The sequence below is a fragment of the Bradyrhizobium sp. SSBR45G genome (assembly GCF_030159255.1).
GTDB lineage: Bacteria > Pseudomonadota > Alphaproteobacteria > Rhizobiales > Xanthobacteraceae > Bradyrhizobium.
Window position 1 is genome coordinate 1 of the sequence record NZ_BSCT01000029.1, and the last position, 57232, is coordinate 57232.

Consider the following 57232-nt stretch of genomic DNA (forward strand, 5'->3'; position numbering starts at 1 on the left):
GAGAAGAAAACGTCGCTATCAAATGATGCTAAAACTATCTTAGCGCCTATGGGCTCAAGGCCGGGACGACAGTGGAGTTGATCGAGACAAATGCCGTAGGGTGGGCAAAGCGGCCGCCGAAGGCGGCGGCGTGCCCACCGTCTCGCTGCGCCACTCGGCCTCGATGGTGGGCACGGCGCGGGTAACATCTCGCTGAACTCATTGGCAGCGTGGCGCGCCTTTGCCCACCCTACGGACTACAAACTACACGATCGGCGCGCTCTCACTCCCCCAGCCCGTGCGCCACGACCTTGCGCATCACGTTGGGCAGCGCCTCGCCGTCCAGCGTCGCGATCGGGACCCAGCGCATGCCGTCGGGCGCACGTGTCCGCGCCGGGACCTTGGCGGTGTAGACCACGAGCTCGAGCGGGAAATGGGTGAAGACGTGGGTGACGGTTCCGAGCTTGCGGTGCCAGCGTTTCACGCTCGTGAGTTCCGGCGCCTGCGCGAGCGCGTCGGCATCGTCCTGGCCGGCGAGCCATTCCGAGACAGGGACCTCGGTCATGCCGCCGAGCAGGCCCTTGGCGGGGCGCGAGCGCACCAGCAGCTCGTCGCCCCTGATGACGATGAAGGCGGCGCCGCGGCGGAGCGTGCCGGTCTTCTTGGCGGCCTTGCGCGGGAACGTGTCCTGATCGCCGCGGTCACGCGCGGTGCAATCCTCGTTCAACGGACACAGCGAGCAGGCCGGCTTCTTCGGTGTGCAGATGGTGGCGCCGAGGTCCATCAGCGCCTGGGCGCTGTCGCCGGCGCGGGACGGTCCGAGCAGGGTCGCCGCGAGCGCCTGGATCTGCGGCTTGGCCTGCGGCAGCGCCTCTTCCACGGCGAAAAGTCGCGTCGTCACACGCTCGATGTTGCCGTCGACCGGCATCGTCCGCCGATCGAACGCGATCGCGGCGATGGCGGCTGCGGTGTATGGGCCGATGCCGGGCAGCTTGCGCAACCCCTCCTCGGTGTCCGGGAACACGCCGTCATGCTCGCGCAGCACGGTGACGGCGCAGGTATGCAGGTTGCGCGCCCGCGAATAATAGCCGAGGCCGGCCCACATCCGCAGCACGTCGTCGAGCTCGGCGCTGCCGAGTGCGGAGACATCCGGCCAGCGCGCCAAAAACTTCTCGAAATACGGCCCGACCGCCTTCACCGTGGTCTGCTGCAGCATGATCTCGGACAGCCAGACGCGATAGGGATCGGAGCGCTGCCCGGCCGGCGCGCGCCACGGCAGCCGCCGCCGGTGGCGGTCGTACCAGGCGAGCAGTTGCGCGGGGCGCTGCGCGGAGCCGCGATTCTCCGGCTGGCTCTTGCGCTTGGAAGGAAGGGCTGATGACACCATTGGCTTAATCTAGTACGTCAGGAGCCATCGTCGCCCGCTGGACTGCAGTCTCGTCTGCGGCATCCACGGCTTTCTTCGAGCCCCAACGGCTCGGACGGGCGGCAGATCACGAGAACCCTGTTCATCATGGCAAAGCCCGGCCGCCTCACCGCAAAGCCTCTCTCGCTGATGATGGGCGATGTGCTGTCGGCTGCCTATGCCAAGCAGGGGTTTGCGGCGCGGGAACTGGTGACGCGCTGGCCGGAGATTGCCGGGCGCGAGATCGCCGAGCATGCGCAGCCGCTGAAGATGCAATGGCCGCGGCCGGTCGAGGGCCAGCCGCAGGAGCCGGCGACCCTGATCCTGCGCGTCGAGGGGCCGATGGCGCTGGAGATCCAGCATTCGTCGGACGTGATCCTGGAGCGGGTCAACCGCTTCTTCGGCTGGCATGCGGTCGGCAAGCTGGCGCTGCGCCAGGGCCCGTTGACCCGGCCGCCGGTGAAGCGCCGGCCGGCCCCGCCCGATCCCAAGAGCGTGGCAAAGGTCGCCTCGACCCTGACCGCGATCGAGGACGACGCCCTGCGCGACGCGCTGGCCCGCCTCGGCGCCGCCATCAAGCGAAATTGACGCCGCCCGTTTGATCCCGCTTTGCGGCCCGGCATTGCCTCAAGGAGGGTTTCGAGCTAGCGAAAAGCCACGTTACGAGCGTTTCAGGCGCGAGATGCGCCCATTCCGGAGCAGAGCCTTGATCATCACCCGCCGCGCCTTCACCGCCGCCTTGTCGCTGACCGGCCTCGCCGCGCTGGCTGGCTTCTCCCCGCTGCGGCTGATCTCGGAAGCCCTGGCGCAGAACGCCGCCGATGTCGCCAAGCCGGTGTCGCTGCCGGACATGGCGATCGGACCGGCGGACGCCGCCGTGACCATCACCGAATACGCCTCGATGACTTGCCCGCATTGCGCGGCGTTCAACGCCACCGTGTTCCCGAAGCTGAAGGCCGAATACATCGATACCGGCAAGGTGCGCTACATCTTCCGCGAGTTCCCGCTCGACATCAAAGCCGCCGCCGGCTCGATGCTGACGCGCTGCATCGCCAACGGCGACGCGCAGAAGTATTTCGCCGTCACCGACATGCTGTTCCGCTCGCAGAACGATTGGGTGGTGAAGAACACCACGGAGACCCTGACGCGGATCGGCAAGCAGGCCGGCCTCAGCCAGCAGCAGGTCGAAGCCTGCCTGAAGGATCAGGCGCTGCTCGACAAGATCGCCGCCGACCAGAAATACGCCAGCGACGTTCTCAAGGTTGATTCGACGCCGACCTTCTTCATCAATGGCGAGAAGATCAAAGGCGAATCGTCGATCGAGGAGTTTCAGAAGAAGATCAACCCGCTTCTGAAGAGCTGATTCGAATCACTGAGTCTTATGAGACACAGCGCGGCCCCTTCATGGGGCCGCTTCTGTTTGAAGGGCTGATTGCCGCGAGAAAGCCTTGGAAAAGCAGGCCCGGCGGGTTGCCCTGAGGGACCGGTCTCGCCATTGTCCGGCCCCTAGAATGGGGCGCAACGGCGACTCAGTCCACATTGACATTGCCTTCCATGGTATTGTCGGGGCTGCGAGATTCGTCTCCAGCCAACAGAGAATCTGTGCATGAAACTCACGCGTCTTCGTCTTCACGGTTTCAAGACGTTCGTCGAACCGACTGACTTCGTGATCGAACCCGGCCTCACCGGCGTCGTCGGACCGAACGGTTGCGGCAAGTCGAATCTGGTCGAGGCGCTGCGCTGGGCGATGGGCGAGACCTCGCACAAATCGCTGCGCGCGGCCGACATGGACGCGGTGATCTTCTCCGGCTCGAACACGCGTCCGTCGCGCAACCACGCCGAAGTGGTGATGACGATCGACAACAGCGATCGCACCGCGCCAGCGGCCGTGAACGACCGCGACATTCTCGAAATTTCGCGCCGCATCGAGCGCGAGGCCGGCTCGGTCTATCGCATCAACGGCCGCGACGTGCGCGCGCGCGACGTGCAGATCCTGTTCGCCGACGCCGCCACCGGCGCGCGTTCGCCCGCGCTCGTCCACCAGGGCAAGATCGGCGAGATCATTCAAGCCAAGCCCGAGCAGCGCCGCCGCGTGCTGGAAGACGCCGCCGGCGTCGCCGGCCTGCATGCCCGCCGCCACGAGGCCGAGCTGCGGCTGAAGGCGGCGGAGACGAATCTGCTGCGCGTCGAAGACGTCATCGGCCAGCTCTCCGGCCAGATGGAAGGCCTGCGCAAGCAGGCGCGCCAGGCGATCCGCTACCGCGAGGTCGCGGCCAAGGTACGCAAGGCGGAAGCCACGCTCTATCATATGCGCTGGATGGGCGCGCATGCCGACCTCAACGACGCCGCCCATGTGCACGATGTCAGCGTGCGCGAGATGGCGGAGCGGACCCGTGAGCAGGCCGAATCGGCGCGCATCCAGGCGATCCGCGCCTCGCATCTGCCGGCGCTGCGCGAGGCCGAGGCCCGCGCCGCCGCGACGATGCAGCGGCTGAAGAATGCCCGCGACCTGCTCGATCGCGAGGAGCTGCGCGCCAAGGAGCGCACTGGCGAGCTCGACCGCCGCCTGATGCAGCTCACCGCCGACGTCGCCCGCGAGCAGCAGCAGAACCAGGATGCGCAGGTCGCGCTGCAACGTCTTGAAACTGAAGACGCGGAGCTGAAGGAAGAGATCAAGGCGCGCGTCGAGATGCGCAGCGGCGTCGATGAGCGCGTCGCCGAGGCCGAAGCCCTTCTCACCGAGACCGAGCGCCAGTTCACCGAGCTGACGACGCAGCTCGCCGATCTCACCGCCCGCCGCAACCAGCTCGAGGCCAACGTCCGCAGCCACCGCGATCGTCTCGCCCGGCTCGACCAGGACATCGCGAACGTCCGCGCCGACGAGGAGCGGCTGGCGCAGGAGACCGCCCATCTCGGCGATCTCGACACGCTCGCCGCCACGCTGGAAGCTGCTGAAGAGGCCGAGGCGCAGGCCGAAGCCGCGGTGCAGACCAGCGAATCGGCGCAGGCCGCCGCGCGGCAGAAGCTCGAAGCCTCGCGCGCGCCGCTGGCCGACGCCGAGAAGCGGGCGCAGCGGCTCGAGACCGAGGCGCGTACCATCTCCAAGATGGTCAACAGCGAGACCAAGAACCTGTGGCCGCCGATCATCGACGGCGTCACGGTCGCCAAGGGATATGAGAAGGCGCTCGGCGCCGTGCTCGGCGACGATCTCGATGCGCCGGTCGATGCCTCCGCGCCAATGCACTGGACTGTGGCCGGCGCCGAGGTCACCGACCCCGCGCTGCCCGACGGCGTCGAGCCGCTCGCGGCCTATGTCCAGGCGCCGCCGGAGCTGTCGCGCCGCCTCGCCCAGATCGGCGTGGTCACACGCGATCGCGGCGCCCAGCTGGTGTCGCAGCTCAAGACCGGCCAGCGGCTGGTGTCGCCGGAAGGCGACGTCTGGCGCTGGGACGGCTTCATCGCCGCCGCGCACGCGCCGACCGGTGCCGCCCGACGTCTCGCCGAGCGGGCCCGCCTGATCGACATCGAGGCCGAGCTGGAGCAGGCGCGCATCGACGCGACCAGCAAGCGCCAGGCGCTCGAGAGCGCCGAGGCCGAGGTCAGGGCCGCCACATCAGCCGAGAGTGCCGCACGCGAAGCCTGGCGTGCCGCGCAGCGCGAGGTCAATTCGGCGCGCGAGCGCCACGCCAATGCCGAGCGCGAGATCAACCGCCATTCGGCGCGCAAGTCCGCGCTGGTCGAGGCCTCGACCCGCCTCGCCCATGACCGCGCCGAGATCGCCGAGCTGCACCAGAATGCGCTCGAGGCGATCGAGGAGCTGCCGGCGACCACCGAGGCCGATGAACGGCTCGCGGCCGTGCGTGGCGAGATCGAGACCAAGCGCCGCGCCGCGGCGCAGGTCCGTGCCGAGGCGCAGGCGCTCGCCCGCGAGGCCGAGCTGGCCGATCGCCGCGTGCAGGCGATCATCAATGAGCGCAACGACTGGTTCAACCGCATTCGCGGCGCCGGCTCGCAGATCGCCACCATCGAGGCGCGCATTGCCGAGGTGAAGGACGAGCGCTCCGAGCTGGAGAACGCGCCGGAGATCTTCGCCGAGAAGCGCAGCGCGCTGATCGACGAGCTCGCCATCGCCGAAGGCGAGCGCCAGGTCGCCGCCGACGCGCTGGCCGAGGCCGAGGGCGCGATGGGCGACACCGACCGTGCCGCCAAGGCCTCGCTGGAAGCGCTGTCGAAATCACGCGAGGCCGCAGCCCGCGCCGAGGAGCGGCTCGAGAGCGCCAAGCGCCGCGTCGCCGACGTCGAGCGCGAGATCCACGACATGCTCGAATGCGAGCCGAATGCGGTCGCCGCGATGGCCGAGATCGGCCCGGACACGCAACTGCCGCCGCTGCACGAGATCGAAGAGAGCCTGGAGAAGCTGCGCCGCGATCGCGAGCGGCTCGGTGCGGTGAACCTCCGCGCCGAGGAGGAGCTCACCGAGGTCGAGGGCTCGCACACCGCGCTGACCACCGAGCGCGATGACCTCGTCGAGGCCATCAAGCGGCTGCGCCAGGGCATCCAGAGCCTCAACAAGGAGGCGCGCGAGCGCCTGCAGGCCTCGTTCGAGACCGTCAACGATCACTTCAAGCGGCTGTTCACCGAGCTGTTCGGCGGCGGCGAGGCCGCGCTGCATCTGATCGAGAGCGACGATCCGCTCGAGGCCGGCCTCGAGATCATCGCCAAGCCGCCGGGCAAGAAGCCGCAGACGCTGTCGCTGCTGTCGGGTGGCGAGCAGGCGCTGACGGCGATGGCGCTGATCTTCGCGGTGTTCCTCACCAACCCCTCGCCGATCTGCGTGCTGGACGAGGTCGACGCGCCGCTCGACGACCACAACGTCGAACGCTTCTGCAATTTGCTGCACGAGATGAAGGGCTCGACCGAGACCCGCTTCATCATCATCACCCACAACCCGATCACCATGGCGCGCATGAACCGGCTGTTCGGCGTCACCATGGCCGAGCGCGGCGTGTCGCAGCTCGTCTCGGTCGCGCTCGACGAGGCCGTGAAGATCCTCGACCAGCAGGTGGCGTAACGCATCTCATTGCGCATCGCGCAGGGCTTTCAGCCAGCGCGCGGTGCGCTCGGACCGGTCGGGGGCAAGCTCCCGGATCAGGTCGCGGGCGTAGAGTGCGAATGTTGCGTGCGTGTCGTCGAGGGGGATGACGAGAAGATCGATGGTCTCGGGGAGACCGCGCGGTGGTGCACGCAGGATGTAACGCCGGCGCAATTCATCGCCAGGAGCCAGATAGGCGGCACCTGCCCCGGGTTCGGCCATGATGACCGCGTCGAGACGCTCCATCAGCACCTCGGCCGATCCTTCGAAGGTCGGCGGCTCCACGTCGATTTTCTCGGCAGACTTGCAGACGTTTGCCCGGCATATCAGGAGCGACTTGCCGCGCGCGCGAAACGTGCCATTGTAAAACCCGCTCGGCTGAATGCTCCCAATGTCGAGCGGCTCGCGCAGCAGCACGGCCAGAAAATAATACGGGCGGTAGCCGAGAGGTCCAGAACGGACGAGCTCAACGATGACCAATACGACCACGCCGAGGAGCCCGATCCCGCCCCATCGCACGAGCTTCATTCCGACGACCGATTTGTGCATTGCTCGCTCCGCGCCCCAGACGCCAACCAATTTCTTCCAAGACGCACATCGATCATGCGCGAACGCTCCTGACGATGACAACCATCGATGATCTCTCCTGACCTCCCCGCTCACCTCAGGGCCGCCCTGGAGGGCAAGCTGCACGGGCAGTCGCGGCAGGATGCAGCCGCGCGCGCGACCCGCATCTCGGAGTCCTATCGCAGCGGTGGCAATTCCGGAACGATCACCAGCGATGCCGACGCGATCGCCTATGCCATCGTGCGGATGCCAGCGACCTATGCCGCTGTTGTGGCCAGCCTGAACGCCGTGATGCAGGCGAGCCCGGACTTTGCGCCAACATCGCTGCTCGATGTCGGCGCCGGGCCGGGCACTGCGAGCCTTGCAGCGGCGGAAGCTTTTTCGTCGCTGAAATCGTTCGATGCCATCGACGCCAATCCCGCCCTGCGCTCGCTGGCGCTTGCGCTCGCTGGCGAAACGATGCGCCTCCGCGACCTCGCCTATACGCTCGGCCCGGCACGGGCGCTGCTCGAGCGCGCGGAACGCGCCGATCTCGTCATCGCCAGCTACATGATCGGTGAGCTGACCGATGCCGAACGCTCCGCGGTCGTCGAGGCGCTGTGGGCCAGGACCCGCGATACGCTGCTGATCGTCGAGCCCGGCACGCCCGCCGGCTATCAGCGTGTCATCGCCGCGCGCGACCGCCTGATCGCGGCCAGCGCCCATGTCGCAGCCCCCTGCCCGCACGCGGCGGCGTGCCCCTTGATCGCACCGGACTGGTGCCATTTCGTCCAGCGGCTGGCGCGGTCGCGGGCGCATCGCGAGCTGAAGGGCGCGGACGTGCCGTTCGAGGATGAGAAGTTCAGCTTCATCGCGCTGACCCGCCAGCCCGTCGCGCGACGCCCGGCCGCCCGCGTGCTCGCTCCGCCTCTGGTCACCAAGATCGCGGCGACGGTCAAGCTGTGCCAGGCCGATGGGTCCGCAGCGATCGTCGGCATCCCCCGCCGCGACAAGCCAGCTTTCGCCGCGGCCCGGCGCTGGGACTGGGGCGACGGCGTGGAGCCGCCGCCACGTCCATAGATACCTCTCCCGACCGGCATGGTTAACGTCGGGTCGAACTTGTCTCTCATTTTCGCGATTTCGCGAAACCCGAGAGAAATTCGCGTTTGCTACGGTGAGCTGCACGGGCGCTGAAGGCGCTGCTCACAAGGGAACGCGTGTCGATGTTCAGGACGATGACGATCGCTGCAATGCTGCTGGTCTCGGCAGGAACCGCCTTCGCCGGCGGCCATGGCGGCGAGTCGGCGCCGCCGCCACCGAAGCAGGAGGGTCCGCCGGCAAAAGCGATTGTCGGCAAGAACGGCCCGGTCCTGACCGATCCGAAGGGCATGACGCTGTACTACACGGAGCGCGACAACACCGGTCGCCAATCGACCTGCGACGGCGCCTGCGCCGAGAAGCGTCCGCCGCTGATCGCGCCCGACAATGCCGTTGCCTCCGGCGATTTCACGGTCATCACCCGCAGCGACGGCAAGAAGATGTGGGCCTACCGCTACCGCCCGCTGTATACCTCGCAGCTCGACGGCGCCCCCGGCGAGATCAAGGGCGATGATCCCGCACAGCAGTGGCGGATCGCCCGGCCCTATTGAGCCTGCGCGGTAGCACCCCTCACGCCGGCCCGGCCATGCGGGCGCCCACCGAACAGACCCGTCAGCCCAAAGCGCCTTGAACGGGCTTCCCTTCTGATGCGACCAATGCACGCCGGTCCAGCTGCGGACCGGCGGCGCCGCCGCGTGTCGGCCGCCTTGTCCTTCCTGCCCTCTCCCTCGGAGCCTGTCATGTCCGGCTGGATCGTCCTCGGCATCATCGTCATTCTCGTGCTGTTCGCTCTCAGTGCCTACAACCGGCTGGTGGCCCTCGGCCAGCGCGTCGGCCAGGCCTTTGCCGACATCGACGTCCAGCTCAAGCAGCGCCACGACCTGATCCCGAACCTGGTCGAGACCGTGAAGGGCTATGCCTCCCATGAGCGCGGCACCCTGGACGAGGTCATCAAGGCCCGGAACGCGGCCATGTCGGCCCAGGGCCCGTCTCAGGTCTCCGCCGCCGAGGGCCAGCTGTCCGGCGCACTCGGCCGGCTGATCGCGCTGTCCGAGGCCTACCCGGACCTCAAGGCCAACGCCAACTTCCAGCAGCTCGCGAGCGAGCTGTCCGACATCGAGAACAAGATCGCGGCGAGCCGGCGCTTCTTCAACAATGCCGTGCAGGAATACAATACCGGCATCCAGCAGATGCCCGCAGCGTTGTTCGCCGGCACCTTCGGCTTCACCCGCAAGGAATTCTTCGATCTCGGCACCAGCCGGGCCGAGGTCGAGGCTGCGCCCAGCGTCAAGTTCTGACCTCGCGCCCTCCCCGCTGAAGGGCCCGACATCATGGCCGCCTACGGTCTCTACACCCACATCGCATCGAACAAGACCCGTTCGGTGCTGCTGCTCGGCGGCCTGTTCCTGCTGATCTACGTGCTGGTGTTCGCCGGCGCGCTGATCGCCGAGGTGATGATCAACGGCAATGGCAGCGTCGCCTATTACATGAACGCCGCCACGCGCGACTTGATCAAGGCGCTGCCCTGGGCGACGATCGGCGCGGCGGCCTGGATCGTGATCGCCTATTTCTTCCACCAGAAGATGATCGACGCCGTGACCGGCGGGACCGCCGTGACCCGCCAGGAGCAGCCGCGGCTGTACAATCTGCTCGAAAACCTCTGCATCTCGCGCGGCATCACGATGCCGCAGCTGAAGATCATGGACAGCCCGGCACTGAACGCCTTCGCCACTGGTCTCAACCCACGGCAATACGCCGTCACCGTCACGACCGGTCTGCTCGACGCGCTCGACGACCAGGAGATGGAGGCGGTGCTGGGCCATGAGCTGACCCACATCCGCAACGGCGACGTCCAGTTGATGGTGGTGGCCGTCATCATCGCCGGCGTGGTGGGCTTCTTCGGCGAGCTGTTTTTCCGGCTGTTCACCAATATGAGCTGGGGCGGCGGCTGGGGCCGGTCCTCGTCGTCCTCCTCGTCGTCGTCGGATTCCGACCGCAAGGGCTCCGGCGGCGGCGCCATCATCGTCGTGATCATCGCGGTCGTACTGATCGTGGTGGCCTGGCTCATGTCCCAGGTCGTCAAGCTGGCCCTGTCGCGCACCCGCGAATACCTCGCCGATGCCGGGGCGGTCGAGCTGACCAAGAACCCCGATGCGATGATCAGCGCGCTGCGCAAGATCGAGGGCCGCGGCGAGCTGCCGGGCGCCACCTCGGCGGTCATGGAATTGTGCGTCGACAATCCGCGCGAGGGCTTCGCCGATCTGTTCGCCACCCACCCGTCCGTCGATGCCCGCATCCAGGCGCTGATCAAGTTCGCCGGTGGCCACGATCCCGGCCCGTTGGCCTTACCCCCGGACGAGCCAGAGGCGGACGACACCGGGACCGAAGCTGCCGATGGCACCGCTCCGCCGCCGCTGCCGCTGCCGCCGGCAGGTCCGTGGAGCGATGCCGGCGGCCAATCCCCATCGCCTGCCCCATCGCCGGGCGCGGCTCCGCAGGATGGCCCCTGGACGACACCCGCCACCGGACCCTGGGGTCGGCACTAGGCGCCATCGCCACGTCCCAGATCGGGACGCAGCCTCGCGCCCCCCTGGCCATCGTCCTGCTAGTCGCTCTCAGCTGTCCTGGCACCAAAGCGGACGTTTCGGGCCGATTGCTCCTGATTGGTCCGACCTGTTGCAGCGAAGGCGCAAAATTCCCCGGTCCCGTGCTGCAATGAATTTGAATTCTCCAGCGTTTCTGCCATGTTCGCGCCCAAAGCAGAATGACATGCGCCGGCCCCCTGGCCGGCCTCAGGGCTGAAGGACTTTCCATGGCGAAACCGGCAGTGGTTGTGGTGGGCGCGGACAAGGGCGGGGTCGGCAAGACCACGGTGTCGCGGACGTTGCTCGATTATTTCAGCGCCAACAACGTGCCCACCCGGGCGTTCGACACCGAGCATCCGCGCGGCACCCTGAAGCGCTTCCACCCGGAAATCACCGAAATCGTCGACATGAACTCGACGCCGGACCAGATGAAGATCTTCGACACGCTGAGCGCCGTGGCGCCCTCGGTGACCGTGATCGACGTCCGCGCCGGCCTGATGTCGCCGACGCTCGCGGCACTCCGCGATATCGGCTTCCTCGACGCCGCCCGCTCCGGCCAGATCACCTTCGCGGTCTTCCACATCCTTGGCTCGTCGATCGCCTCGCTCGACGAGATCGCCGAGACGGCCAGCTACATGATCGGCGCGAAGTATTTCCTGGTGAAGAACTTCATCAACAACACCAGCTTCTTCGAGTGGGACCAGTCGACCTACAATTCCTACTTCCACCGCATCAAGGATGCGACCGAGCTGACCATCCCGAAGCTCAACGAGATGGCGTTCGAGCAGGTGGAGGTCGCCTCGGTGCCTTTCCTCAAATTCGTCGCCAACAAGGGCCCCCGCGACGAAGCCGCCAACTACTCCTTCGTGCTGCGCGGCTATGTCCGGCATTGGCTCGCCAATGTCTGGAGCGAGTACGACCGGATCAAGCTGACCGACATCGTCGGCTCGACCAAGGCGCCGACGCCGCGGCCGGCCGGGGAAAAATAGCATCTCCGTGCCTGATGGGACTTTATCGCAACCGCATTTGACCTGATATAGGTCTGATGCCCGCGACGCCTGTGTACATCGTCTGCTCGCCCCGGCCGCAGTCCGGGAAGACGCTGCTTGCGCGGGTCCTGAGCGAGTTCCTGCTGCTCAAGAACGGCCAGGTGCTCGCCTTCGACGTCACGCTGCGCGAGCCGTCGCTGCTCGACTTCCTGCCGCAGGTCACGGAGACCGCGACAATCGAGGACACCTACGGCAAGATCCAGCTGATGGACCGGGTGATCCTCAACGACGGCATCCCCAAGGTGATCGACCTCGGCTACTACTCGTTCGAGGAGTTCTTCAAAATGTCCGAACAGATCGGCTTTTTGAAGGAGGCCGCGCGGCGGAACGTGGTCCCGATCGTGCTGTACTGCGCCGAGGGCGACCGGGTCTCGATGCGCGCCTATGACGCCCTGCGGCGGCAGATCCCGAAGTCCCAGCTGATCGTGGTCGAGAACGACCACGTCCTGCGTGAGGAGCTGCCCCAGCTCTACAGCCGCAGCAAGCACCTCAAGATCGCGGCCCTGCCCGCCTTCCTGAAGACCTATATCGAGCGTTACTCGTTCTCCTTCACCGGCTATCTGCGCCAGGAACGGGATCCGTCGACCGAGCTCTATCAATGGATCCGGCGCAACTACTACGCGCTGCGCGAGATCGAGCAGGAGCTCATGATGCAGCGGTCCTGACGCCGCCGCCTCGGCTCAGTGGCCCTCGAACGCGATCAGCGTGCGCACCGGCACGTCGAGCGCGCGCAGCTTGGCGGCGCCGCCGAGATCCGGCAGGTCGATGATGAAGCAGGCCGCGACCACGGTGGCGCCGATCTGCCGCAAGAGCTTCACCGCGCCCTCGGCCGTGCCGCCGGTGGCGATGAGATCGTCGACCAGGATCACCCGCTCGCCAGGCTCGACCGCGTCGACATGCATCTCCATCTCGTCGGTGCCGTATTCCAGCGCGTAGGACATGCTGACCGTCTTGTGCGGCAGCTTGCCCTTCTTGCGGATCGGCACGAAGCCGGCAGAGAGCTGGTGCGCGACCGCGCCGCCCAGGATGAAGCCGCGCGCCTCGATGCCCGCGACCTTGTCGATCTTCGAGCCCGCCCAGGGATGCACCAGTTCGTCGACCGCGCGGCGGAACGCGCGCGCGTCCGCCAGCAGGGTCGTGATGTCCCGGAACAGGATGCCCGGCTTCGGATAGTCCGGAATGGTGCGGACCGTGTTCTTGATGTCCAGATCGAACGTCATCGTGCTCTCATTGCCTTGTTTGGCCGTGACCGCGAGGAATTCGTCATTGCGAGCGAAGCGAAGCAATCCAGGGCCGCGAAAACAACTCTGGATCGCTTCGTCGCTCACGCTCCTCGCGATGACGGCGACCACCGTTCACCCCGGCTGATTGAGCCGGAACGCATTCTCCACGATCCTCAATCCCACGGCATCGCCAAGCGACATCAGCGATTCCGGGTGGAACTGCACGCCGCCGACCGGCAGCGTTTTGTGCTCGATCGCCATCGCCACGCCATCCTCGGTCGCGGCCGTCACCGTCAGCACCTCCGGCATGCTGTCGCGCTCGACGTACAGCGAATGATAGCGGCCGATGACGATCTCGTTCGGCAGCCCCTTCATCAGCCGTCCGCCGCGCACCTGGACGCGCGAGGGCCGGCCGTGGGCGGGCTGGCCGAGCTGACCGAGCCGGCCGCCAAAATACTCGCCCATCGCCTGCACGCCGAGGCAGACGCCGAAGATCGGCAGCTTCCTCTCGAGCGCGGCGTCGATCGTGGTCGAGATCTTGAAGTCCTCCGGCCGACCGGGGCCCGGCGACAACACGATCAGATCCCAGCTGCGCTCGGCCAGCATCTTCAGCGCATGAACATAGCGCACCACGGTGACGTTGGCGCCGACCTGGCGGAAATAATCGGCCAGCATGTGCACGAAGCTGTCGTCATGATCGATCAGCAGCACATTCTTGCCCGAGCCGGTGGCATCCGGCGCGGTCGAGGACAGCGGCGGTGGCGGATCGCCGCGCAGCGCCTGAAACAGCGCCGCCGCCTTGACCTGGCACTCGCGATCCTCGGCCGCGGGATCGGAATCGAACAGGCAGGTGGCGCCGACGCGGACCTCGGCGAGACCGTCCTTCATGCGGATGGTGCGGATGGTCAGGCCGGTGTTGATCGAGCCGTCGAAATTCACGACGCCGATCGCGCCGGCATACCAGCGCCGCGGCGACCGCTCGTTGTCCTCGACGAACTGCATCGCCCAGAGTTTCGGGGCGCCGGTGACGGTGACCGCCCAGGCGTGGGTCAGGAATGCATCGAGCGCGTCGAAGCCGGGCCGCAGCATGCCTTCGACGTGATCGACGGTATGGAACAGCTTCGAATAGGTCTCGATCTGCCGGCGCGCCAGCACCTTAATGGTGCCGGGCACGCAGATGCGCGCCTTGTCGTTGCGATCGACGTCGGTGCACATGTTGAGCTCGAACTCGTCCTTCTCCGAGTTCAGGAGCTGGCGGATCTGCTCGGCATCGCCGATCGCGTCGCGGCCGCGCGCGATGGTGCCGGAGATCGGACAGGTCTCGACGCGGCGGCCGTCGGAGCGCACGAACATCTCCGGCGAGGCCGACACGAGAAACTCGCCGTCGCCGAGATTCATCAGCGCGCCATAGGGCGACGGGTTGATGCGGCAGAGCCGCTGGAACACTTCCGCCGGCGAGCGCTCGCAGGGCTCGGCAAACAGCTGGCCGGGGACCGCCTCGAACAGGTCGCCGCGGGCAAACGCACCGCGGGCCTTCTCGACCGTCGCCTGGTACTCGCCGGGCGCGTGATCGGCAAAGCCCTGGCGCGGCTCCTTCAGGTAGATGCTGGCGCCGGTGTCGCGCGGCAGGCCTGATGTCGACTGGCCGTTCCAGGCGAAATCATAGGACAGCACCACGCCGCGGCCGGTGGCGCGGTCATAGGCCAGCAGGCGATCGGGCACGTAGAGCACGATGTCGCGCTGGTCCTGCTCGCGTGAGCGCTTCTGCACGAGGTCCTCGATCTGGAACACGAGGTCGTAGGCGAAGGCGCCGAACAGGCCAAGCAGCGGATCGTCATTGGCGGAGAGCGCGGCGATCATGGCCCGTACCAGCGACATCACGCTGGCGCGCCTTGTGCGCTGGTCCTCTTCGACCGGGGCCGGGCCGCGAATGATATGGCCCGCGAGCCGCGCCGGCGATGCCTCGGTGATGACCACGCAGGGCTCGCGCAAGGTATCCTTGAGGAAGGCGATCAGCACCTCGCCGCGGCGGTTCAGCGCCTGCAAGGTGAAGTCGGTGCCCTTGGTCTCCAGCCCCAGCGGCGGATCGGCAAAGCCGAGGTCGAAGCTGTCATAGCGGCCGGGCACGGTGGTGCCGGAAGAGAGCACCACGCCGCGGCGGCGATCGAGCAGGTCGATCAGGTCGTCGAGCCGGCTGGCACCGCCGGAAAACTGCTCGACGGCGCGCGTGATCGCAAGCCCGCCACTTGTGCGGTAGTCGCTCTGCGCAGGAAGGGCAAAAACGGTCCTGTTCATGGGGTCCTCTCGGGCGTCCTCTTACGAAACTTGCCGAGGAAACGCCACACAGGACCAACCGGAAGCCGCCGCTGCGTGGCGGCCCCTCTGCGATTGGATGTCAAAAAAATCGCACCGGCCACCTTTTACAAGGTGCGCCACCAAAGACGGGCTGGGCGGACAAGGGTGCTCATGGGGCGGAACTGACCATGCGCGGCGGCCGGGGTCAAGGGCGGCGGGGACACAGATGGGGGTGGCTCTCACGACCGACCACTCACTTGCACCGCTCGGGCGCACGACGGCCGGGCATCCGTCGCAGTGTTGGCCTGGCTGCGACTCTCCCGTGGAGGGGGAGGGTCGGCTCACGGTGAGCGCAGCGAAGCGTGAGCCGGGGTGGGGTGATCTCTCCATGTGCACCGGTGTCTGCGGCCTCACCCCACCCCGCCGCACAGCGCTGACGCGCCGCGCGTCGACCCTCCCCCTCCAGGGGATGGTGGGCAGCGTGCACATATCGCCCCCCCCCCCGGTCCGCGGACCGACGTCGCAATCGAAAAACGGGATGACCGCTGAACATGCGTCTGCATTCTCGCGACACGATTGGCCCGAGTGATGATCTTCAAGACCGCCCTCCAAAGTCGAGGGCGCAGGGAAGGCCGGGCATCGGCTGATGCCCGTGGCCCGCCTGCAGCAAAAAAGCAGGCGGCAGTCACCACAGGTCAGCCGGACGACCGGCCTTCCCTGCGCGATGGTCTGACGGCTTATACGCACTCTCCCCGGGGACCGGGCTGTCTTGCCCCCGTGACCGGCGGATCATCATCACCACCGGCGTGACCTCAGCATCGGGAGGCCAGGACCATGCGACTTCACCGTGCGCCCAAGCCGTTCGTCCGCACGGCCAAAGGCCATGCTGCGACATCGAGCGCCCACCGCATCTCCACCCCGCGTCTCGTGACGATCGCGATACGCCCCTCGTGCCGGGGTGGGACGGCGGGATAAGAGCATGAATTCTGAAAAAATGAAACATAAATCTTTTTAGGCGAAGGACTGGACAGGCCAAATCAGCTTGAGATGGCTTGCGATTTTCGCCGCCGCGCGCATCGACCAAACTCACGCGCCCGGCACATCGTCTCCAGCCTGAGCAGGCAACCGCAACTCGCTGCGATGCATATCGAGCAGGTCGCCACGAGACTCGAGGCGACCTGCTGCGACGAGCGCACGGACACGCGCGAACAACTGCAGATCACCGGTCTGCATCCCCTCGGTCCAGCTCTCGCAGAGCGCCTCGCCGATGATCCTCGCCGTCTTCGTCCATTCGGCGGTGGCGCAGGACAGCAGCAGGGGATCGAAATGCGTGATCGGGGCTGAGACGAGCGCGCCATCGCGGAGAATCCGCAAAGGCGCGTTTTCCGCCTTGAGGCGCGCCCATTGTTCGCGGCAGGCGGTGCGCATGTCCGACGTCAGGTTCTGCCGAACATCCCAGAGATGATTGGCGCTGACGATCTCGGGCGCCAGCTCGGCCAGGCTGAACACCCGGTGCGGGTTGGGCGCGTCAGGGTTCCTTGCCCTTACCATCGCGTCAGTGAGATCGACGATCTCGATCGGCTCATCCCCGAGCCGCCACAGGAATTCGAGGAAGCCGGCATATTCCTGGGTCGACCGGCGCGTGAGCCAGGCGATCCTGCTGTTGGTGCGCGAGAGCGCCTCATCCCAGAATGATGTGGCCTGTCCGCCGACCTCCTCCCAGCCTGACACTTCCAATTCCTGGTCCACCCACGCGGTTCGCAACGCCGGATCGGGAGGATTGATCGGGCCGAAGCTCAGGCTGTCGCCAAGACCAACGACGCGGTCGTCGCGGCCAGCTCGCTGGAGCGCAGCCCGCAACGTGCCCGCGGCAGACATGTTGAAGACGACATGAAGGATCGAGCCGGGAATCGTGACCTCCTTTGCCAAGCCTGCGTCCACTACTCAGCCGTGGGCCGAGTCACGATGCCGCTTCCCTCACGACCCATCGCCGCGCGAGCTTGCTGAAGTACCCCGATGACTCGATCGAGCTCTTCAGCCGCCATGAAGACCTCGATGTCTCCGTCCGTTCTCAACGACAGCGCCAACCCGACGCTGTCGCCGACGACGCGAACCAGCACGCATGCATCGTCGCCGGAGGATGTGTCTACGAACGTGATCGAGTCGATGGTCATGCGGGATCCAAGGGGCGTCCGATTGGTAAGGTTAGCAGAGATCGAAGCGCCGTTGGATTCGACATGCCACCAAACCGGGGGTGCGCTCCCCTCCCCCTTGCGGCAGGGCGATTGCATGTGAATAAGATTGGGGCGCGCTCCGAGTGAGCCCGTCCATGAGTTACTCCGTCACGCCCGGGCTTGACCCGGGCATCCATGCCTTTCTTTCCCAGCCAAACAGGCGTGGATGGCCGGGACAAGCCCGGCCATGACGGCGTGGAAACAGACGGGCACAAAAGAAAGATCGCGATATGCGATGGCCCTGCCTCGCGAGGAGGGAAGCTCACCGATGTTGGGGTGAAAGGCGCATTCAAGCTTGTGGAGAGCCCTCACGTGGCGCGTGGCGTTGCAGCGGCCACTCTTACGTCCTCGGCTTCACCAGCTTCAGCTCCTTGAACTTCAGCTCCGTCGCCGCCACCGCATTCTCGTACACCTCGCCGCGCTCGACGAAATAGTTGAAATAGCCGGCCGGCGTCTCGGGCTGGATCTCGACGAGGTCGACGTGCCGGTATTTGGGATCGGTGATGACGCCGGCCGCGATCAGATCGTTGATGCGCTTCAACGCGTCGACCTCGGCCTTGTAGCCGACTGAGAACCACATCTCGGTGGTCCAGTCCTGCACCTCGAACCAGTTCTGCGGCGCCTTGCCCTGCCAGCCATTGGCGAGCGGACGGACGGCGAAGATGCGGTCGAAGCCGTGCAGCTCGGAGATGATGCTGGCGCGGTGATAGGCGCCGTCCATCTGGCCGTCCGGCAGCTTCGAGAAGCCGTAGAGCGACAGCCACAGCGCCGCCTTGATCGCCTCCGGCGTGATCGGATGAATGGTGCGCTCGGCCTGCACGTCGGAGGCGTAGCGCAGGTCGCGCTTGGCCGCCGATTGCCGCGCTTTCGTGCCATGGTCGTTGCGAACCGATTTCTCCGAGGGCAGCAGCGCACGCGCTGCGTCGTTGCCGTACATATAGCCCGTGCCCGCCTCCGGATCGTAGGTGTTGAACACGACGCCGATGGTGGTGCCGTTCAGCGTCTCGGCGGCCTGCATGAAATCGGCCTCGCTGCGCACCGGCACATATTGCTGCGCCGGCAGCAGCCGGTCGGCGAGGACGTTGAACGGGCCATCGCGCCAGTCCGGCCAGGCTGCGAAGCGCGCCAGCGACTCGGCATAAGCGGGGCGGAACACGCCGGGATAGCCGAGCAGCAGCGTGCGCAATTGCGACGCCGGATCGGTGACGCGGTCCGACGAGATCAGCTGGTCGCGCAGGTCACGGCCCTGCAGCCAGGCGGAGAGCACCAGGATCTGGCCCGAGGTCGCCGTGACCAGATCGGGTGTGACGCCCCAGGCGCGGGCGGTGTCGAGGAAGCCGGCGCCATGGGCGTTCAAGCCACCCAGCCCGGCCAGCGCAAAGGCCACACGCACGCCCGTCTCCGTCAGCAGAAGGATCGGAGAATGCTACCTCAGATTGTTTCGGCGGCGCAACAGAGAGAACATCACAGCGTTCGAACATCGAACGCGCTACGTCATGCGCGAACGTGATCGGCCCGCAGAAGCCCCGCAGATCAACGGTGATTCGCGGGCATATGACCGTGTCTGGCATGCAAAGAACTGCAGCCGAGGGGTGTGACCAATCTCTCAACCTCATGTTGCGCGCGTGTGTAGCGCCATAATTACATACCATTGGTTGCCATTCGCCCAAAAAGTTACATAACTTGGCTCGGCACGACAGCAACACTGTTGTCTCTCTGCCATAGTGTGGCAATGATTGGTTAACCATATTGAATTACCTTGGTTAACATGGCCCGCGGCAAACAACCTCCAGTGTCGCATGCGCTCCCGAAGCAGCAGACGCTGCTCGATTGCTTCCTCGAAGCGCAGGCAAAGCGGACGAAGCGTCGACGGCGCTCCGTCGACGGGCCGACCATCGCTGACCCCTTGGATCCGACAGACGACGGGCCGGCCGCCGACGCGGCCGAGCCGCCATCGACCGGGATCAAGACCGCCCGCGCGGTCTGATCAGCGCGGTACGATCGTTCGGCTTCGTGCGCCGGCCTCGGCTCATCCGAGATGCTTGTGGAAGAACGCCGTGGCGCGGCCCCAGGCGAGCTCGGCGGCGGCGCGATCGTGCACGGGCATGCGCTGCTCGTTTACGAAGGCATGCTCGGCATCGTAGCGATAGAGCTCGAGCGACTTGCCAGCGGCCTTCATCGCCGCCTCGAAACCGTCGACCAGCGCCGGCGTGCACCAATCGTCCGTGTTGGCGAAATGCGCCTGCAGCGGGATCTTCACGTCGGCCGGCTTGGCCGCCTGCTCCGGCGGGATGCCGTAGAACACGACGCCGGCGGCGAGCTCGTCGATCTTGGTGGCGCCGATGATCGTCACCGCGCCGCCGAGGCAGAAGCCGGTGAGGCCGACCTTGGCGCCGTTGCGCGCGAGAAATTGCGCGGCGCCACGCACCGTCTGCGTCGTCGCATCCATGAAGTCGAGCGAGTTCATCTCGCGCCCGGCCGCGTCCGTGTCGTGATACGGCACCACCGTGCCCTTGTAGAGATCGGGCGCCAGCGCGTTGAAACCGGCGAGCGCGAAGCGGTCGCACATCCCCTTGATCTGGTCCTGCAGGCCCCACCATTCCTGGATGACGACGACGCCCGGCGCATCGGCCTTCGCCGCCTTGGCGAGATAACCCTTGGCCTCCTGGCCGTCGGGGCGCTTGAAGCTGATGAGAGTGCCCATGATGGTCCTCCGTAGTTTCTGGTTGCGGATTGGGAATGCGGTTTACCGCAAATATGTTCGCCGCGCGACTGGGGCCGATCGGCTTCGCTTCAACGTGACCCCATCGACTATTGTTGTGTCCTGACAACGAGCGCTCTCTCGCCGTCATTCCGGGGCGCCCGAAGGGCGAGCCCGGAATCCATAACCATGACTGGTCATGAGGAAACTGGATCGGCGTGGCGCTCTTCTTCGCCCAATCCCGGCCTGTGGATATGGATTCCGGCTCGCGGCTCGCGCGCGCCCCGGAATGACGGAGAGATAAAGCTCGTGGCCCTCTGCGCGGCCCTACACCGGCATCGCGCGCGGGGCAAACAGGATCACGGCCATGCCGGCGAGGCAGATCAGGGCGCCGGCGATATCCCAGAGATCGGGGCGATGGCCTTCGACAAGCCAGCCCCACAGCAGCGCCGCGGTGATGTAGATGCCGCCATAGGCCGCATAGGCGCGGCCGGCGAGCGGGCTGTCGGCCAGGGTCAGCAGATAGGCAAAGCCGGCAAGCGCGGCCATCCCCGGCAGCAGCCACAGCGGCGACTGGCCGAGGCGCAACCAGGCCCAGAACGCGAAGCAGCCGCCGATCTCGAGCAGGGCAGCGCCCGCGAAGGCGAGGAGTGACGGCATGGGGTGAACTCCGTTTTCCGGTTGGGCTACGGGACAGGCATCTCGATGCGCCGTGCCTACTAGCTCTCGTTGCCACAGATCGAGCGGCTCGCGCGATCTAACCTCTCCCCGCCTGCGGGGAGAGGTCGGATTGCATCGCCAGATGCAATCCGGGTGAGGGGGTACAGGTCCCTCCGCGCACACCACTCGCGCGTCTACCCCGACTCACAGGTTTCACCACGCGCACCGCTTGTGCAGCCGCCCCTCACCCCACCCCTCTCCCCGTGAAGAACGGGGAGAGGGAGCGCATTGCCCGCTTGGCACTTACCCGAGTTCAATCGACAGCCAACAAAAAAGCCCCCGGAGGGGCTTTTTCAAGTTCGGCTGTGTTCGATCGCTGCGCTCAATGCGCGGCAGCCCAAACCCGCTTCTTGGTGAAGTACATCAGGCCGGCGAAGATGATCAGGAACACGAACACCTGGTAGCCGAGGCGCTTGCGCGCCTCCATGTGCGGCTCGGCGGTCCACATCAGGAAGGTCGCGACGTCGTGCGCATACTGCTTCACGGTGGCCGGCGAGCCGTCGTCGAAGGTCACCTGGCCGTCCGACAGCGGCGGGGGCATCTTGATGGCGTTGCCGGGGAAATATTTGTTGTAGTACGAGCCGTCCGGAATGGTGACGCCGTGCGGCGGGGTCTCTTCATAGCCCTGCAGCAGCGCATTGACGTAGTTCGGGCCCTGCTCCTGGAACTGGGTGAAGAAGTCGATCAGGAACCAGGGAAAGCCGCGCTTGTAGGAGCGGGCCTTGGCGATCAGCGACAGGTCCGGCGGCGCCGCGCCGCCATTGGCGGATCGCGCCGCCTGCTCGTTCGGGAACGGCGACGGGAAGTAGTCCGCCGGACGGCCGGGACGCTCGAACATCTCGCCGGAATCGTTCGGACCGTCCTTGACCTTGTACTCGGCCGCGAACGCCGCCGCCTGGGCCGTCGAGTAGCCGGGGCCGCCGGCCTCGGCGAGGTTGCGGAACGCCACATATTGCAGCGAATGGCAGTTGGAGCAGACTTCCTTGTAGATCTTCAGGCCGCGCTGCACGGCGCCGCGATCGAACTTGCCGAACGGACCCGCGAACGACCAGCTCGCGGACGGAGGGGTCAACGTCCCTTCATTGGCGCGGGCGTCGCCCGTGCTGCCGGCGAACAGCGACACCGCGGCAACCAGAGCGATCGCGGCCGTGGCGATCGCCTTGCGGCCGGACTTCGCCAGCACGTCCTCGGCGATCGAGTTCGGCAGCGGACGCGGCTTCTCGATGCGGGCCAGCAGCGGCAGCACGATCAGGAAGTAGGCGAAGTACAGCACCGTCAGGATGCGGCCGGCGATGACGTAGATGCCTTCCGGCGGCTGGGCGCCGAGATAGCCGAGCAGCACGCAGACGACGAAGAAGATCCAGAAGAACTGCTTGCCGAGCGGACGGTACTTGTTCGAGCGGGTCTTGGCGGCGTCGAGCCAGGGCAGGAACACCAGCACGATGATCGCCGAGAACATCGCGATGACGCCGGCGAGCTTGTTCGGCACCGAGCGCAGGATGGCGTAGAACGGCAGATAATACCATTCGGGAACGATGTGCGCGGGCGTCACGGCCGGATTGGCCGGAATGTAGTTGTCGGCGTCGCCGAGATAGTTCGGCATGTAGAAGATGAACCAGGAATAGAAGATCAGGAACAGGGTGACGCCGTAGAAGTCCTTGATCGTGGCATAGGGCGTGAACGGCACCATGTCCTTTTCGGTCTTGGGCTCGACGCCGGCCGGGTTGTTCTGACCGGCGACGTGCAGGGCCCAGACGTGCAGCACGACCACGCCGGCGATCAGGAACGGCAGCAGATAGTGGAGCGCGAAGAAGCGGTTCAGGGTCGGGTTGCCGACCGAATAGCCGCCCCACAGCAGGGTCACGATGCTCTCGCCGAAATACGGCACGGCCGAGAACAAATTGGTGATAACGGTGGCGCCCCAGAAGCTCATCTGGCCCCACGGCAGCACGTAGCCCATGAAGCCCGTTGCCATCATCAGCAGATAGATGATCACGCCCAGGATCCAGAGCACCTCGCGCGGCGCCTTATATGACCCGTAATACAGGCCGCGGAACATGTGGATGTAGACCGCGAGGAAGAACATCGACGCGCCGCAGGCGTGCATGTTGCGCAGCAGCCAGCCGTAGTTCACATCGCGGACGATCAGCTCGACCGACTTGAAGGCGAGATCGGCGTGCGGCGTGTAGTGCATCGCCAGGATGACGCCGGTGACGATCTGGACGCCCAGCATCATCGAGAGGATGGCGCCGAACGTCCACCAGTAGTTCAGGTTCCGCGGCGTCGGATAGGCAACGAAGGACGAGTGGACCAGGCCGATGATGGGGAGTCGCTGCTCGAGCCACTGCAAGGCGGGGTGGCTCGGCTGGTAGGTAGAAGGTCCACTCATGATGCGTTCCTGAAAGAATTATCTTGCACGATCGAGCTTGAGCTTGCGGACGTAACGTCCGCTCAGCCGATCTGGATCTTGGTGTCGGAAACGAACTGATAGGGCGGTACTGGAAGGTTGAGCGGCGCCGGTCCCTGACGGACGCGCCCGGAGGCGTCGTATTGCGAGCCGTGGCACGGGCAGAAGAAGCCGTCGTAATTGCCTTCGTGGGCGATCGGGATGCAGCCGAGATGGGTGCAGATGCCGATCACGACCAGCCACTGCTCATGACCGTCCTTGGTGCGGGACTGGTCGCTCGCCGGATCCGGCAGGCTCGCCACAGGAACCGAACGGACCTCCTCGACCTGCTTCTTGGTGCGGTGGGAGATGTAGATCGGCTTGCCGCGCCAGAACACCTTGATGTCCTGACCTTCGGCCACCGGCGTGAGATCGACCTCGATCGGCGCGCCGGCCGCGATGGTCGAGGCATCCGGATTCATCTGCGAGATGAAGGGCCACAAGGCAGCCGCGCCGCCGACCGCCGCAGTTGCGCCCGTGGCGACGAAAAGAAAATCCCGGCGTGTCGGATGATCCGCAGTAGACGCTGTCACGATTCCAACCCTTTCTTCGTTGCAGCCGGTGGAACCGCCCCGCTCGACGTCTTGGGATCTCGGCGTTGGAGATCACGTGACCGGGAGATGCCTGCCGGCGCCCGCGTCCCCCGCGGCGGCAGAAAACAGCGCATGCCACCGCCCCTGGGGGGAACACGCCGTCCAGAATCGTTCTATTGGCACCCTTGCGATACGAGCGCAAGCCCGCTATCGGCCCCGCAGCACGCCATGCACCAATTCCGGTTGGCGAAGCGGACTTTCCGTCTCATCCTTAAGACCAATTCGCATGCAGATCGCGCTCTATCAGCCCGACATCCCGCAGAACACCGGAACGATTCTGCGCCTGTGCGCCTGCCTCGGGCTCGACGCCCATATCATCGAGCCCGCGGGCTTTGCCGTCTCCGACCGGCACTTCCGCCGCGCCGGCATGGACTATCTCGACCAGCTGAGTTGGCGGCGGCACGATTCCTGGAGCGCATTCGAAGGCTGGCGGACGGCGCAGGGCCATCGCCTGCTGCTGCTGACGACCAAGGCGCAAGCGTCCTACCTGGATTTCAGCTATCGCGCGGACGACATCCTGCTGCTCGGACGCGAGAGCGCCGGCGTGCCCGAGACGGTGTCGGACGCCGCCGATGCGCAGCTGCGCATTCCGCTCAGGCCAGGGCTGCGCTCGCTGAATGTCGCGATGGCGGCCGCGTTGGCCGCGGGCGAGGCGCTGCGCCAGGTTGGACATTTCGTCCAATTGCAATCCGGCGAAGGAGCATGAGCGTGAGCTACGCGGTGAAGGAAATCTTCATGACCCTGCAGGGCGAGGGCGCCCAGGCGGGCCGCGCCGCCGTGTTCTGCCGCTTCGCCGGCTGCAACCTGTGGAGCGGCCGCGAGGCCGACCGCGCAACCGCCACGTGCCGGTTCTGCGACACCGATTTCGTCGGCACCGACGGCACGCTCGGCGGGCGCTATGACAGCGCTGCCGCGCTCGCCGCTGAAATCGCCGGACAATGGACAGGCGGCGCCGCCGACCGCTATACGATCCTGACCGGCGGCGAGCCGCTGCTGCAGGTCAACGATGACCTGATCAAGGCGCTCCACGCCCAGGGTTTTGCCGTCGGGATCGAGACCAACGGCACGCTGCTTCCGCCCGACGGCATCGACTGGATCTGCGTCAGCCCGAAGGCAGGCGCGGAGCTGAAGCTGACACAGGGCCACGAGCTCAAGCTGGTCTATCCGCAGGCGGGCGCCGCGCCGGAGCAATTCGAGGGCCTCGCCTTCGAGCGCTTCTCGCTGCAGCCGATGGACGGGCCGGAGGCGGCCGCCAACACGGCGCGCGCCATTGACTATTGCCAGCATCATCCGCAATGGCGGCTCAGCCTGCAGACGCACAAGATGATCGGCATCAGATAGGGATTGTTGACGAACCGATGTGGGAATTGACGAAGTCGTTCACCTTCGAGGCGGCGCATGCGCTGTCCAACACGACGCTCGGCGAGGTGAGCCAGGAGATCCACGGCCACTCCTTCCGCGCCGAGGTGACGATTCGCGGCACGCCGGACCCTGCGACCGGCATGGTGGTCGATTTCGGCCTGCTGACGCAGCGCCTGGGCGAGATCCAGGCCATGCTCGACCACAAGTTTCTCAACCGGATCGAGGCGATCGGGCTGCCGACATTGGAGAACCTGTCGCGCTTCATCTACGAGCGCGTCCGCCATGTCGGCCACGTCACCAAGGTCAGCGTCCACCGCGACAGCTGCCGCGAGACCTGCACCTATTTTGGTCCGCAGGTCTGATGTCTTGTGGTAGGACCTCACCTGCAGCGACAAAGGCGCTGTCACCCGGAGCTGTCACGCACGCTTGACGGCGGGGTGGAGGACAAATTGCCCGGGGGACGCCCATGACCATTGCCGCCATCGAGGATCGCAAGGCCCGCGCCCGCGCCTGGTTCGAAAGCCTGCGCGACCAGATCTGCGCGGCGTTCGAGCGGCTCGAAGACGAGGCGCCGGCTGAGCTGTATCCGCGCGCGCCCAGCCGCTTCGTCCGCACCCCCTGGGAGCGCACCGACCACGGCGGCGGCCATGGCGGCGGCGGCGTGATGAGCATGATGCACGGCCGGCTGTTCGAGAAGGTCGGCGTGCACTGCTCGACCGTGCATGGCGAGTTCGCCCCGGAATTCCGCAACCAGATCCCCGGCGCCGCCGAGGATCCGCGGTTCTGGGCGTCCGGCATCTCGCTGATCGCGCATCTGTGGTCGCCGCACGTGCCCGCCGTGCACATGAACACCCGCTTCGTCGTCACCACCAAAGCCTGGTTCGGCGGCGGCGCCGATCTCACCCCGGTGCTGGACCGCCGCCGCACCCAGGAGGACCCGGATACTCTCGCCTTCCACGCCGCGATGAAGAGCGCCTGCGATGCGCATGCGGGCGTGGCGTCCTACGACAAATACAAGAAATGGTGCGACGAATACTTCTACCTGCCCCACCGCAAGGAAGCGCGCGGCATCGGCGGCATCTTCTACGACCATCACGATTCCGGCGACTGGGACGCCGATCTCGCCTTCACCCAGGATGTCGGCCGCGCTTTCCTGAAAATTTATCCGGAGCTGGTCCGGCGCAATTTCGCCGCAACCTGGACCGACGCCGACCGCGAGGAGCAGCTGATCCGCCGCGGCCGCTATGTCGAATTCAACCTGCTTTATGACCGCGGCACCACATTTGGGCTCAAAACGGGTGGCAATGTGGAGTCCATATTGTCGTCGATGCCGCCCGAAGTGAAATGGCCCTGAAACCCTCGTTTGATTGACCCGTAGATCGACCATGACCGCTCCCCTGCCCCGCGCCATGCTGATCGACATGGACGACACCATCCTGTCGGCCTATGGCCGACCCGAGATCGCCTGGAACATCGTCGCCACCGAATTCGCCGACGAGCTCGCGCCGCATACCTCGCAGGAGGTGGCCGCCGCGATCCTGGCCTCGGCGCGCAGCTTCTGGTCGGTCGCCGGCGCGGAATGGCGGATGAAGCTGATCCAGGCGCGGCAGGAGGTGGTGAAGGGCGGCTTCGCGGCGTTGACCGGTCACGGTCCGGCGCTGCCGAGCGAGCTCGCGATCCGCATCGCCGACCGTTTCACCCGCTATCGCGACGAGCAGATGTTCGTCTTCCCCGGCGCGCACGAGGCGATCGACGAATTCAAGGCCCGCGGCATCAGGCTGGCGCTGGTCACCAATGGCGAGGCCGGGCAGCAGCGCGCCAAGATCGAGCGCTTCGCCCTGGCGCACCGCTTCGACCACATCCAGATCGAGGGCGAGCACGGCTTCGGCAAGCCCGAGGAGCGCGCCTATTGGCACGCGATGGAGCGGCTCGGCGTCGGCCCGGAAGATACCTGGATGATCGGCGACAATCTGGAATGGGAGATCGAGGCGCCGCAGCGGCTCGGCATCTATTCGATCTGGATCGACGTCCATGGCGACGGCCTGCCTGCCGACACGACCGTCAGGCCCGACCGCATCATCCGCTCGCTGACCGAGCTGGTGCCCGCGCAATAGAACGCCGGCGGACGCGTCCTGAGGGAACGATTGCGCGTCGTTCTCGTGATCGTGCTGCGCGCGGTCTGCGACGCACCGAATGATGTTGCTAGCTGGCTGGCGGCCTGAGAGCGGTTGCGAACCATGCGGCCGCCAGCTCATTGCGTGCCGCGGCGTGGTTGTAGATGGTGTGCTCACCATCCGGCCAGCTCTCGACGCGCGACAGCGGATGGCGATTGCCGACGAGGAAGCTCCGCTGCTCGCCGAGAGCGACCACCGGATCGGCGCCGCCTTCCAGCACCAGCGTGGCACAGGCGAGCGGCGCACGCTCGCCGTCGAAGACGAGCGACGGCAATACGCCTGCGATGTCTGCCGCCTCACCTGCGCCGAACAGCGCTGCGAGCTGCTCCTGCACGGTGCGGTAGGGCGGGATTTCGGGGCGTGCGGGCGAGCCGTTGATGCAGCAGGCGGCGATCCTGAGGTCGCGCACCGCGGTCAGCGCGGCGAACAGCCCGCCAAAACTGTTGCCCCAGATCCCGACCGGCCGTCCGGGCGTGACCTCAGCCACGTAGTCGACGAACCGGCTGAACCCGGCCGTGACGTCGGCGTCGGCGAACACGCCGCCCTCGATGCGGCTGTTGCCCTGACCGGGACCGTCCACCAGCAGGCAATCGAGGCCGCGCCTGCACAGCGCTTCCGCCATCGTGCGGTAGGCGGTCGACCAGCCGCTCATGCCGCCGAACACGATCACGGCGCCCAAGGCGTCGCTGCAGGCATGAAAGTGCCAGCCGAACAGTGTGCCGCCGCGGTGAGGCACTTCGATGCCGGAGACCCGGAATTCGGACAGTGCGGCGAAGCGGCCGAAGCAGCGCGTCATCTCTCGGTAGAGCGCGCGCTTGCGCCCGCCGTCGGCGTTGAAGGCCATCTGGGCGAAGACCAGACACGCCGCGGCGGCGTGCCAGGCGTCGCGCGCGCGGACCGGGTCGTCCTCTGCCCGGGCGCGGGCCTCCTGGTCGCGGCCCAACTCCTCCAGCACCGCGTCCCAGGGGGCGCCCGCGCGGACCTGCCGGTGGGCACGCTCGGCAAGCTCGCGGGGCACGCCGTAGTCCACCATGCGTGAGAGGGGCATGGCGCGGCAGAGGGCCTCGATCTGCTTGAACCGGTCTTCACTCGGCTGCATGCGCGCGATCTCTCATTGTTGCTCGGCCGGTCATCGTGGCCTTGCGCCAGCCGAGCTTCTGGCGGAGCTCGTCGACGAGGCGTGGCAGGTCGGCTGTATCCGCGGCAAAGCCGAACAGGTTGGTGTCCGGGCGCGTCAGCATCGCGGCGACATGCTTTTCGGCCAGATACGCCGCATAGACGCCCTCGACGTCGATGATCCGCTCCACGCCGGGGCCCGCATCGTCGGCCAGCGTGAACAGCCGGCAGCCGAGATCCTTCAGGAAGGCAATCCTGGACGCATCGAGCACCACGGCAGGATTTCTCTCAGCGATCAGCGCGAAGCGATAGCCGACATGGTCGTCGAGCCTCGCCGTCGTTCCGCCGACGCGCACTTGCCCCTGCGGCGGCACCGAGCCGACGACCTTGCCGGCCACGCCGCCACGGTCGTTCTGGATGAGACCGGCGCTGAAGGACGGAAACGGTGGCGGCGGCGGAAGCAGGTTGAAGCGGAATGCAAGGTCGCGGATGAACGCCAGAGCGCGGTTGTGGGTGTTCGATACCTTGCCGAGCATCACCGCGGTCTTCATGATGCTGGCGACATGCGGACGCCGCTCCGCTTCATAGCTGTTGAGAATGTCCGGCGTCGCGACGCCGCGCAGCACGAGGTCGAGCTTCCAGGCGATGTTGGCGGCATCGCGGATGCCGGAACACGCCCCCTGCCCCAGGGAGGGCGGCATGGTATGAGCCGCGTCGCCGCCGAGGAAGGTTTGTCCCTTGCGCCAGCTGTGGGCCATGCGACTTTCGAAGGTGTAGACAACCTGGCGGATGACGCTGATGTCGTCCGGCCCGACGTCGTGATAGTGCTTGAGCATCTTCCAGGCGGTCTCCGGCTTCTCCATCGTCGCCGTGTCCTCGTGCTTCAGCACCGCGAATTCGAACCGCTGGCGGTTCTTGCCGATCGGCAGGAACATGTGGCCCCGCGCCGGATCGCAGTACATCTTGGTCTCATCGAAGCTTGACGCCAGCGGCCGCTTGCGTTCGCCGTCGATGTTGAGCCAGCGCTCGTGGAAACCGCTGTCGTCGCGCGCGATGCCGAGCGCGGAGCGGACGAAGCTGCGGGCACCATCGGCACCGAAAACGTAGCGCGCGCACAGCGTCTCGGTGCGCCCGCCGGCTTTCACCGCGAGCTCGACCGATCCGCCCGCGCTCGTCAGTCCGGTGAGCTCGGTGCCCTGGTGGACGCTGACGTTCGGCAGCGTCCGCACCCGGCGGTCGATGGCCGCCTCGATGTCGGGCTGGTGGATCGAGATGTGTGCCGGGAAGCCCATCGGAATGGTCGGAATCGCACCGGCGTCGATGAGGCGCTGGCCCTTCGCATTGTAGAAGATGAAGGATTTGATCGGCGACGATTCGCGCAGCGCCTCGCCGATGTCGCAGGCGAAGCTGAGGAGCCGTGCCGTCTCCCCGTCGATGTGGGTCAGCCGCGGCAGGCCGTACAGCGTCGGCCAGCGCTCGATGACCACGACGCGGTGGCCGAGCTGGCCCAGAAGCGAGGCGGCGGTCAGGCCGGTCGGTCCATAGCCGACGACGGCAACGTCGAAATCTGTCTGCACCACGAAAGGTCCTCCCCTGATTTTGGGGACGACCTTGTGGGATCGGCTGGCATTAGTAAAATCGATTGTTTCTATGGGAAGTATCCACGTTTCGGATGGATGGACCGCATGCGCTTCAACGGCCTCGACCTGAACCTGCTCGTCGCGCTCGACGCGCTGCTGACCGAGCGCAATCTCACGGCGGCGGCTCGCAACATCAATCTCAGTCAGCCGGCGATGAGCGCTGCGGTGGGACGGTTGCGAACCTATTTCAAGGACGACCTGTTCGTCATGCGTGGGCGGGAGCTGGTGCCGACGCCGCTTGCGGAATTGCTCGCCGCGCCGACGCGCGAGGCGCTGCTGCACATCCAGCTGACGATCGCGAGCCGGGAGGCGTTCGACCCCGCGAAGTCCGACCGGCGCTTCCGCGTCGTCGTATCCGACTTCATGACCATCGTGTTCTTCCGCAGGATCATCGAGCGGGCCGCGCGGGAAGCGCCTGGCGTCAGCTTCGACCTGCTGCCGTTCGACGATCAGCCGGACGAGCCGCTGCAACGGGGTGAGATCGATTTCCTGATCTTCCCCGAAGTGTTCATGCCGCCGGGCCACCCGAAGACGAAATTGTTCGACGAGACCATGGTCTGCGTCGGCTGCCGCTCGAACCGGCAGCTGAGGGGCAAGCTGACGTTCGAGACATACATGTCGATGGGACATGTGATGGCCCAGTTCGGCAAGACACGAAAGCCATCGATCGACGAATGGCTGCTGCTGGAGCACGGCATCAAGCGGCGAGTTGAAGTGTCGGTCCAGAGCTTCGCCATGATCCCGCAGCTCCTGCTGGAGACCGAGCGTATCGCGACGATGCACCGGCGTCTGGCGCTGTACTTCGCAAAGACGATGCCGCTGCAGATCGTCAAGCTGCCGGTGCAGCTTCCTGCCTTCACTGAGGCGATCCAGTGGCCGGCCCTACACAACAGCGATCCGGCCAGCGCCTGGCTGCGGGGTATGGTGTTAGCCGAGGCCAAGCGCATGCGAGCTTCGCACGTCACCTAGAGGACTCTCGTGGACGCCGGCGCGCTTTGCCAAAGTTCAGGAGCCTTGTGCTGATGGACCTCCGCCGGCGAAAAGCCGGCGACTATCACCGGGAGCTGCGGCACAGCCGCTGGCAGCGAAGCCGCAGCGCGCTCACGGATCTTGCAACACCGACATCACCGCGTTCGCTCAGGACCTCGCGCGGCCGCACGCTTGTGCGCGTCCATGAGCATGGTTACGAAGGCCGTCACCTTCGGCGCGCGAAAGCGCGCCGACGGAAAGACGGCGTGGATGCCGCCGGATGGCAGCGTCCAGGACGGCAGGACGGGAACGAGACGGCCGGCCGCGAGATCGTCCCTGATCAGGAAATCGGGCAGCACGGCAAGGCCGCCGCCGGCCAGGGTCGCAGCGAGCACCGCAGGCGTCGTGTTGATGGTCAGCGTCCGGCTCATCTCGACGCTTTCCCGCTCGGTCTCGCTTTTCGCGAACTGCCATGCCAGCGGCTCCTTGAGCGCCGCGTTGGCAATGAACGGCAGCGAAGCGAGGTCGCGCGGATGCGTGACGCGCTTGACCACGTTCGGCGCGGCGACCAGCAGCTGACGAAAGCTGCCGATGCGCCGGGTCTGCAGGGTGGAGTCGTCGAGCCACCCGACCCGGATCGAGACATCGATCTGGCTCGCGACGAGGTCGACCTTGCTGTCGGCGAGGATCAGCTCGACCCGGCACGCCGGATAGGTCCGCGAGAACGCCGTGACGATCGGGGCGAGCGTGCAGGTGCCGTAGTCGTTCGGCGCGGCGATCCGCAGCAGGCCCATCGGCGCGGCGTTGCTCTGCGCCAGCTCCGCCATCGCGCTCTCGGCCTCGCGCAGGATCGCGGCGCATCGGGCATGGAGGAGACGGCCGGCCTCCGTCGGCTCGACCCGGCGCGTGGTCCGCACCAGCAGGTCGGTCTTCAGCTCGCGCTCGAGCTGAGCGACCTGCTGGCTGACCACCGCCTTGGTGATCCCGAGCCGATCGGCCGCGCGGGTGAAGGAGGCGGCGTCGACCACGGCCGAGAAGTAGACGAGGCGATTGAGATTGATCGGCTCCACGCCGTGGTCCTCCCGGTCTATTGTCTGTCTATAGCATACAGTCTGTCCCATTATGCTCCCTTTTTGAACAAAAGAGAACGCGCTATGTCAGCGTCATGCCGATCCAAGATGTGCTTCAAGACAGGGTTCTGGAGATGCGACTGACCTATCTGTTCGATCCGCTGTGCGGATGGTGCTACGGCGCGGGCCCGGCGATCGAGACGCTCGCCGCCCGCGACGGCATCGCGCTCGAGCTCTTGCCCACCGGCCTGTTTGCTGGTCGCGGCGCCGGCAGGATGGATGCGCAATTTGCCGAATATGCCTGGAGCAACGATCAGCGCATCGCCAAGCTGACCGGTCAGCGTTTCACCGACGACTACCGCAAACGCATTCTCGGAGCGGGCGGCGCGTTCGACTCGACGGCGGCGTCGCTCGGCCTGACGGCGGTCCACCTCACCGATCCCGGCCGGGAGCTCACGGCGCTGAAGGAGCTTCAGCTTGCGCGCTACGTGCACGGGCAGGACATCGTGAGCACCGCCGGCGTCAGCGAGATCCTTCGATCGCTGGGCCTTGCGGACGCCGCCGAGCGCATGCTGGCGCGCGATCAAGCGCTCGTCGAAGCCGATGGCCGCCGCATCCAGACGGCGCAGACCTCGATGCGGCGCCACGGCTTGTCCGGCGTCCCGGCCTTGCTGGCCGGTGACGGCACCGCTCAGAGGCCCCTGCCCGGCAACGTCCTGTACGAACCGCTCGACGGTCTGCTCGCGCAGCTCGGAGCAGCCTAGCCAACCAGCCTGGCCACGCCTGGCACACCTCACCCGGCCGTCGCGCATGGCCGGAGCGCGGCCGGCTGCCCAGCCCCATCGTTTCATCACGCCCAGGAGATTGACATGCCGACACGGAGACAAATCATGACGACAGCAATTACAGGAACCGCCGCAGCCATTCTCGGCTCGTCCGTGACCGGCCGTGCCGCCGAGAGCAAGCTGAGCTGGACGCATTTTCCAGCCGGCCCCAACGGCTTCTTCCGCGCCCCCGTGCTGCTGTCGGGCCCGACCGAAGCGCTGCTGATCGATGGCGGCTTCACCTATCCGGATGGCCGCGCGGTGGCGGCGGCGATCAAGGCGAGCGGCAAGACGCTGACGGCGATCTATATCAGCCAGTCGGACCCTGACTACTACTTCAGCCTCAAGCCGATCCGCGAGGCGTTCCCCGGCGTGAAGGTGATTGCCGCATCGGCAACCGTCGAGGCGATCAAGGGCAATGTCGAGAAGAAGCTCGCCGTCTGGGGACCGCAGCTGAAGGAGAACGGCCCGCAGACGATGGCCGATATCGTGCTGCCCGAGGCTTTCGACGGTGCGACCTTGTCCGTCGACGGCGAGACGGTCGAGATCGTCAATGCGGAAGGGCTCGCCAACCGCCGCTATCTCTTTGTGCCCTCGCTCAAGGCCGTGTTCGGCGGCGTCATGATCTTCTCGGGCGTGCATGTCTGGACCGCCGACACCCAGAGCAAGGAGCAGCGCGTCGCCTGGGTCGAGACGCTCGATAAGATCGCCGCACGCGCTCCGGCCGTGGTGGTTGCCGGCCATGCCGTCGCGGACGCCGCCACCGACCTGTCCGGCGTTCGGCACACCAAGGCCTATCTCGTCGCGTTCGAGGAGGAGCTCGCCAAGGCCAAGGACGCCGCGGCGCTCAAGGCCGCGATGGAGGCGAAATTCCCCGGCCTCGGCATGGGCGTGGCGCTCGACATCGGCGCCAAGGTGGCCAAGGGCGAGATGAAGTGGGGCTGATGCAGCCTGCGGCCGCATCACGCTGATCCGTGCAGAAGCGCCGGCCGGTGAGGACCGGCGCTTCGGCGTGTGATCGATCGCGACCGCGAAGATCGTCAAGGACGGCGCTCACGGCCGTGCCCCAGATCGACCCGACACGTTCAACGCGGATCTGTTCGCCTGCATTCGCGGCTGAGTTCGACAGTCCGGACCAGCTGCCGGGCGATGCGAAGCGAAGCTCTCATGGATCACACCCCGAGATTGTGATATCCGTCAGCCACGCTCAGGCGAGCGAAGGCTCCCGGATCATGTCACACCAGAGCGCCGCCGGCGCGCCAGCCGCCGCAACGACTGACCCGCCGGCTGCCGGTCAAGAGACGAATGCTCAAAGTGCGACGTCGACCCAGGGGTTTTGGGACCGCTTCCTGGACTGGAATCAGAAGCTGTCGGTCGTCAAGAACCTGACCTTCATCACCATCGCCACCGGCTTTCTCGGCGGCTACTTCCAATACCTCAGCGCCTATGACGCCAAGGTCAGCGCGCTTGCCGAAGCCGACATGAAGGCTGCGACCGAGACCTTCGTCGCGATCTCCAACGCCTATGCCGAGGCGCAGATGCTGCAGGAGCTGATCTTCTACAATTTCGCCGCAGCCATCGAGACCAATGTCGATCCCGGCGACAAGGCGCTGACGACCAAGGCAGGCGCCGAGAATTTCACGCCCTACACCAAGGCGCGGATGGCGCTGCGCCAGAACAGCAGCATCTACGCGCACAAGGCGGAGATCTACATCGACTGGGCGAGCGACCTCGGCCGCGATCCGGACGCAGCGCGGGTGCTGGACCAGGACCCGCTCAACGAGGCGCTGCTCGGCGCCTATGATTTCGACTGCGATGCGGAGGCCAACATGCCACGGCTCGGCATCACCGGCACGGCGTCCGCAGACGAGGCGGACCCCTGCAGGGCCGATGCACCACCGCCGCGACCGGCCCAGCGCGTCAATCTCTGCGCCAGGCGCGGCACGGGACAACGGCCGGTCACGATCGACTGGCAGAGCGCCAAGCATCACCTTCTCACGCTGCATTTCTGCTTCGAGCAATCGCACCGGCAGATCGCGGCGGCGCGCGTCTGGGCGTCCAGCAATGTGGTCGGTGAAGAGCGAGTGAAGGCGTTTCGCGACAATGAGGCGCGCTATCGCGTGGCGCTCGACAAGCAGGTGATCAGATTGAACGCTTTCATGAGCCTCACCATGGCGCGCCTGGAACGCATTCGGGGCAAGTATCGCCCGTCAGGCTTCGTCTGCCACCTGCCACTGGTGCGCGATGCCGTCGCTCTGGTGAGCCAGGAGTGCACGCCGGTCCGATGATGCGGTCCCGAACGCGCGATCGGATCAACCGGCCGGCAGCAGATGCCGCAGCGCCGACGCGATCATCACGCCGCCGCCGGTGATGACGGCGGCATCGAGGATGGCGGCGTGGATGTGCACCGGCATGCGCGCTACGAACGCCTTGGCGAGGAAGGCGCCGGGCACGGCGACGGCGCCGATCAGCAGCGCGAAGGCCAGCACCTGCGCCGTGACCACGCCGGCCAGACCGAACACCGAGATCTTGATGACGCCGGTCACCACCGAGATCATCGCATCGGTGGCGATGACGGCGGCGCCTTCCAGGCCGGCCGCCATCAGCAGCGACAGCAGGATCACGCCGGAGCCGGAGGTGCCGCCGACGAGAACACCGTAGCCGACGGCACCGGCGGCAAGCCCGCCATTGCCGATCCTGACGTTGCGCTTGCGCAGGATCCGCCGCAGCGGAACGCTCATGATCAGCATGGTGCCGATCACGAACGCCGCGCCGGAATTGGTCAGCCGTGTGTAGCCATAGGCACCGAGCGCGGTCGTCAGCGCCGCCGCGGCGACGACGATGCCGGCCCGCATGCGGTCGGCCTCGCTGAAATAGGCGACGACGCGGCTGAGATTGGTGAGGATCGCGGAGATCGCGATGATCGGCACCACCGGCTCGGCGCCGACCATCGGCACCAGCACCAGCGGCATCAGCGCGCCGGTGCCGTAGCCGGCGAGACCACCGATGATCGAAGCAAATAAAGCGACGGAAGCGACGAGCAGGAGTTGCAGAAGGGAGATGTCGGCAAAGCCTGCCAGAAAATTCATGAACGTCCGTCGCGGTTGACACGCGCCGCCGCCTGATCGGCGATCGCGTTCAGCGATGCCTCGTCGAGCGGGAAATCCGCCGCGAGCCAGGCATCCTCTGCGAGGGTGAGCACATGACCGAGAAGCGGTCCTTCCGCAACCCCGCGCGCGATGAAATCGGCGGCCTTCAACGGCAATTTCGGCGGCGTGAAGCGCTGCGGCAACAGCGCCAGCTCACGCCAGCGCTGCGAGTCCCGGTTACAGCCGCTGCGCGCCCAGCCGAGCATCAGGCGGTCGCGATAGACGGCCTCGCCGAGGCGGTACAACAGCCGGCGGCCCCGCGCCTCGTCGGCGGAGGCGAAGCGCCACCAGCGATGGCCCATGCCGTCGAGCGCCTTGGTCTCGGCATTGGAGAGCTTCAGCCGCGCACCGAGACGGCGCGCATCCTCGGTCACGGCGACCGCGAGCGCGGCGAGGCGGCGCACCGGGCTCGGCGGCAGCGCCAGCTCGCGCTCGATGTCGATCATCGCCGCGAACGGACCGAGATAGGCGACGCCGCCGAGGATCGCCGTCAGCAAGCCGCCGTCGGTCATCGCCGCGACGGCGCCGACGGCGCCCTCGGTGACGAGCAGCTTCAGCATCTCCATGCGCACGCGCTCGGCCGACAGCGTCGCAAGCCCGGCGCGGCCGGCGATGCAGGCGATATAGCTGTCGCGATCCGGCTCGCCGTGGCCGAACGCCGAATGGATGCGGAAGAAGCGCAGGATGCGCAAGTAATCCTCGGCGATGCGCTGGGCGGGATCGCCGATGAAGCGCACGCGCCGCGCGGCGATGTCGGCGAGGCCGCCGACATGATCGTGCACGGCGCCGTCCGGCCCCACCGACAGCGCGTTGATGGTGAAGTCGCGCCGGTGGGCATCGCTGACCCAGTCGCGGCCGAACGCGACCTTGGCCTTGCGGCCGAATGTCTCGGTGTCCTCGCGCAAGGTCGTCACTTCGAACGGGTGACCCTCGAGCACCAGGGTCACGGTGCCGTGCTCGATGCCGGTCGGCACGCTCCTGATCGAGGCGGCCTTGGCGCGGCGGATGACCTCGGCCGGCAGCGCCGTGGTGGCGATGTCGATATCCCCGATCGCAATCCCGAGCAGCGCGTTGCGCACGGCGCCGCCGACCACGCGCGCCTCCTCGCCGTCGCAATTGAGCAATGCGAGCACCCGCGCAGCCGGACCGGACAAGAGCCAGGGCGCGCTCAGCACCCGCGCGTCGGTCATTTCTCTGCTCCGGGAACGAGCCTGCCGTTCTCGATGTGGGCAGGCACGTAGGTCGAACGCGGCGGCGCGCCGGAAAATTCGGCGAGCAGGACCAGACTTGCAATCACCAGCACCAGCGCCGCCACCGTCAATTTTGCAACCAGATGCAGGGGCCAGCTATCCGGCACCAGCAGCCCCGCCCGGGTCGCGATCAAGAACAGCACATAGACCGCGAAAGGAATGAGGAAAATTCCGATTTCCGTCAATACGGGTCGGATCATGACAGATAGATCCGCTCATACAACACCCGAAGGATTCCCGCGGTGGCGCCCCAGATGTAGCGCTCGGCGAACGGCATCGCGTAATACGAGCGCTCCATGCCGCGAAACTCCTTGGAATGCAGCTGGTGATTGGCGGGATCCATCAGGAACGACAGCGGCACCTCGAAGGCATCGTCGACCTCGCCCGCGTTGATCTTCAGCGAAAATCCCGGCTGCACCCGCGCCACCGTCGGCAGGATGCGGAAGCCGAAGGCGGTGCCGTAGACGTCGAGATAGCCGATCGGGTCGACGAAGCTGCGGTCGAGCCCGACCTCTTCCTCCGCCTCGCGCAAGGCGGCATCGAGCGGCGAGGCATCGGTGACGTCGATCTTGCCGCCTGGAAACGCGATCTGCCCGGCATGGCTGGACAGGTTCGGCGAACGCTGGGTCAAAAGCACCGTCGGCTCGGGATGATCGACCACCGGGATCAGCACGGCTGCCGGCCGGATCGGCTGCTCGCGGGCGATGATCTCGAGCATGCGATCGGTGCCGGAATCTCCACTGGTCGGAATGACATCCGGATCGAGCAGCGCCGGCGGCACGTCAAAGCGCAGCCGCTCCCGGCCACGCGCAAAGAATTCGGCCGAACTCACCCCGACCGTCGCACTCCTCGCCACCATGGGCTCGTTCAAAGCGCCGCCCTCACCTCTTCTGCGTTGGCCATGGGGAAGAACGCTCCGCCCGACTCCACCCCGAACATGACATCACCATCGATCACCCGCTCCTCACCCATGTCAACCAGCTCATAGTAGAGCGCCCGCGTCACCTTGGCCCAAAGATCGGCGCGGACGTGCAGATAGGGCGTGAGCCCGCCGCTGTCGCCCGGCTCGAAGCGCAGCCGGTGCTCGGCATCGCAGGCGACCCAGTCGTCGACATTGGTGCGAAAGTGGAGCCGCACACCGTGCTCATCGGCCTCCTTCCGCATTTCTACGGCCATGAACGGTGCATCGTCGACGCGGATACCGACCTTCTCCACCGGCGTGACGAGGAAATAGCGCTCTCCCTCGCGTTTCAGGATCGTGGAGAACAGCCTCACCAGCGCCGGGCGGCCGATTGGCGTGCCCAAGTAGTACCAGCTACCATCAGCGGCGATTCGCATGTCGAGATCGCCGCAGAATGGCGGATTCCACAAATGCACCGGCGGCAGGCTTTTTCCTGCGCTGCCGGCCTGCGATGCGGCCGAAGTGAGCCGATCGAGTCCGTTGTCGGTGCTCTGCCCTTGCTTCGCCATGGTTTGCCCCGAGTTTGCGTCAGCCTTGGCACGATTGGTGCAGGAATTCATCGCGTCGTCTGTGCAAAAGTTCCTGGCGGCCGTGCACGTGATGTAAGGTCGCCATATCGTGATGCCGTCAATACCCCGGAATGCCGATAATATGGGGATAGTTTAACTCAACGAATACAGCGCCTTCGCATAGATTGGCATCCGTGTCCTGATAAGCAGGAGCGGAACGACCGTCGGCAGGTTGCAGATGCGGGGCAGAAGGAGCGACGGGAATGGCTGAGAGTGCCGAGAAGCTCGAGGATGCGATCGTCCGATCGGCCGAACAGGTGTCGGGCCAGATCCACGCGGCAAAGGAGGCGATCTCCGGCGTCATCTTCGGCCAGGACCGCGTGGTGGAAAACACCCTCGTCACCATCCTCTCCGGCGGTCATGCGCTGCTGATCGGCGTGCCCGGCCTCGCCAAGACCAAGCTGGTCGAGACCCTGGGCATAACGCTCGGCCTCGACGCCAAGCGCGTCCAGTTCACGCCGGACCTGATGCCGTCGGACATCCTCGGTGCCGAGGTGCTGGATGAAAGCACCGTGGGCAAGCGTTCGTTCCGCTTCATCGCCGGTCCGGTGTTCGCGCAGCTGCTGATGGCCGACGAGATCAACCGTGCCAGCCCGCGCACGCAGTCGGCGCTGCTGCAAGCCATGCAGGAGCAGCACATCACCGTTGCAGGCGCGCGGCACGATCTGCCCAAGCCGTTCCACGTGCTGGCCACCCAGAACCCGCTCGAGCAGGAGGGAACCTATCCGTTGCCCGAGGCCCAGCTCGATCGCTTCCTGATGGAGATCGACGTCGACTATCCCGACCGCGACGCCGAGCGCCGCATTCTGTTCGAGACCACGGGCGCCGAGGAGAGCGCCGCCAGAGGCGCGATGACCGCGGATGCGCTGATCGCCGCCCAGCGGCTGGTGCGGCGGCTGCCGGTCGGCGATTCCGTCGTCGAGGCGATCCTGTCGCTGGTGCGCTCGGCGCGTCCCGGCCCCGAGGCCGGCGACGCCGGCAAGCTGATCGCCTGGGGCCCCGGCCCGCGCGCCAGCCAGTCGCTGATGCTCGCCGTGCGCGCCCGCGCGCTGCTGGACGGCCGCCTTGCGCCGTCGATCGACGACGTCCTCGATCTCGCCGAGCCCGTGCTGAAGCACCGCATGGCGCTGACCTTCCCGGCCCGCGCCGAAGGACGCACCATTCCGGACGTGATCCGGCAGTTGAAGAGCCGGATTGGTTGATGGCCACAGCATCAGGGCACGCCGACACGGAGATTCTCGCAATCCGGCATGCCGATGGCGAAAGCCGGACGCTCGCATCCTCGCTGCCGCGTCTCGTGCTGGAAGCCCGGCAGATCGCCGCCAACGTCATCCACGGCCTGCACGGCCGGCGACGCGCCGGTTCCGGCGAAAGCTTCTGGCAATATCGCCGCTTCGTCTCCGGTGAACCGTCGCAGCGCGTCGACTGGCGCCGTTCCGCCCGCGACGATCATCTCTATGTCCGCGAGCAGGAATGGGAGGCTGCGCACACCGTCTGGATCTGGCCGGACCGCTCGCCCTCGATGGCGTTCGCGTCCAAGGGTGCGCGGGACAGCAAGCTCGAACGCGCGCTGATCGTGACATTCGCTCTGGCCGAGCTGCTGGTCGCCGGCGGCGAGCGGGTCGGCATTCCCGGCCTGATCAATCCGACCGGAAGCCGCAATGTCATCGATCGCATCGCGCAGGCAATGCTGCATGACGAAGCTGTCAGGCCGAGCCTGCCGCCCTCCTTCGTGCCGTCGGCGCTCGCCGAAATCGTCGTGTTGTCGGATTTCTGGTCGCCGATATCAGAGATCAGCACCATGCTGACCGGACTCTCCGCATCGGGCGCGCACGGCACGATGGTGCAGGTCGTTGATCCCGCAGAAGAGACCTTCCCCTATTCCGGCCGCGTCGAGTTCGTTGAGCCCGAAGGTGGCGAGGTGATCACCGCCGGCCGCGCCGAGAGCTGGACGCAGGATTACGTCGCCCGCGTAGCCCTGCACCGCGACCAGATCCGTGCCGAGACCGGCAAGCTGGACTGGCTGTTCACGACGCACACCACCAGCCGCTCGGCCGCCGAGCTGTTGCTGTTCCTGCATGCCGGCATGACAACGAGCAAAGGCGGCGCACGCGGCGGCGTCAAAGTGGGCGCTGGCCCGAGAGGGATCGGCGCATGATGGGTCTGCCGCTGTCGTTCGCCGAACCGTTGCTGCTGGCCGGGCTGGTCAGCCTGCCGGTGCTGTGGTGGCTGTTGCGGGTGATGCCGCCGCGGCCGCGGCGCATCGAGTTCCCACCGACGCGGCTGTTGTTCGACATCACGCCGAAGGAAGAGACGCCGTCCCGCTCGCCCTGGTGGCTGACATTGCTGCGCCTGATCGCAGCCGCGCTGGTGATCTTCGCGGCGGCCGGCCCGATCTGGAATCCGCGCACCGAGGCCGCCGCCAGCAAGGCGCCGCTGGTGCTGCTGCTCGACGACAGCTGGAGCGCGGCCGCGAGCTGGGAGGCGCGCATCAAGGCAGCGGACGAGATCATCGCCGACGCGGACACCGATCGGCGCGGCGTCGCCCTTCTGCCGCTGTCGGAGCCGGCGCGCGATCTCACCTTGATGCCGGCCGGTGCGGCCCGCGTCGCGCTGCGCCAGATCGCGCCCAAGGCCTACACCACCGAGCGCGCCGATGCGCTGCCGCAGCTCGATCGCTTTCTCAAGGCCACCGGCGATGCCGAGATCATGTGGTTCTCGGACGGCGTCGATCCCGGCCGCGGCAGTGAGTTCGTCACCGGCCTCGCCAAGACGATCGGCGATCGCAGCCTGACATTGTTCGAAGGCGGCACGCCGTCGCCGCTGGCGCTGGCCGGCGCCGAGAATGCAGCCGCCAAGATGACCGTGAAGGTGCTGCGCGCCGATCTGTCGGTGCCCGGCGGCATCGTGCGCGCGCTCGATGCGAAGGGCTCGCCACTCGGCGAGGCGCCGTTCAGCTTTGCCGGCGGCGCGCGCGACACCGAGGCGAGCTTCGACCTGCCGGTCGAGCTGCGCAACGACATCACCCGGCTCGAGATCGCAGGCGAACGCTCCGCGGGCGCCGTGCAATTGCTCGACAAGCGCTGGCGCCGCCGCGCCGTCGGCATCGTCTCGGGCGGGACCAGCGACACCGCGCAGCCGCTGCTCGCGCCGACTTTCTATCTGACCCGTGCGCTGTCGCCATTCGCCGATCTCAGGCTCGGCGATCGCGGCGCCCCGCAGCAGATCATCACCCAGTTCCTCGATCAGAAAGTGCCGATGATCGTGCTGGCCGACGTTGGCACGCTGTCGCCGGAATTGCGCGACCGCCTCAACGGCTGGATCGAGAATGGCGGCGTGCTGGTGCGCTTCGCAGGCCCCCGCCTCGCACAGGGCGACGACGACCTGGTGCCGGTGAAGCTGCGCCGCGGCGGCCGCACCCTCGGCGGCAGCCTGACCTGGGAAAAGCCGCAGCGTCTCGCCGCCTTCGCCGCCGACGGCCCGTTCGCCGGCATCACCGTCCCGAAGGACGTCACCGTCAGCCGTCAGGTCCTCGCCGAGCCCGACGCCGTGCTGGCGACCAAGAGCTGGGCCTCGCTGGAGGACGGCACGCCGCTCGTTACCGGCGAGCACCGCGGCAAGGGCATCATCGCGCTGTTCCATGTCAGCGCCGACATGCGCTGGTCGGACCTGCCGATGTCCGGCGCGATGGTCGAGATGCTCCGCCGCGTCGTCGACATGTCCGGCTACACCACGACGCCGGGCGCAGGTCCGGCCGGCGACACCGCCAAGGCGACCCTGGCACCGCTGCATATTCTCGACGGGTTCGGCGCCTTCGGACCGCCGTCTTCGGCGACCAAGCCGCTGCCAGCCGACTTCACCGACAGGGCTTCCCTGGATCATCCACCCGGCTTCTACGGCCCTGCCGAGGGACCCACTGCAGTGAACACGCTCAACCCTGCCGATCGCATTCTGCAGCTCGACACGACTGGTCTGCGCGCCAAGCGCGCCAGCTACACCACGGCCGAGCCGCGCGATCTCCGGGGCATCTTGTTGTCGACCGCGCTGCTGCTGTTCCTGATCGATGCGGTCATCGTCGCCTTGCTCGGCGGCGTGCTGGCCTCGCTGATCCGTCGGCGCCGCGCGGCGCCCGCGGCGATCGCCATCGCCATGCTCGCGACCGGTGTCCTGCTCGCGATCGCGATGCCCTCCACCGCGCGCGCCGACGCGGCCAGCGACGATTTCGCCATGCGCGCGGTGTCGCAGACGCGGCTCGCTTATGTCGTCACCGGCAATGCCGACGTCGATTCCATCGTCAAGGCCGGCCTGACCGGGCTCACTCTGTTCCTGGCGCAGCGCACCGCGCTGGAGGCCGGCGATCCCGTCGGCATCGATCCGGCGCGCGACGAACTCGCTTTCTTTCCCCTGATCTACTGGCCGATCGTGCCGGGCGCAGCCAAGCCGCCGCAGGATGCCATCAACAAGATCGACGCCTACATGAAGCAGGGCGGCACGGTCATCTTCGACACCCGCGACGCGGTCGAGGCCGTGCCGGGCGTGAATGGTGGCCAGCAGACGCCGGGCATGCAGTCGCTGCGCGACATTCTCTCCTCGCTCGACGTGCCCGAGCTCGAGCCGGTGCCGCGCGAGCACGTGCTGACCAAGACGTTCTATTTGCTGCGCGACTTTCCCGGCCGCTTCACCTCGGGACAGACCTGGGTCGAAGCCCTGCCGAAGGAGGACGATGAGGACAGCGCCGCACGCCCGGCGCGCGGCGGCGACGGCGTCTCGCCGATCATCATCACCTCGAACGATCTGGCCGGGGCCTGGGCGCTTCGCCCCGACAGCCAATACATGCTGCCGGTCGAGCAGCGGCAGCGCGAATTCGCGTTCCGCGCCGGCGTCAACATCGTGATGTACACGCTCACCGGCAACTACAAGGCCGACCAGGTTCATGCGCCGGCGCTGATCGAACGGCTTGGGCAGTGAAATTAGTTGCGCGCGCACGCCGCGCCAAAACCACAGCCATCATGCCCGGGCTTGTCCCGGGCATCCACGTGCATCGTTTGACGCGGCTCGACGTGGATGGCCGGGACAAGCCCGGCCATGACGAAACCCGAGGACTTGCCTCATGAACTACGGCATCGCGTTCACGCCTCTGGTCCCGACGATCGTGCTGTGGCTCGCGATCGGCGCGATCGTGGTCATCGCCGCCCTGCTCCTGATCGGCCGCTCGCGCTCGGCCTGGATCCGGGTCACGGCGCTGGCCCTGATCGCGCTCGCGCTCGCCAATCCGCAGTTCACCCGCGAGGACCGCGAGCCTCTGACGTCGGTGGCCGCCGTCGTCGTCGACAAGAGCCCGAGCCAGAACTTCGGCGACCGGACCAGGCAGACGCAGGCGGCCCAGGATGCGCTGGTCGACGGCTTGAAGAAGATCAAGGGCCTCGAGGTCCGCGTCGTCGAGGCCGGCCAGGCCGATGGCGAGACCGACGGCACCCATCTGTTCGGCGCGCTGGCGTCGGCGCTGTCGGACGTGCCCGTCGACCGCGTCGCCGGCGCGTTCCTGATCACCGATGGCCGGGTGCACGACATTCCCGGCAATGCGGCAGCGCTCGGTTTCCAGGCCCCGCTGCAGGCCTTGATCACCGGGCAGAAGGCCGAGCGCGACCGCCGCGTCGCGATCACCGCCGCGCCGCGCTTCGGCATCGTCGGCCAGCCGCAGACGATCAGCTTCCGGCTCGATGACCAGGGCGTCAGCGGGCTCAGCGCCAAGGTCGTGATCCGCCGCGACGGCGAGGTCATCAGCGAGCGCACCATGACCAGCGGCCAGGCCGCCAATGTCGACGTCGACGTCAAGCACGAAGGCCAGAACATCGTCGAGATCGATGCCTCGCCGCTCGACAACGAGCTGACCCTCGTCAACAACCGCGCCGTGGTCTCGATCGATGGCGTCCGCGACAAGCTGCGCGTGCTCTTGGTGTCGGGCGAGCCGCATTCCGGCGAGCGCACCTGGCGCAACCTGCTGAAGTCGGACGCCAGCATCGATCTCGTCCACTTCACCATCCTGCGGCCGCCGGAGAAGCAGGACGGCACACCGATCAACGAATTGTCGCTGATCGCGTTTCCGACCCGCGAGCTGTTCCAGCAGAAGATCAACGAATTCCAGCTGATCATCTTCGACCGCTACGCCCGCCAGGGCGTGCTGCCGATCGCCTATTTCGACAACATCGCGCGCTACGTCCGGAATGGCGGCGCGGTGCTGGTCTCGGCCGGGCCGGACTACGCTTCGAACACCAGCATCTGGCGCACGCCGCTCGACTCGGTGCTGCCGGCCGAGCCGGTCGGCGTCAGCGAGAAGCCGTTCTATGCGCATCTGTCGGACGCCGGCAAACGCCATCCGGTCACGCGCGGGCTGGAAGGCTCGGGCACCGAGCCGCCGCGCTGGAGCCGCTTCTTCCGCACCGTCGAGACGCGCAATGCGGTCAGCCCGCCGGTGATGACCGGCGCCGACGGCAAGCCGCTGCTGCTGCTGTCGCGCTTCGGCGCCGGCCGGGTCGCGCTGCTGCTGTCCGACCACATCTGGCTGTGGGCGCGCGGCTATGAAGGCGGCGGTCCGCATCTCGACCTGCTCCGCCGTATGTCGCACTGGCTGATGCAGCAGCCCGACCTCGACGAAGAGGCGCTGCGGCTGCAGATGCAGGGCAAGGATCTCGCGGTCATCCGCCAGACCATGGGCGACACCGTCCCGCCGGTGACCGTGACGTCGCCGTCAGGCCAGACGCGCGAGCTCACGCTCGCCCAAGGCGATCCCGGCGAATGGCGCGCGACCTTGCCCGCCAACGAGCTCGGCCTGTGGCAGGCGACCGACGGCACCTTGAAGGCGCTGATCAATGTGGGCCCGACCAACCCGAAGGAGTTCTCGGAGGTCACCTCGACCACCGAGACACTGAAGCCGCTGGCCCAGGCGACCGGCGGCGACGCCCGCCGCATCGCCGACGGCTCGAGCCTCGACATGCCGCGCATCGTCCCGGTGAAGTCGTCAACGCTGTTCAGCGGCGACGGCTGGATGGGCGTGCGGATGCGCGACGCCAGCGTGGTGAAGGGCGTCGGCGTGCTGCCGATGTTCGCCGGCGTCATCGGCCTGCTGCTGCTGCTCGGTGCGCTCGCGGCGACCTGGGTGCGCGAGGGACGCTGACACAAGATGCCACGCCGGCGCCGATGCGCGCAGGGCGTGGCACGAAGGGCACAACGGCTCTGATTCCGTGCAGCATCGCAGCGTGCTGATTGACAGCTCCGCACCACCCCGGCGATGTTACATTGTAACAAAGGCTGAGCCTCTCAGCCGAATGGGGTGGCCGATCGACATGAGCCAGAGCTGGCCATGAGCTGGTTTCGCGCGAACATCAAGGATGGCTCGCGGCTGGCGCTGTTCGCGCTGCTGCTGCAGTTCGCGCTCGCCTTCGGTCACGTTCATTGGCTGGCCGGACAAGCTGCTGATGGCGGTCTTTTCACGACTGCACAGGCCCACACTGGCTCCCTTCCTGCAAGCCAGGATTCCGACCAGCAGCCCGCCGCGGATGGCTGCGCCATCTGTGCCGTCATGGCGATGGCGCAATCGATCCTGCTGTCGCCCGCGCCGGTTCTCACCGTTCCCGACGCGGTTGCATTTCGTCTACCCGATGCGATCGCCGCCACCGCCGCGGCTGTTGCTGTCAGCACGGCGTTCCAGCCGCGCGCCCCTCCCCTCGCCTGATCCGAGCCGCTCGAGATGCTGCGACCGCTGCGCCGACGCGCGCAGCGGCAGCGTTCAGGAATGGATCCGTCGCACGACGACGGCAGGCGCATCCCACCAGCGCCAAGGGACGTGGGACGCCTGATCAGGATCAGGACTTCAATCATGTTGCCGAGAGCTTTGATGTCGGGCTGCAGCGCCGCAGCCTTGTTGTGCGTTTTGGGCGCGCCCGCGCGCGCCGATGATCCGAAACCGGCGGCCGAGCTGCCCGAGGTCAATGTGACAGCGCCGAGCCCGATCCGGGCGCGCAAGCCGGTCGTACCGCGGCCCAATCCCGCCGCCCGCGTGGCACGAAGCGGTGCACGCGCGCCAGCGCCGGCTCCCGCGCGTGAGGCCCAAACGGCCCCGCCTCCGCCGCAGCAAGGCGTGCTGCCCGTCGTCACCGATCAGTTCGCCACCGTCACCGTGGTGCCGAACGAGGAGCTTCGCCGCTCCGGCGCCGCGACGCTCGGCGACCTGCTCAATTCGAAGCCCGGCATCACCGGATCGAGCTTCGCGCCGGGCGCGTCGAGCCGGCCGATCATCCGCGGCCTCGACGTCAATCGCGTCGGCATCGTCGAGAACGGACTCGGCGGCGGCGGCGCCTCCGATCTCGGCGAGGATCATTTCGTGCCGATCGATCCGCTCACCAGCGACCAGATCGAGGTCGTCCGCGGCCCGGCGGCGCTGCGCTACGGCTCGACCTCGATCGGCGGCGTCGTCAGCGCCACCAACAACCGCATCCCGCAGGCGCTTCCGACCTGCTCGACCGCGCCGTTCCAGACCTATGGCCTGCCGGCGAGCACGCCTTCCGCCGGCGGCGCGCCTTGCGTCACCGCGGAGACGCGCACCTCGTTCAGCTCCGTCGATCGCGGCGTCGAAGGCGGCGTGCTGCTCGATGCCGGCGGCGGCAATTTTGCTGTCCACGCCGATGCCTACGGCCGCAAGACCGGCGACTACTCCATTCCCGGCTATCCCTATCTGTTCGATCAGAGCCGCCCGGTGAACGGCCGGCAGCCGAACTCGGCCGTGCAGAATGACGGCGTCTCGCTCGGCGGCAGCTACTTCTTCTCGGGCGGCTTCATCGGCGCGGCGATCACGCAGACGGACGCGCTCTACCACATTCCGGGCATTGACGGCGCCGACAGCCGGACCCGGATCGATGCACACCAGACCAAGATCACCGCCAAGGGCGAGTACCGCCCGGACTCTGCGGCGATCGACGCGATCAGGTTCTGGGCCGGCGCGACCGACTATCGGCACAACGAGATCGGCCTCGCCGACGTCACCGACCCGACCACGGACGGCGTGCGCCAGACCTTCACCAACCGCGAGCAGGAAGCGCGCGTCGAAATGCAGATGATGCCCGTCAATCTGCGCTTCGCCACGCTGACGACCGCCTATGGCGTGCAGGCCGGCCACCAGGAGCTCAATGCGCCGAGTCCCGACAATCCCGGCTCGGTGTTCAACGGCCTGTTCGGCCCCAACACCAACAACCGCGTTGCCGGCTACGTCTTCAACGAGCTCGCCTTCTCGCCCTCGACCAAGGCGCAGATCGCCGGCCGCATCGAGCATGTCGCGCTGAACGGCTCGACGCCGAACTTCCCGGTCGACTATCTGCCGGACGGCACGCCGCAGACCAACATCGCCCGCAATCCGTCGTACACGCCGAAGAGCGCCAGCGTCGGCCTGTTGCAGAACCTGCCCGGCGATCTCGTGGCGAGCGTGACCGCGCAATATGTCGAGCGCGCGCCCAAGGCAGCCGAGCTGTTCTCGCGCGGCGGCCATGATGCGACCGCGACCTTCGACATCGGCAATCCGAACCTCGGACTCGAGACCGCCAAGACCGTCGAGGCCGGCCTGCGCAAGGCCACCGGCCCGTTCCGCTTCGAGGCCACCGCCTACTACACGCAGTTCAGCAACTTCATCTATCGGAGGCTGACCGGCGTGATGTGCGACGACGATTTCGCGTCCTGCGGCACCACGGGCACCGCGCTGAACCAGGCGGTCTACTCGCAGCGCAACGCGCTGTTCCGCGGCTTCGAGTTCCAGAGCCAGTACGATGTCGCCCAGCTCGGCAGCGGCATCTGGGGCATCGAGAATCAGTTCGACGTGGTCCGCGCCACCTTCCCGGACGGCACCAACGTGCCGCGCATTCCGCCGATGCGCGTCGGCGGCGGCCTTTTCTGGCGTGACGCCAACTGGCTGACCCGAATCAACCTGCTGCACGCCTTCGCGCAGAACGACGTGGCGCAGATCGCGGAGACGCCGACGCCAGGCTACAATCTGCTGAAGGCGGAGGTCAGCTACCGCACCAAGCTCAACCCGAACATGTTCGGCGCCCGCGAGATGCTGGTCGGCCTCGTCGGCAACAATCTGTTGAACGAGAAGATTCGCAACTCCGTGTCCTACACCAAGGACGAGGTGCTGCTGCCCGGCATCGGCGTCCGGATCTTTGCGAACCTGAAGTTTTGATCAACCGCGGCGGAGGGGGGGCAGCCTGCCCCCCCGCGTCATTGCGAGGAGCGGAGCGACGAAGCAATCCAGAATCGTGGGCGGGACTCTGGATTGCTTCGCTTCGCTCGCAATGACGGAGAGACCGAGATTATTTTGCGTAGTCCCAGTCCGGACGGATCGCCCCCTCGACGCCGTCGAACGCGCCCTCGACCAGTTCGTTCACCAGCAGCCGGTTGTAGTCGACCGGGCCCGGCATCGTCGCCCGGCCCTTCGGCACGGCCTTGAAGCCGGCGCGCGTGTAATAGGCGGCATCGCCGACCAGCAGGATCAGGCGGTGGCCCTGGGTCCGCGCGTCAGTGATCGAACGCTCCATCAGCATGCGGCCGATGCCATGCTTGCGGAACGGTGGCTCGACGGTCAGCGGCCCCAGCATCAGCGCCTTGGTGTCGCCGACGCAGATCGGCAGCTGCCGAACCGAGCCGACCAGCAAGGTGCCGATATGGGCCGTGAACGACAGTTCGAGCAGATGGTCGACATGCTCGCGCAGCCGATAGGCGCTCAGCACGAAGCGGCCGGGGCCGAAGGTGCGCTCATGCAGCCGCTCGATCGCCTGCGCATCGCCCGGCTTCTCGGCTGATATCGTGATGGAGAGGTCACTCATGTGGGGTGGCGAGATAGCATCCCGACGCGGCGCGGTCCATGGCGGGACGTCGCCGGTTTTGCAGCATTTGCCCTGCTACAGGGGCATCTGCCGAATTTCTGAGCATTCGCACGACATGACCTAAGATTGTGCTGAGATGTCAAGTTTCACCTCGCGGCATCGCTTAACCTGCGCCCAGTCATGAGCGTTGCGGCCGCCATCGCGGCCACAGGGACCGCTCTGACACAGCACGAGCGGCAGGTCGAAGATGACGGGTGGTTTCCGGTCGCGCCATCGCGGCGAAACGCATGTATTCGATGATCTCAAGACGCTGCTGGCCTGCGCGTCGCCGCGCCGGTCCGGCGACGAGCTGGCGGGTGTCGCAGCCGACAGCGCGGCACGGCGGGTGGCGGCGCGGATGGCGCTGGCCGAGGTCCCGTTGCGGCGATTTCTCGATGAGCCATTGATTCCCTATGAGAGCGACGAGGTCACGCGCCTCATCCTCGACAGCCACAATGCCGCCGCATTCGCGCCGGTCGCCGCGCTGACGGTCGGCGAGCTGCGCGAATGGCTGATGTCCTGGGAGGCCGATGCCGAACGGCTGGCCGCGCTCGCGCCCGGCCTGACGCCGGAAATGGTCGCCGCGGTCTCGAAACTCTGCGGCAATGGCGACCTCATCGCCATCGCCGCGAAGTGCAAGGTGGTGACGCGCTTCCGCTCCACCATTGGCCTGCCCGGGCGATTATCCTCGCGGCTGCAGCCCAATGATCCAACCGACGATCCCATGGCGATCGCTGCCGGCACGCTCGATGGCCTGCTGTTCGGGATGGGCGATGCCGTGATCGGCATCAACCCCGCGACCGACAATGTCGAGGCCTGCATCCGTCTGCTGACGATGCTGGACGAGCTCCGGCTGAAATTCGAGGTGCCAACGCAGTCCTGCGTGCTCAGCCACGTCACGACCTCGATCCAGGCCATTGAACAAGGCGCGCCGCTCGACCTCGTGTTCCAGTCGATCGCCGGCACCGAGGCCGCCAATGCCGGCTTCGGCGTCACGCTCGCGCTGCTGGCCGAGGCGCAGGAGGCGGCGCTGTCGCTGAAGCGCGGCACGATCGGCAGCAACGTGATGTATTTCGAGACCGGCCAGGGCGCGGCGCTGTCGGCCGACGCCCATCACGGCCTCGACCAGCAGACGGTCGAGGCCCGCGCCTACGCGGTCGCACGCGCCTTCTCGCCGCTGCTGGTCAACACCGTCGTCGGCTTCATCGGCCCGGAATATCTCTACGACGCGAAGGAGATCATCCGCGCCGGGCTCGAGGATCATTTCTGCGCAAAACTGCTCGGCGTGCCCATGGGCTGCGACGTCTGCTACACCAACCACGCCGAGGCCGATCAGGACGACATGGACGATCTGGCGCTGCTGCTGGCAGCCGCCAACGTCAACTTCCTGATCGCGGTGCCCGGCGCCGACGACATCATGCTCAACTATCAAAGCCTGTCGCATCACGACGTGATGCGGCTGCGTCATCTGCTCGGCCGCCGCCCCGCGCCGGAGTTCGAGGCGTGGCTGGCGCGGATGGGCCTGCTCGACGACAGCGGCCGCGTGCCACCGCTGCCGGGCCACGCGCCGGCCGTGGCCCGGCTCATAGGCCAGGGAGCGCGGGCATGAGAGACGATGCGTTCGACATGCTGCGCCGGATGACGCGCGCCCGCGTCGCGCTCGGCCGCTCCGGCGATGGACTGCCGACGCAGGCCAAGCTGGAATTTCAGATGGCGCATGCGCTCGCGCGCGATGCCGTGTGGGGCAAGGTCAATTTCGACGGCATTGCCGAGGCGCTCGCGCCACGCGAAGTGATCAAGGTCGCGAGCGCAGCGCCGGACCGCGCGAGCTATCTGCGCCGGCCCGACCTCGGACGCCGCCTTGCCGCCTGCGAAGCATCGACGCTGCCATCTGGTCCGTTCGACCTCGTCTTTATCATTGCCGACGGGTTGTCGGCCGATGCGGTCGAAAACCATGCCGCCGACGTCGTGATCGCGACCGAGGCGCGTCTTGCCGGGCTCACCATCGGTCCCGTCGTGCTGGCGTCGCAGGCGCGCGTGGCGCTGGGCGACGATGTCGGCACCGCGATGCGGGCCTGCCTCGTCGCCGTCCTCGTCGGCGAGCGCCCTGGACTTTCGGCGGCCGACTCGCTCGGCGTCTACCTGACACTCCATCCGGCACCGGGCCTACGCGACAGCGCGCGCAACTGCATCTCCAACATCCACGGCCACGGCCTGTCAGCCGACCGCGCCGCCGACAAGCTCGCCTGGCTGGTGCGCGAAGCACTGCGGATCGGCGTGACCGGCATCGGCCTCAAGGAGGCGGCGCCGAACGCCGCGATCGAGACGACAACGCCCACACCACAGATCATCCATCACAACACGACAGGAGCGCATCGACATGAGTGACGAGACCAAACCGACGCTTTCGAAGAGCCTGACCGGACTCCATCTCTGGGGCATTGCGGTCGGGCTGGTGATCTCCGGCGAGTATTTCGGCTGGAGCTATGGCTGGGACAAGGCCGGCACGCTCGGCTTCCTCGTCACCACGATCTTCATCGCGGTGATGTACACGACCTTCATCTTCTCCTTCACTGAGCTCACCACCGCGATCCCGCATGCCGGAGGGCCGTTCGCCTACTCCTATCGCGCCTTCGGGCCGCTCGGCGGCTTCGTCGCCGGCTTCGCGACGCTGATCGAGTTCGTGTTCGCCCCGCCCGCCATTGCGCTGGCGATCGGCGCCTATCTCAACGTCCAGTTTCCGGGGCTGTCACCGAAGACGGCCGCGCTCGGCGCCTATATCGTGTTCATGGCGCTGAATATCGCCGGCGTCTCGATCGCCGCGACGTTCGAGCTGTTCGTCACGATCCTGGCGATCGCCGAGCTGCTGGTGTTCATGGGCGTGGTGTCACCGGGCTTCTCCTTCGCCAATTTCGCCGCCAATGGCTGGGCTGGCGAAAACTCATTCTCGCTGACGAGCCTCGGCGGCATCATCGCGGCCATACCCTTTGCGATCTGGTTCTTCCTGGCAATCGAGGGCGCGGCCATGGCCGCGGAGGAGACCAAGAATCCGACCAAGACCATTCCGCTCGCCTACATCGCCGGCATCCTCACGCTCGTCGTGCTCGCCTTCGGCACCATGATCATGGCCGGCGGCGTCGGCGACTGGTCGAAGCTCGCCAACATCAACGATCCCTTGCCGCAGGCGATGAAGATCGTCGTCGGTGAGAATTCGGGCTGGCTGCACATGCTGGTGTGGATCGGCCTGTTCGGCCTGATCGCCTCGTTCCACGGCATCATCATGGGCTACTCGCGGCAGATCTTCGCGCTGTCGCGCGCCGGCTTCCTGCCGGCCAAGCTCGCCACGCTGCATCCGACCTGCCGCACGCCGCATTGGGCCATTCTCGCCGGCGGCGTGGTCGGCATCGCCGCGATCTATTCCGACGAACTGATCCAGTTCGCCGGGCAGACGCTGACCGCGAACATCGTCACCATGAGCGTGTTCGGCGCGCTCGTGATGTACATCATGAGCATGGCCGCCCTGTTCCGCCTGCGCGCCACCGAGCCCAATCTTGTCCGGCCGTTCAAGGCGCCGCTCTATCCGGTGCTCCCGGCGGTGGCTCTGGTGTGTGCGACGCTGTCGCTGCTCACGATGATTTGGTTCAACCTGCAGGTGTTCGCCGCCTTCGTAGTGCTGTTCGCCGCCGGTCTGTTGCTCTATCGTCTGACGGCCGGCAGGCGCAGCAATGCGACGAATGACAATCTGCTCGACATCGCCCTGACCGAGGCCCGCGCCATGGCCGACTGACCCGGCCCGCTCGCAAGGTCCTCGATCGAAGCCCATAGCCCTCCGCGCATGTCTGTGCGTGGAGGGCTTCGTCCAAGGCCCGCTTCCGCAGGCACGTGACTTGCATAACTACGAGGTGTCCACCGACGGCGTACGTCCTCAAAGGCGAGGATTTCATGGCACAGCCTCTTGCAGCCGAAAGCGAGCATCCGCGGGATCGGAGCCGGAACATTCTGGCCTCTGCCGCGACCGGTGTCGCTGATTTCATCGCCCGGACCGGAGGCCGTCCGGAAGCGGTGTTCGAGCGGGTCGGCATCGACGCTGAATGTCTCGGCCAGACCCGCCGCGCACTCGACCTCGCCGACTACGTGGCGATGATGGAGGACGCCGCGCAGGAGACCGGCAACGACAATTTCGGCCTGTGGTTCGGCCAGCGCTACCAGCCGCAGATGCTCGGCCTGATCGGCGAGATCGCGCTCGCGGCCCCGACCCTCGGCTCGGCCATTGAGCATCTCGCGCTGTGGTTTCCCTGGCATCAGCAGGCGACCGAGACCCGCCTCACGCGCCAAGACGGCTTTCTCCGGCTCGAATATCGCATCCTCGACGGCTCGATCGTCGATCGCCGGCAGGATGCCGAATTGACCATGGGCATGTTCGCAAACGTCTTCCGCGCCTGCCTGCCGTCCGGCTGGGCACCCGACATGGTGCTGTTCGAGCATGCCCGGCCCGCCGCTTGGCGCGATCATGAGGCCGTGTTCGATGCCGATATCGGCTGGTCGCAAGGCACCAATGCGCTGGTGTTTCGCGCGCGCGGCCTGGACCGCGCGATGCCCGGAGCCAATCTGTCACGCCTGCAGCGGCTGACGACGGATCTGGCCGGCGTCGCCGGCTCCTGCGGCACGCCGGCGTTCCTGGATCTCGTCCGCGGCGAGATCAGGCGGCGGCTGTCGGCCGGGCCGTTGCATCTCGAGGAGGTCGCCGAGGCGCTGTCGACGACGCCCTGGACGCTGCAGCGGCGCCTCGCCGAGTTCGGCGCCACCTTCTCCGATCTGGTCGAGGCGACGCGCCTCGATCTCGCGCGGCACTATCTGCGCCAGGCGCATCTGCCGCTCGGCGATGTCGCCCTTCTGCTGGGCTATTCCGAGGCCTCGGCCTTCTCCCGCGCCTTTTCGCGCTGGAGCGGGTGCAGCCCGCGGCAGTGGCGCCAGCTCTCGTTGCAGGCGATGGCCCGCAGCTGACGCCACGAATCGAGCATCACTCTGCCGGCATCGTCTTCTCGACCAGCCGCACCCAATAGGAGGCGCCGTGGCCGAGGATGTTGTCGTTGAAGCGATAGGCCGGATGGTGACAGTCATTGCCGTCGCCCATGCCGAGGAACACGAAGGCGCCGGGTCGGGCCTGCAGCATGAAGGCGAAATCCTCGGCGCCCATCAGCGGCGGCGCGTTGTCGACGACGCGCTCCGCACCAACCACGTCGCGCGCAACGTCGGCGGCGATCACGGTCTCGCGTGCGTGGTTCATCGTGATCGGATAGAGCCGCGTGTACTTGGTCGTCGCCGCGCCGCCATAGGTGCGGGCGATGCCATCGGCGACCTCGGCGATGCGGCGCTCGACCAGGTCCTGCACCTCGGGATCGAGCGTGCGCACCGTGCCCTTGAGCTCGACCGTTTCGGGAATGACGTTCATCGCCTTGCCGGCCTCGACCATGCAGATCGAGATGACGGCCGATTTGACCGGATCGACATTGCGCGACACGATCGACTGCAGCGCGGTGATGATGTGGGCGGCGATCAGCACGCTGTCGACCGCCTTGTGAACCCCGGCGCCGGCATGGCCGCCCTTGCCGTGCACGGTGATCTCGAGCTGATCCGACGAGGCCAGCATCGGGCCCGGCCGCAGCGCGAACATGCCCTCGGGCACGCCGGGCGCATTGTGCAGGCCGTAGACCTCCTGGATGCCCCAGCGGGTCATCAGGCCATCGTCGACCATCGCCTTGCCGCCGGCACCGCCTTCCTCGGCGGGCTGGAAGATCAGAATCGCGGTGCCGTCGAAATTGCGGGTGTCGGCGAGATGCTTGGCGGCGCCGAGCAGCATCGCGGTATGGCCGTCATGGCCGCAGGCATGCATCAGGCCCGGCGTCTTCGAGGCATAGGCCACGCCCGAGGCCTCCTCGATCGGCAGCGCGTCCATGTCGGCGCGCAGGCCGATGATGCGTCCCGAACCGCTCTTGCGGCCGCGGATGACGCCGACCACGCCGGTGCGCCCGATGCCGGTCACCACCTCATCACAGCCGAATTCACGCAGCCGCTCGGCGACGATGCCGGCGGTGCGGTGCACCTCGTACATCAGCTCAGGGTGTTCATGAAAATCGTGGCGCCAGGCCGCCATGTCGTCGGTGAGCGCGGCGATGCTGTTCAGGATGGGCATGGGAGGCGATGTTCTCGTTGCAGGACGTCGATGGGCCCGAACCATGGCCGGAACGGCCGTCGGACACAAGCTTCGGTCCCGCCATGGCAACCGCTCGATTCCAGCATCAGCCTCCGACGGGGGATTGCGACAGATAGGCCAGCAGCTTCATCTCGCGGCGCCCTCTGGTGACGGTATCCAGCACGAGGCCCGAGGAGGCCGACAGCAGCGCCATGATCATCAGGCCCATCGACAGCACCGCGGTCGGCAGCCGCGGCACCAGCCCGGTCTCGATGTAGGTGACGAGAATCGGAATCGCGAAGCCGATCGAGACCAGCGCGAGGAAGATGCCGATCGCGGTGAAGAAGCGCAGCGGCTTCTCCGAACGGTACAGCTTCAGGATCGTGCCGAGGATGCGGAAGCCGTCGCGCCAGGTGTTGAGCTTCGAGACCGAGCCCTCCGGCCGCGCGTAGTACGGCGTCGCGATCTCGGCCACGGGCAGCGCCAGCTCCAGCGCATGCACCGTGAGCTCGGTCTCGATTTCGAAGCCGTCGGAGAGGACGGGGAAGGATTTGACGAAGCGGCGCGAGAACACGCGGTAACCGGACAGGATGTCCTTGAAGGCCTGGCCGAACACCTCGGCGAGGAAGCTCGTCAGCATCCAGTTGCCGGTGCGATGGCCCATGCGGTAGGCGGCCTGCTCCTGGTCGACGCGAAGGCCGACGACCATGTCGAGGCGCTCGCTGACGAGACGCTCGATCATGCCGGGTGCGCTCGGCGCATCATAGGTGGCATCGCCGTCGACCAGCACGTAGATGTCGGCATCGATATCGGCGAACATCCGCCGGACGACATGGCCCTTGCCCTGCCGCCGCTCGCTGCGCACCTCGGCGCCAGCCGCGCGCGCGACCTCGACCGTGCGGTCCTTCGAGTTGTTGTCGTAGACATAGACGACAGCCGTCGGCAGCGCCTGCTTGAAATCCCTGACGACGGCCGCGACCGCCGCCTCCTCGTTATAGCAGGGCACCAGCACGGCGATGCGCATGGATGGTGAACTCATGGACCCCTCTCCCACCGCCGGGAGACTGCCTGCATTCGGTGCA

Annotated in this window: 51 protein-coding genes; 29 read left to right on the plus strand and 22 right to left on the minus strand. The window is 66.8% G+C overall.

Annotated features, from left to right (window positions below):
• Nucleotides 1-262 precede the first annotated feature (262 nt).
• Complete coding sequence (gene mutY / locus QQL87_RS26875; RefSeq protein ID WP_284421942.1) at nucleotides 263-1366, minus strand: A/G-specific adenine glycosylase; 1104 nt, start codon at nucleotides 1364-1366, stop codon at nucleotides 263-265.
• 126 nt (nucleotides 1367-1492) lie between these two features.
• Here mutY and QQL87_RS26880 point away from each other — a divergent pair, with 126 nt between their 5' ends.
• From QQL87_RS26880 to smc, 3 genes are all read left to right on the plus strand, one after another.
• Nucleotides 1493-1972, plus strand: coding sequence for a DUF721 domain-containing protein (locus tag QQL87_RS26880; RefSeq protein WP_284421944.1), 480 nt, complete (start codon nucleotides 1493-1495; stop codon nucleotides 1970-1972).
• A 118-nt stretch (nucleotides 1973-2090) separates the two neighbouring features.
• Complete coding sequence (locus QQL87_RS26885) at nucleotides 2091-2747, plus strand: DsbA family protein (RefSeq protein ID WP_284421945.1); 657 nt, start codon at nucleotides 2091-2093, stop codon at nucleotides 2745-2747.
• Nucleotides 2748-2990: 243 nt separating this feature from the next.
• Nucleotides 2991-6455 (plus strand): chromosome segregation protein SMC, encoded by a 3465-nt coding sequence (gene smc / locus QQL87_RS26890; RefSeq protein WP_284421947.1) that lies wholly within the window; start codon nucleotides 2991-2993, stop codon nucleotides 6453-6455.
• A gap of 6 nt (nucleotides 6456-6461) precedes the next feature.
• Here smc and QQL87_RS26895 read toward each other — a convergent pair whose 3' ends face one another.
• Entirely contained in the window at nucleotides 6462-7025 is a 564-nt protein-coding gene (locus QQL87_RS26895; RefSeq protein ID WP_284421948.1) for a hypothetical protein, read from the minus strand.
• An 87-nt stretch (nucleotides 7026-7112) separates the two neighbouring features.
• Between QQL87_RS26895 and QQL87_RS26900 the strand changes: the two genes are divergently transcribed.
• From QQL87_RS26900 to QQL87_RS26925, 6 genes are all read left to right on the plus strand, one after another.
• Entirely contained in the window at nucleotides 7113-8102 is a 990-nt protein-coding gene (locus QQL87_RS26900) for a small ribosomal subunit Rsm22 family protein (RefSeq protein WP_284421949.1), read from the plus strand.
• A gap of 176 nt (nucleotides 8103-8278) precedes the next feature.
• The gene (locus QQL87_RS26905) at nucleotides 8279-8671 is read left to right on the plus strand and encodes a COG4315 family predicted lipoprotein (protein ID WP_284422048.1); all 393 of its coding nucleotides are present in this window, start codon (nucleotides 8279-8281) and stop codon (nucleotides 8669-8671) included.
• A 189-nt stretch (nucleotides 8672-8860) separates the two neighbouring features.
• Entirely contained in the window at nucleotides 8861-9418 is a 558-nt protein-coding gene (locus QQL87_RS26910; RefSeq protein WP_284421950.1) for a LemA family protein, read from the plus strand.
• 33 nt (nucleotides 9419-9451) lie between these two features.
• Nucleotides 9452-10666 carry a M48 family metallopeptidase gene (locus QQL87_RS26915; protein ID WP_284421951.1) on the plus strand — a complete coding sequence of 405 codons (1215 nt, stop codon included), beginning with the start codon at nucleotides 9452-9454 and terminating at the stop codon, nucleotides 10664-10666.
• Nucleotides 10667-10932: 266 nt separating this feature from the next.
• Nucleotides 10933-11694, plus strand: a complete 762-nt coding sequence (locus QQL87_RS26920) for a P-loop NTPase family protein (protein WP_008965306.1) — start codon at nucleotides 10933-10935, stop codon at nucleotides 11692-11694.
• A gap of 56 nt (nucleotides 11695-11750) precedes the next feature.
• Nucleotides 11751-12419, plus strand: a complete 669-nt coding sequence (locus QQL87_RS26925) for a hypothetical protein (RefSeq protein WP_284421953.1) — start codon at nucleotides 11751-11753, stop codon at nucleotides 12417-12419.
• 15 nt (nucleotides 12420-12434) lie between these two features.
• Here the strand turns inward: QQL87_RS26925 and QQL87_RS26930 are convergent, their stop codons facing one another.
• From QQL87_RS26930 to QQL87_RS26950, 5 genes are all read right to left on the minus strand, one after another.
• Complete coding sequence (locus QQL87_RS26930; protein WP_015668625.1) at nucleotides 12435-12974, minus strand: adenine phosphoribosyltransferase; 540 nt, start codon at nucleotides 12972-12974, stop codon at nucleotides 12435-12437.
• A gap of 135 nt (nucleotides 12975-13109) precedes the next feature.
• On the minus strand, nucleotides 13110-15272 hold the full coding sequence (locus tag QQL87_RS26935; protein ID WP_284421956.1) for an anthranilate synthase component I: 2163 nt from the start codon (nucleotides 15270-15272) through the stop codon (nucleotides 13110-13112).
• 1086 nt (nucleotides 15273-16358) lie between these two features.
• Entirely contained in the window at nucleotides 16359-17201 is an 843-nt protein-coding gene (locus tag QQL87_RS26940; RefSeq protein WP_284421958.1) for a DUF3658 domain-containing protein, read from the minus strand.
• Nucleotides 17202-17212: 11 nt separating this feature from the next.
• Nucleotides 17213-17446: a hypothetical protein gene (locus QQL87_RS26945; protein WP_284421960.1), complete on the minus strand. Its 234-nt coding sequence runs from the start codon at nucleotides 17444-17446 to the stop codon at nucleotides 17213-17215.
• 400 nt (nucleotides 17447-17846) lie between these two features.
• The gene (locus QQL87_RS26950; RefSeq protein ID WP_284421961.1) at nucleotides 17847-18899 is read right to left on the minus strand and encodes a hypothetical protein; all 1053 of its coding nucleotides are present in this window, start codon (nucleotides 18897-18899) and stop codon (nucleotides 17847-17849) included.
• A gap of 375 nt (nucleotides 18900-19274) precedes the next feature.
• Here QQL87_RS26950 and QQL87_RS26955 point away from each other — a divergent pair, with 375 nt between their 5' ends.
• Nucleotides 19275-19493: a hypothetical protein gene (locus tag QQL87_RS26955; RefSeq protein WP_284421963.1), complete on the plus strand. Its 219-nt coding sequence runs from the start codon at nucleotides 19275-19277 to the stop codon at nucleotides 19491-19493.
• 42 nt (nucleotides 19494-19535) lie between these two features.
• Here QQL87_RS26955 and QQL87_RS26960 read toward each other — a convergent pair whose 3' ends face one another.
• The 4 genes from QQL87_RS26960 to petA all read right to left on the minus strand — a co-directional run bounded on the left by QQL87_RS26960 (nucleotide 19536) and on the right by petA (nucleotide 23909).
• On the minus strand, nucleotides 19536-20210 hold the full coding sequence (locus QQL87_RS26960; protein ID WP_284421964.1) for a dienelactone hydrolase family protein: 675 nt from the start codon (nucleotides 20208-20210) through the stop codon (nucleotides 19536-19538).
• Between the two features lie 324 nt (nucleotides 20211-20534).
• The gene (locus QQL87_RS26965; protein ID WP_284421965.1) at nucleotides 20535-20867 is read right to left on the minus strand and encodes a YnfA family protein; all 333 of its coding nucleotides are present in this window, start codon (nucleotides 20865-20867) and stop codon (nucleotides 20535-20537) included.
• Nucleotides 20868-21249: 382 nt separating this feature from the next.
• Nucleotides 21250-23316 carry a cytochrome c1 gene (locus QQL87_RS26970; RefSeq protein WP_284421967.1) on the minus strand — a complete coding sequence of 689 codons (2067 nt, stop codon included), beginning with the start codon at nucleotides 23314-23316 and terminating at the stop codon, nucleotides 21250-21252.
• Nucleotides 23317-23378: 62 nt separating this feature from the next.
• Entirely contained in the window at nucleotides 23379-23909 is a 531-nt protein-coding gene (petA, locus tag QQL87_RS26975; protein WP_284422049.1) for a ubiquinol-cytochrome c reductase iron-sulfur subunit, read from the minus strand.
• A 283-nt stretch (nucleotides 23910-24192) separates the two neighbouring features.
• Between petA and QQL87_RS26980 the strand changes: the two genes are divergently transcribed.
• From QQL87_RS26980 to QQL87_RS27000, 5 genes are all read left to right on the plus strand, one after another.
• A complete protein-coding gene (locus QQL87_RS26980) occupies nucleotides 24193-24672 on the plus strand; it encodes a tRNA (cytidine(34)-2'-O)-methyltransferase (RefSeq protein WP_284421968.1) in 480 nt (159 codons plus the stop codon).
• Between the two features lie 2 nt (nucleotides 24673-24674).
• Nucleotides 24675-25307, plus strand: coding sequence for a 7-carboxy-7-deazaguanine synthase (gene queE / locus QQL87_RS26985; RefSeq protein ID WP_284422050.1), 633 nt, complete (start codon nucleotides 24675-24677; stop codon nucleotides 25305-25307).
• Between the two features lie 17 nt (nucleotides 25308-25324).
• Nucleotides 25325-25690, plus strand: coding sequence for a 6-pyruvoyl trahydropterin synthase family protein (locus QQL87_RS26990; protein ID WP_284421969.1), 366 nt, complete (start codon nucleotides 25325-25327; stop codon nucleotides 25688-25690).
• 104 nt (nucleotides 25691-25794) lie between these two features.
• Nucleotides 25795-26682: an oxygen-dependent coproporphyrinogen oxidase gene (gene hemF / locus QQL87_RS26995; RefSeq protein ID WP_284421970.1), complete on the plus strand. Its 888-nt coding sequence runs from the start codon at nucleotides 25795-25797 to the stop codon at nucleotides 26680-26682.
• Nucleotides 26683-26713: 31 nt separating this feature from the next.
• Complete coding sequence (locus QQL87_RS27000; protein ID WP_284421971.1) at nucleotides 26714-27442, plus strand: HAD family hydrolase; 729 nt, start codon at nucleotides 26714-26716, stop codon at nucleotides 27440-27442.
• 88 nt (nucleotides 27443-27530) lie between these two features.
• Here QQL87_RS27000 and QQL87_RS27005 read toward each other — a convergent pair whose 3' ends face one another.
• Both QQL87_RS27005 and mhpA read right to left on the minus strand, forming a co-directional pair.
• Nucleotides 27531-28601: an alpha/beta hydrolase gene (locus QQL87_RS27005; protein ID WP_284421972.1), complete on the minus strand. Its 1071-nt coding sequence runs from the start codon at nucleotides 28599-28601 to the stop codon at nucleotides 27531-27533.
• A complete protein-coding gene (gene mhpA / locus QQL87_RS27010) occupies nucleotides 28588-30198 on the minus strand; it encodes a bifunctional 3-(3-hydroxy-phenyl)propionate/3-hydroxycinnamic acid hydroxylase MhpA (RefSeq protein WP_284421974.1) in 1611 nt (536 codons plus the stop codon). Before mhpA ends, QQL87_RS27005 begins: the two co-directional genes overlap by 14 nt.
• A 105-nt stretch (nucleotides 30199-30303) precedes the next feature.
• Between mhpA and QQL87_RS27015 the strand changes: the two genes are divergently transcribed.
• Nucleotides 30304-31227: a LysR family transcriptional regulator gene (locus QQL87_RS27015; protein WP_284422051.1), complete on the plus strand. Its 924-nt coding sequence runs from the start codon at nucleotides 30304-30306 to the stop codon at nucleotides 31225-31227.
• Between the two features lie 155 nt (nucleotides 31228-31382).
• Here QQL87_RS27015 and QQL87_RS27020 read toward each other — a convergent pair whose 3' ends face one another.
• Entirely contained in the window at nucleotides 31383-32297 is a 915-nt protein-coding gene (locus tag QQL87_RS27020) for a LysR family transcriptional regulator (RefSeq protein ID WP_284421975.1), read from the minus strand.
• Between the two features lie 20 nt (nucleotides 32298-32317).
• Here QQL87_RS27020 and QQL87_RS27025 point away from each other — a divergent pair, with 20 nt between their 5' ends.
• The 3 genes from QQL87_RS27025 (at nucleotide 32318) to QQL87_RS27035 (ending at nucleotide 35409) form a co-directional block, all read left to right on the plus strand.
• Nucleotides 32318-33061, plus strand: coding sequence for a DsbA family protein (locus QQL87_RS27025; RefSeq protein WP_284421977.1), 744 nt, complete (start codon nucleotides 32318-32320; stop codon nucleotides 33059-33061).
• Nucleotides 33062-33166: 105 nt separating this feature from the next.
• Nucleotides 33167-34066 carry an MBL fold metallo-hydrolase gene (locus QQL87_RS27030; protein ID WP_284421978.1) on the plus strand — a complete coding sequence of 300 codons (900 nt, stop codon included), beginning with the start codon at nucleotides 33167-33169 and terminating at the stop codon, nucleotides 34064-34066.
• A 287-nt stretch (nucleotides 34067-34353) separates the two neighbouring features.
• On the plus strand, nucleotides 34354-35409 hold the full coding sequence (locus QQL87_RS27035) for a hypothetical protein (protein WP_284421979.1): 1056 nt from the start codon (nucleotides 34354-34356) through the stop codon (nucleotides 35407-35409).
• 24 nt (nucleotides 35410-35433) lie between these two features.
• On the opposite strand, the gene QQL87_RS27040 is transcribed toward QQL87_RS27035, so the two are convergent.
• Genes QQL87_RS27040 through QQL87_RS27060 form a run of 5 tightly spaced genes read right to left on the minus strand, consistent with a single transcriptional unit; the run spans nucleotide 35434 to nucleotide 38990 of the window.
• Nucleotides 35434-36210 carry a TSUP family transporter gene (locus QQL87_RS27040; RefSeq protein ID WP_284421980.1) on the minus strand — a complete coding sequence of 259 codons (777 nt, stop codon included), beginning with the start codon at nucleotides 36208-36210 and terminating at the stop codon, nucleotides 35434-35436.
• Nucleotides 36207-37460, minus strand: coding sequence for a CCA tRNA nucleotidyltransferase (locus tag QQL87_RS27045; protein WP_284421981.1), 1254 nt, complete (start codon nucleotides 37458-37460; stop codon nucleotides 36207-36209). Before QQL87_RS27045 ends, QQL87_RS27040 begins: the two co-directional genes overlap by 4 nt.
• A complete protein-coding gene (locus QQL87_RS27050; protein ID WP_284421982.1) occupies nucleotides 37457-37720 on the minus strand; it encodes a DUF6111 family protein in 264 nt (87 codons plus the stop codon). The genes QQL87_RS27045 and QQL87_RS27050 overlap by 4 nt, the downstream gene beginning before the upstream one ends.
• Nucleotides 37717-38379 carry a CoA pyrophosphatase gene (locus tag QQL87_RS27055; protein ID WP_502871223.1) on the minus strand — a complete coding sequence of 221 codons (663 nt, stop codon included), beginning with the start codon at nucleotides 38377-38379 and terminating at the stop codon, nucleotides 37717-37719. The genes QQL87_RS27050 and QQL87_RS27055 overlap by 4 nt, the downstream gene beginning before the upstream one ends.
• A gap of 8 nt (nucleotides 38380-38387) precedes the next feature.
• Nucleotides 38388-38990 (minus strand): DUF1285 domain-containing protein, encoded by a 603-nt coding sequence (locus tag QQL87_RS27060; protein ID WP_284421984.1) that lies wholly within the window; start codon nucleotides 38988-38990, stop codon nucleotides 38388-38390.
• 263 nt (nucleotides 38991-39253) lie between these two features.
• On the opposite strand from QQL87_RS27060, the gene QQL87_RS27065 reads away from it, so the two are divergent.
• The 6 genes from QQL87_RS27065 to QQL87_RS27090 all read left to right on the plus strand — a co-directional run bounded on the left by QQL87_RS27065 (nucleotide 39254) and on the right by QQL87_RS27090 (nucleotide 49275).
• Nucleotides 39254-40252, plus strand: coding sequence for an AAA family ATPase (locus QQL87_RS27065; RefSeq protein ID WP_284421985.1), 999 nt, complete (start codon nucleotides 39254-39256; stop codon nucleotides 40250-40252).
• The gene (locus tag QQL87_RS27070; protein WP_284421986.1) at nucleotides 40252-41208 is read left to right on the plus strand and encodes a DUF58 domain-containing protein; all 957 of its coding nucleotides are present in this window, start codon (nucleotides 40252-40254) and stop codon (nucleotides 41206-41208) included. The genes QQL87_RS27065 and QQL87_RS27070 overlap by 1 nt, the downstream gene beginning before the upstream one ends.
• Nucleotides 41205-44018: a DUF4159 domain-containing protein gene (locus QQL87_RS27075; protein ID WP_284421987.1), complete on the plus strand. Its 2814-nt coding sequence runs from the start codon at nucleotides 41205-41207 to the stop codon at nucleotides 44016-44018. The genes QQL87_RS27070 and QQL87_RS27075 overlap by 4 nt, the downstream gene beginning before the upstream one ends.
• A gap of 142 nt (nucleotides 44019-44160) precedes the next feature.
• Entirely contained in the window at nucleotides 44161-46224 is a 2064-nt protein-coding gene (locus tag QQL87_RS27080) for a hypothetical protein (protein WP_284421988.1), read from the plus strand.
• A 186-nt stretch (nucleotides 46225-46410) separates the two neighbouring features.
• Nucleotides 46411-46782 (plus strand): DUF2946 family protein, encoded by a 372-nt coding sequence (locus QQL87_RS27085; RefSeq protein WP_284421989.1) that lies wholly within the window; start codon nucleotides 46411-46413, stop codon nucleotides 46780-46782.
• Between the two features lie 162 nt (nucleotides 46783-46944).
• Nucleotides 46945-49275, plus strand: coding sequence for a TonB-dependent receptor (locus QQL87_RS27090; RefSeq protein WP_284422052.1), 2331 nt, complete (start codon nucleotides 46945-46947; stop codon nucleotides 49273-49275).
• A 130-nt stretch (nucleotides 49276-49405) separates the two neighbouring features.
• Here the strand turns inward: QQL87_RS27090 and QQL87_RS27095 are convergent, their stop codons facing one another.
• Nucleotides 49406-49918 (minus strand): GNAT family N-acetyltransferase, encoded by a 513-nt coding sequence (locus tag QQL87_RS27095; RefSeq protein ID WP_284421990.1) that lies wholly within the window; start codon nucleotides 49916-49918, stop codon nucleotides 49406-49408.
• Nucleotides 49919-50165: 247 nt separating this feature from the next.
• Here QQL87_RS27095 and eutB point away from each other — a divergent pair, with 247 nt between their 5' ends.
• The 4 genes from eutB to qhpR all read left to right on the plus strand — a co-directional run bounded on the left by eutB (nucleotide 50166) and on the right by qhpR (nucleotide 54961).
• Nucleotides 50166-51566 (plus strand): ethanolamine ammonia-lyase subunit EutB, encoded by a 1401-nt coding sequence (eutB, locus tag QQL87_RS27100; protein ID WP_284421991.1) that lies wholly within the window; start codon nucleotides 50166-50168, stop codon nucleotides 51564-51566.
• Complete coding sequence (gene eutC / locus QQL87_RS27105) at nucleotides 51563-52345, plus strand: ethanolamine ammonia-lyase subunit EutC (RefSeq protein WP_284421992.1); 783 nt, start codon at nucleotides 51563-51565, stop codon at nucleotides 52343-52345. The genes eutB and eutC overlap by 4 nt, the downstream gene beginning before the upstream one ends.
• Nucleotides 52338-53744 carry an ethanolamine permease gene (gene eat / locus QQL87_RS27110; protein ID WP_284421993.1) on the plus strand — a complete coding sequence of 469 codons (1407 nt, stop codon included), beginning with the start codon at nucleotides 52338-52340 and terminating at the stop codon, nucleotides 53742-53744. Before eutC ends, eat begins: the two co-directional genes overlap by 8 nt.
• A 155-nt stretch (nucleotides 53745-53899) precedes the next feature.
• Nucleotides 53900-54961: an AraC-like transcriptional regulator QhpR gene (gene qhpR / locus QQL87_RS27115; protein ID WP_284421994.1), complete on the plus strand. Its 1062-nt coding sequence runs from the start codon at nucleotides 53900-53902 to the stop codon at nucleotides 54959-54961.
• Between the two features lie 16 nt (nucleotides 54962-54977).
• Here qhpR and QQL87_RS27120 read toward each other — a convergent pair whose 3' ends face one another.
• Together QQL87_RS27120 and QQL87_RS27125 are read right to left on the minus strand one after the other, a co-directional pair.
• Complete coding sequence (locus tag QQL87_RS27120) at nucleotides 54978-56150, minus strand: M20 aminoacylase family protein (protein WP_284421995.1); 1173 nt, start codon at nucleotides 56148-56150, stop codon at nucleotides 54978-54980.
• A 106-nt stretch (nucleotides 56151-56256) separates the two neighbouring features.
• Nucleotides 56257-57189: a glycosyltransferase family 2 protein gene (locus QQL87_RS27125; RefSeq protein WP_284421997.1), complete on the minus strand. Its 933-nt coding sequence runs from the start codon at nucleotides 57187-57189 to the stop codon at nucleotides 56257-56259.
• Nucleotides 57190-57232 lie beyond the last annotated feature (43 nt).

Bases quoted from the DNA above. Each gene is read 5' to 3' on its own strand.
- QQL87_RS27075 (WP_284421987.1), top strand. From the start codon at position 41,205: ATGATGGGTCTGCCGCTGTCGTTCGCCGAACCGTTGCTGCTGGCCGGG.
- QQL87_RS26900 (WP_284421949.1), top strand. From the start codon at position 7,113: ATGATCTCTCCTGACCTCCCCGCTCACCTCAGGGCCGCCCTGGAGGGC.
- QQL87_RS26980 (WP_284421968.1), top strand. From the start codon at position 24,193: ATGCAGATCGCGCTCTATCAGCCCGACATCCCGCAGAACACCGGAACG.
- QQL87_RS26915 (WP_284421951.1), top strand. From the start codon at position 9,452: ATGGCCGCCTACGGTCTCTACACCCACATCGCATCGAACAAGACCCGT.
- QQL87_RS27070 (WP_284421986.1), top strand. From the start codon at position 40,252: ATGGCCACAGCATCAGGGCACGCCGACACGGAGATTCTCGCAATCCGG.
- hemF (WP_284421970.1), top strand. From the start codon at position 25,795: ATGACCATTGCCGCCATCGAGGATCGCAAGGCCCGCGCCCGCGCCTGG.
- QQL87_RS27090 (WP_284422052.1), top strand. From the start codon at position 46,945: ATGTCGGGCTGCAGCGCCGCAGCCTTGTTGTGCGTTTTGGGCGCGCCC.
- QQL87_RS27045 (WP_284421981.1), bottom strand. From the start codon at position 37,460: ATGACCGACGCGCGGGTGCTGAGCGCGCCCTGGCTCTTGTCCGGTCCG.
- QQL87_RS27065 (WP_284421985.1), top strand. From the start codon at position 39,254: ATGGCTGAGAGTGCCGAGAAGCTCGAGGATGCGATCGTCCGATCGGCC.
- QQL87_RS26935 (WP_284421956.1), bottom strand. From the start codon at position 15,272: ATGAACAGGACCGTTTTTGCCCTTCCTGCGCAGAGCGACTACCGCACA.
- QQL87_RS27085 (WP_284421989.1), top strand. From the start codon at position 46,411: ATGAGCTGGTTTCGCGCGAACATCAAGGATGGCTCGCGGCTGGCGCTG.
- QQL87_RS27030 (WP_284421978.1), top strand. From the start codon at position 33,167: ATGCCGACACGGAGACAAATCATGACGACAGCAATTACAGGAACCGCC.
- QQL87_RS27050 (WP_284421982.1), bottom strand. From the start codon at position 37,720: ATGATCCGACCCGTATTGACGGAAATCGGAATTTTCCTCATTCCTTTC.
- eutB (WP_284421991.1), top strand. From the start codon at position 50,166: ATGACGGGTGGTTTCCGGTCGCGCCATCGCGGCGAAACGCATGTATTC.
- QQL87_RS27095 (WP_284421990.1), bottom strand. From the start codon at position 49,918: ATGAGTGACCTCTCCATCACGATATCAGCCGAGAAGCCGGGCGATGCG.
- QQL87_RS26945 (WP_284421960.1), bottom strand. From the start codon at position 17,446: ATGACCATCGACTCGATCACGTTCGTAGACACATCCTCCGGCGACGAT.
- QQL87_RS26880 (WP_284421944.1), top strand. From the start codon at position 1,493: ATGGCAAAGCCCGGCCGCCTCACCGCAAAGCCTCTCTCGCTGATGATG.
- QQL87_RS27000 (WP_284421971.1), top strand. From the start codon at position 26,714: ATGACCGCTCCCCTGCCCCGCGCCATGCTGATCGACATGGACGACACC.
- QQL87_RS26960 (WP_284421964.1), bottom strand. From the start codon at position 20,210: ATGGGCACTCTCATCAGCTTCAAGCGCCCCGACGGCCAGGAGGCCAAG.
- QQL87_RS27125 (WP_284421997.1), bottom strand. From the start codon at position 57,189: ATGAGTTCACCATCCATGCGCATCGCCGTGCTGGTGCCCTGCTATAAC.
- QQL87_RS27005 (WP_284421972.1), bottom strand. From the start codon at position 28,601: ATGCAGCCGAGTGAAGACCGGTTCAAGCAGATCGAGGCCCTCTGCCGC.
- QQL87_RS26925 (WP_284421953.1), top strand. From the start codon at position 11,751: ATGCCCGCGACGCCTGTGTACATCGTCTGCTCGCCCCGGCCGCAGTCC.
- QQL87_RS27040 (WP_284421980.1), bottom strand. From the start codon at position 36,210: ATGAATTTTCTGGCAGGCTTTGCCGACATCTCCCTTCTGCAACTCCTG.
- QQL87_RS26970 (WP_284421967.1), bottom strand. From the start codon at position 23,316: ATGAGTGGACCTTCTACCTACCAGCCGAGCCACCCCGCCTTGCAGTGG.
- QQL87_RS26930 (WP_015668625.1), bottom strand. From the start codon at position 12,974: ATGACGTTCGATCTGGACATCAAGAACACGGTCCGCACCATTCCGGAC.
- QQL87_RS26910 (WP_284421950.1), top strand. From the start codon at position 8,861: ATGTCCGGCTGGATCGTCCTCGGCATCATCGTCATTCTCGTGCTGTTC.
- QQL87_RS27015 (WP_284422051.1), top strand. From the start codon at position 30,304: ATGCGCTTCAACGGCCTCGACCTGAACCTGCTCGTCGCGCTCGACGCG.
- QQL87_RS26990 (WP_284421969.1), top strand. From the start codon at position 25,325: ATGTGGGAATTGACGAAGTCGTTCACCTTCGAGGCGGCGCATGCGCTG.
- QQL87_RS26920 (WP_008965306.1), top strand. From the start codon at position 10,933: ATGGCGAAACCGGCAGTGGTTGTGGTGGGCGCGGACAAGGGCGGGGTC.
- QQL87_RS26965 (WP_284421965.1), bottom strand. From the start codon at position 20,867: ATGCCGTCACTCCTCGCCTTCGCGGGCGCTGCCCTGCTCGAGATCGGC.
- eat (WP_284421993.1), top strand. From the start codon at position 52,338: ATGAGTGACGAGACCAAACCGACGCTTTCGAAGAGCCTGACCGGACTC.
- mutY (WP_284421942.1), bottom strand. From the start codon at position 1,366: ATGGTGTCATCAGCCCTTCCTTCCAAGCGCAAGAGCCAGCCGGAGAAT.
- qhpR (WP_284421994.1), top strand. From the start codon at position 53,900: ATGGCACAGCCTCTTGCAGCCGAAAGCGAGCATCCGCGGGATCGGAGC.
- QQL87_RS27120 (WP_284421995.1), bottom strand. From the start codon at position 56,150: ATGCCCATCCTGAACAGCATCGCCGCGCTCACCGACGACATGGCGGCC.
- QQL87_RS26955 (WP_284421963.1), top strand. From the start codon at position 19,275: ATGGCCCGCGGCAAACAACCTCCAGTGTCGCATGCGCTCCCGAAGCAG.
- eutC (WP_284421992.1), top strand. From the start codon at position 51,563: ATGAGAGACGATGCGTTCGACATGCTGCGCCGGATGACGCGCGCCCGC.
- QQL87_RS27055 (WP_502871223.1), bottom strand. From the start codon at position 38,379: ATGGTGGCGAGGAGTGCGACGGTCGGGGTGAGTTCGGCCGAATTCTTT.
- smc (WP_284421947.1), top strand. From the start codon at position 2,991: ATGAAACTCACGCGTCTTCGTCTTCACGGTTTCAAGACGTTCGTCGAA.
- QQL87_RS27035 (WP_284421979.1), top strand. From the start codon at position 34,354: ATGTCACACCAGAGCGCCGCCGGCGCGCCAGCCGCCGCAACGACTGAC.
- QQL87_RS27080 (WP_284421988.1), top strand. From the start codon at position 44,161: ATGAACTACGGCATCGCGTTCACGCCTCTGGTCCCGACGATCGTGCTG.
- QQL87_RS26895 (WP_284421948.1), bottom strand. From the start codon at position 7,025: ATGCACAAATCGGTCGTCGGAATGAAGCTCGTGCGATGGGGCGGGATC.
- QQL87_RS27060 (WP_284421984.1), bottom strand. From the start codon at position 38,990: ATGGCGAAGCAAGGGCAGAGCACCGACAACGGACTCGATCGGCTCACT.